This window comes from Streptomyces fuscichromogenes (assembly GCF_014645815.1).
Lineage (GTDB): Bacteria > Actinomycetota > Actinomycetes > Streptomycetales > Streptomycetaceae > Streptomyces > Streptomyces fuscichromogenes.
The window spans coordinates 519,044-576,714 of sequence record NZ_BMML01000004.1 but is presented as its reverse complement, the minus strand read 5'-3'; the positions used below and the strand labels follow the sequence as shown (position 1 = coordinate 576,714).

Below are 57,671 nucleotides of genomic sequence, written 5' to 3'. Positions count from 1 at the left end.
ATCGACCCCGCCGACGGCACCACGCTCACCGCGGGCATGGTCGGCGAGTCGTTCGCGTCCCCCGAGCCGGTCAAGGACGAGACCGAAGACGACGGCTGGGACTTCTGACATGACGATGACCGACGTCTACTCGACGTTCGCGAAGGAGGGCGGCCGCGTCGGCAGCGGCGCCCTCGGCAGCGGGCAGGGCGGGGTGGCGCGATGTGTGCGTTGACGTACGCGCACCGCTTGCGCGCCCTCACCCCCCACCCGACGTCCCGGATGCGACGAAGACCTGCCGACCTCCCGGCCACGACCTGAGAGACCGTGACCGCCGGGCCAACGAGAGGAAAGCCTCCCGTGCCTGTCAACCGCTCAGCCCTCCTTCGCCGCGGCATAGCCGCGTTCGCCGCGCTCCCCTTGCTCACGCTCGCCGCCTGCGGGTACGGGTCGGACTCCGACAAGACCGACACCGCCAAGGTCGCCGCCGGAGCCAAGAAGATCGACGGTCTCGACTCCGTCAAGATCGGCTACTTCGGCAACCTGACCCACGCGACCGCGCTGGTCGGCAACCAGAAGGGCTTCTTCCAGAAGGAGCTCGGCGCCACCACGGCGAAGTACGCCGTCTTCAACGCGGGCCCGTCCGAGATCGAGGCGCTCAACTCCGGCTCGATCGACATCGGCTGGATCGGCCCCTCCCCGGCGATCAACGGCTACACCAAGTCCAACGGCACCGACCTGAAGATCATCGGCGGTTCGGCGTCCGGCGGCGTGAAGCTGGTCGTCAACCCGAAGAAGATCAAGTCGCTGGCGGACGTCAAGGGCAAGAAGATCGCGACGCCTCAGCTGGGCAACACGCAGGACGTGGCGTTCCTCAACTGGGTCGCCGACCAGGGCTGGAAGGTCGACGCGCAGAGCGGCAAGGGTGACGTCACGGTCGTCCGCACCGACAACAAGATCACCCCGGACGCCTTCAAGGCCGGTTCCATCGACGGCGCCTGGGTGCCGGAGCCGACCGCGTCCAAGCTGGTCGCCGAGGGCGGCAAGGTGCTGCTCGACGAGTCCACGCTGTGGCCCGACAAGAAGTTCGTGATCACGAACATCATCGTGTCGCAGAAGTTCCTCAAGGAGCACCCGAAGGTCGTCGAGGCGGTCCTCAAGGGCTCGGTCGAGACCAACAAGTGGATCAACGCCAACCCGGACGCCGCGAAGGCCTCGGCCAACAAGCAGCTGGCGGTCGACTCCGGCAAGGCGCTGCCCGACGACGTCCTGAACTCGGCCTGGTCGTCCATCCAGTTCACCGACGACCCGCTGGCCTCCACGCTCAACACCGAGGCGCAGCACGCCGTCAAGGCCGGTCTGCTCACCGACCCGCTGCTGAAGAACATCTACGACCTGACGCTCCTCAACAAGGTGCTGAAGGCCGACGGCGCGAGCACGGTCAGCGCCGCGGGTCTCGGCAGCAGCTGATCCCGGTCCCGACGAGTTCCCAGGAGGTGACGACCATGGCCACGACCACGACACTCGCCAAGGCCGACGAGTCGGTCGAGTACGCGGCACGCCTTGAGCATGTCTCGAAGTCCTTCGCGACCCCGGGCGGACAGCAGCTCGTCCTGGACGACATCACCCTCGATGTCGCGCCGGGTGAGTTCGTCACCCTCCTGGGGGCCTCGGGCTGCGGCAAGTCCACGCTGCTGAACCTGGTGGCCGGGCTCGACCGGCCCACCACGGGCTCCATCGCGACGGACGGGCGGCCCGCCCTGATGTTCCAGGAGCACGCCCTCTTCCCGTGGCTGACCGCGGGCAAGAACATCGAACTCGCCCTGAAGCTCAGGGGAGTCGCCAAGAACGACCGCCGGGACAAGGCCGAGCAGCTGCTCGAACTGGTCCGGCTGAAGGGCGCGTACGACAAGCGCGTCCACGAGCTGTCCGGTGGTATGCGCCAGCGGGCCGCGCTGGCCCGCGCGCTCGCCCAGGAGAGCAGACTCCTGCTGATGGACGAGCCGTTCTCGGCCCTGGACGCCATCACCCGGGACGTGCTGCACGACGAGCTGACCCGGATCTGGCAGGAGACCGGCGTCTCCGTCCTGTTCGTCACGCACAACGTGCGGGAGGCGGTGCGGCTCGCCCAGCGGGTGATCCTGCTGTCGTCCCGGCCGGGCCGGATAGCCCGTGAGTGGGAGGTCGGCATACCGCAGCCGCGCCGTATCGAGGACGCGCCCGTGGCCGAACTGTCCCTTGAGATCACCGATGTACTGCGTGGGGAGATCCGCCGCCATGGCCAGCACTGAGACGACGCCGGCCAAGGACGCCGGAAGTGTCGAGGCCGGCCTCGACGCCCTGGAGACGACGGCCACCAGCCGCCCGACCTTCCGCCAGACCTTCACCAGCAAGATCCTGCCGCCGATCATCGCGCTCGCCGTGGTCCTCGTGGCCTGGACGCTCCTCGTCCCGGTCGTCGACGACCCGTCCAAGCTGCCCTCGCCGACCGCGGTGGGCGACGCGTTCAAGGACGCCTGGCTCAAGGGCGACCTGCTCGGCTACATCTGGACCAGCGTCAGCCGCGGTCTGCTCGGCTTCCTCTTCGCGCTCGCCATCGGCACCCCGCTGGGGCTGCTGGTGGCCCGGGTGAAGTTCGTGCGCGCGGCGATCGGCCCGATCCTGTCCGGCCTCCAGTCGCTGCCGTCGGTGGCCTGGGTGCCGCCGGCCGTGATCTGGCTGGGCCTGAACAACTCGATGATGTACGCCGTGATCCTGCTCGGCGCGGTCCCCTCCATCGCCAACGGCCTGGTGTCCGGTGTCGACCAGGTGCCGCCGCTGTTCCTGCGGGCCGGGCGCACCATGGGCGCGACCGGCGTCAAGGGCATCTGGCACGTCGTGCTGCCGGCCGCCATGCCCGGCTATGTGGCGGGTCTGAAGCAGGGCTGGGCGTTCTCCTGGCGCTCGCTGATGGCGGCGGAGATCATCGCGAGCTTCCCCGACCTGGGCGTGGGACTCGGCCAGCTCCTGGAGAACGCGCGCACCGCCAGCGACATGGCGATGGTGTTCGAGGCGATCATCCTGATCCTGTTCGTCGGTATCGCGATCGACCTGCTGATCTTCAGTCCGCTGGAGCGGTGGGTGCTGCGCAGCCGAGGTCTGCTGGTGAAGAGCTGAGGTCCATGTACAGCAAGCCGGTCCGCCCCGTTCTCGTGGTGATCGCCCACGGCAGCCGTGATCCACGGCATGCCGCGACCGTGCACGCCCTGGTGCGGCGGGTGCGGTCGCTGCGGCCGGGGCTGCGTGTGGAGACCGGCTTCCTGGACTTCAACATCCCCTCCGTGCACGGGGTGCTGGAGTCGCTGGCGGCGGAGGGCGTGCGCGATGTCGTGGCCCTCCCGCTGCTGCTCACCCGCGCGTTCCACGCGAAGGCGGACATCCCCGCCGTCCTGCGGGACGCGCCGCCGCGGCTGCGCATCCGGCAGGCGGACGTGCTCGGCCCGTCCCCGCTGCTCCTGTCGGCCCTGGAACGGCGGCTGTACGAGGCGGGGCTGACGGCCGCCGACAAGTCCTCGACCGGGGTCGTGCTGGCCTCGGCCGGGTCCAGCGACCCGGAGGCGATCGCGGTGATCGCGGACATCGCGCGGGAGTGGCGGCACACCGGCTGGCACGCCGTGCGGCCGGCGTTCGCCTCCGCGTCGCTGCCCCGCACCGAGGAAGCGGTGCGCGAGCTCCGGGAGCTGGGCTGCGCCCGGGTCGCGGTGGCCCCTTACGTCCTCGCCCCCGGCTTCCTGCCCGACCGGATCGCCCGGGGCGCGGCGGAGGCGGACGTGCTGGCCGAGGTGCTCGGCCCGGCGCCGGAGGTGGCGCGGGTGCTGCTGGAGCGGTACGACGCGGCGCGCACCCCGGCCCTGGCGGCCGTCGGAGCCTGAGCGACGGCCTGAGCGACGGGCCCGGTTGTTCGCGGTCCGGCGCTCCCCTGTGCCGTCGGACCGCGAACGGCCGGCCCACGGCACGGCTCTCGCGAGCGTCCCTGTCGTGGCCGGCTCTTACTTCTGCGTCGGGTACGGCGAACATGTCACACCAGGGGCTTTACCGGTTCAGCACGCAACGGCTCCGCGCTGTCCGGCAGTTGACCGGAGCCGTATCCGCTCAGCCCTGGGCGAGCCGGGGGTCCCGCCCGCTGGCGGCGAGCGCGCGGTCGAAGACCGGGGCGTCGTCCGGCACCGGCACCGGGGCGGCGAAGCCGTCGTACTGGCGGTAGAGGTCGCCGTGCCGCTCGACCACGTCGAGGACGAAGCGGGCGGTGCCGTCGGAGACGTGGAACCGTCCGCCGGTGGCGGCGGCGACGTCCCAGCCGTGCACCGCCGTCTCCTTGACGACCATCGAGGCGATCTGGACGGCGGGCATCTTCGCCATGCCCAGGTCCACCTCGCCCTCCCACACCGCCGGGTCGGCCCAGGCCGCGACGGCACGGTCCAGCTGAGCCGCGTAGGCCGCGGGCCAGTCGGGGTCCTCGGTGAAGTCGCGGGCCGTCAGCTCCTCGGGGAGCTGCCTGCGCAGGGCGCGGTGCTCCAGGCCGTGGGAGGTGTAGAGGACCCAGTGGTTGACCAGGGCCCGGACGTCCCAGTCGGGGCAGTGGGTGGGGTCGCCGAGCCGTGCCGCCGGGACGCCGCGGGCGACACGGGCCGCCTCGGCGGCGCATTCGGTCATGTACGTGTGCAGGAGCTTCGGGTCGTCGTACGTCATCGCCCCAGGCTAGGAAGCGGCCGGTCGGGCCTCTTGAACAAACGCGACAGCCCCGTCGGCCAGCCGGACCAGCTCCTCGACGGGCAGCGAGCCCGGCTCCCGCTGTTCGCGCGCGAAGGTGTTGGCGAGCTGCTGGAGCAGGCCGTTGAGCGGGGTCGGCACGCCGTGCAGGCGGCCCAGCAGGGCGATCTCCCCGTTGAGGTAGTCGGCCTCGATGGTGCCGGTGCCGCGGCTGAGGGACTGCCAGGAGGAACCGCCGCCGCGCGGGGCGCCGTCCAGCGGGACCAGGTCCACCTTGTGGCCGCGCAGCTCCCGCTGCTCCGCAGCGCTCGCGTACGCGATGCCGGCGGCGTCGAGCACGGCCTCGCCCTCGGCCCGCACCCGCCGGAACAGGGTCGTGGCCGCGTCGTCGGCGATGGGCCCGGCGACGGCCTCCAGCGCGTTGCCGAGGTTGGACAGCAGCTTGGCGTACTGCCAGCGCGCCACGTCGGGCACGACCGGCGCCTCGAAGTGCGCCTTCTCCAGGTCGGCGGCGACCAGCCGGGCAATCGCGCCGGTGCCGTGCGGATAGCGGCCCAGGTGCAGCATGCCGGTGAGCGGGGCGCCGCCGGCGGAGACGACGCCCGGTTCGACGAAGGTCGACGGCAGCCAGACGCAGACGCCGTGGACGTGCCGGAAGACACGCAGGGCCAGGCGCTGGCCCTCCACGCCGTTCTGGGCGCAGAACAGGGGCAGCCGCTCCGCCGCCGTGCCGCCGCCGGCGACCGGGGCCGGCCCCCAGGCCTGGAGGGCGGCCACGGTGTCCTGTGTCTTGACGGCGAGGACCAGGACGTCGTCCGCGCGCAGTTCGCCCAGTTCGCCGGGCCCGGTGACGGCCTGGAGCCGGTACGTGTACTCGCCGTCCGGCACCTTCAGCCGCAGCCCGTCGGCCCGCAGCGCCGCGTGGTGCGCGCCCCGTGCCACCAGGACGACCTCGTGTCCCGCGCCGGCCAGCCGCCCGCCGATCGCACCGCCGACGGCCCCTGCTCCGATGATGATGTAGCGCATGGCACGAGCCTCGCACAGCCGTCGGGCCCGCTCCCGGGGCAGGGTCGGGGGTCACGCCTCCCCGGCCGTGAGCTCCACCAGCCTGACGACGGTGTTCCAGTTTCGGGTCGTGGCGATCAGACCCTTGTGGACGCGGGGCCGGGACAGCGCCTCGGCGAGCTTGGAGCGGCCGAGGCCGTCCGGGGCGTAGAGGTACAGCGCGCGGTCGCCCAGGCGGAACTCCTCGGGGAGGTGGGCGGCGGGGTCGATGTCGGCGTAGCGCTCCGGGGCGGCCGGCTCGGAGAGATAGGTGACGTGCAGCTGCCTGGCCTCCAGCTCGGCGGCCGGGAAGGGACAGGCCTCGGCGACCGCCCGCAGATAGGCGTGGTCGCGGACGAGCACGTCGACGGAGAAGCCGAACCGCTCCTCGATCGCCTCGGCCAGCTCCGCCGCAAGGGAGTCCGTGCCCCCGTGCCCGGAGGTGAACACGGCCTGCCCGCTCTGGAGGTAGGTCCGCACAAAGTCGTGTCCCAGGCCGGTCATCAGCGTGCGCAGCTCGGCCATCGGGAGCTTCTTGTTGCCGCCCACGTTGATCCCGCGCAGCAGTGCCGCATACGTCGTCATTCGAACACCTTAGAACGGCCGTCGTGCCCCGTGGGGGTGGGCACGACGGCCGCGCCGGGCAACCCGGGCTGCCCGAAACTCTGGCCGATCGGACCGTGCCGGATCAACTCCTACACGCACCTGTGACTTGTTCAACAAGGTTTCGCAATCACAAAGAGGATCCCCGTCGTCGGAAGGGGCACCCCTGATCATCACCCCCGAGATGGGGCGATAGATGTAAGGGCCCGACATCCTCCCAGGCGACGAGAGGCCGTCGCCGTACTTCACCGGGCAGTACGACGAGTCGTTCTTATCGGGCCCATACCTTCGATTCGAACGAAGGAAATCGTGACGAGAACGTGGCGGCCGGGGGCCGTCACCGCACACGAGGGGGGCATTGCCGTCATGGATCCCGTCAAGGGGAACGGAGAGACGCGGGTGCGGGGGCTGGCGGCCCGGGCCGGCGGTTGGAGCGCCCGGCACCGCTGGGCGGCCGTCGGCATATGGGTGCTGTTCGTCGTCCTGGCGATGGGGCTCGGCTCGGCGGCCGGCCAGGTCGACGTCGACGAGAGCGACCAGCTCAAGGGCGAGACTCACACCGCGGCACAGATCATCGACGACGCGGGCATCAGGCAACCGGCGAGCGAGACGGTTCTGCTCCAGGCCGAGGACCCGTCGGTCAAGGCCACGGACGCCGTCTTCAAGGCCGCCGTCACGGACGTCATGAAGGCCGTCGACGGCACCGGCAGGGTCACGGACGTCACCTCGCCGTACATCACCGGGACGATCTCGAAGGACGGCCGCAGCGCGCTGGTCCAGTTCGACATGCGTGGCGACTCCGAGACCGCCGGCGACCGGGTCCAGCCGGTCCTGGACGCGGTGGCCCGGGTGCAGAAGGCGCACGGCACGCTGCGGATCGAGGAGATCGGCGGCGCCAGCATGAACAAGCAGTACGACGACGCCTTCGGCAAGGACTTCCAGCGCGCCGAGTACTCCGCCGTGCCGGTGGCCTTCGGCATCCTGCTGATCGCCTTCGGCGCCCTGGTGGCGGCCCTGCTCCCGGTCGGCCTCGCGATCACCGCGATCGTGGCGACGATGGGCCTGATGGGTCTGGTCAGCCATCTGCAGCCGATGAGCGACACCGCCAACTCCGTGATGCTGCTGGTCGGCATGGCGGTCGGCGTCGACTACTGCCTCTTCTACCTGCGCCGGGAACGCGAGGAACGGGAGGCAGGCCGGGACGCGGGCACCGCGCTCCGGATCGCCGCCGCCACCAGCGGCCGGGCGATCATCGTCTCCGGCGTCACGGTCTGCGTGGCGATGGCGGGCATGCTCTTCACCGGCCTCGCCGAGTTCGAGGCGATGGGCCTGGCCTCCCTGATGGTCGTCGCGGTCGCCATGGTCGGCTCCGTGACCGTCCTGCCGGCGCTGCTGTCCCTGCTGGGCCACCGGGTCGAGAAGGGCCGCATCCCCTTCCTGCGCCGCCGTGAGCGGGCCCACGGGCCCTCCGAGAGCCGCTTCTGGACGGCCGTGCTGCGTGGTGTGCTCGCCAAGCCGCTGCTCTCCGTGGTCGTCGCGACGGGCGCCCTGCTCGCGGTCGCCGCTCCCGCCCTCGGCATGAAGACCTCGCAGCTCACCCTGGACCAGGAGTTCGGGAACTCGCTGCCGATCGTGCAGACCTACGACCGCGTCAACCAGGCCTTCCCGGGCGGCTCCGAGCCTGCCGAGGTGGTCGTCAGGGCGAAGGACATCAACGCCCCCGAGGTCAGGCAGGCGCTGACCGACTTCAAGGAGCGCGCGATCAGCTCGGGCGCCTCGCGCGGCCCGGTCGACATCAGGCTGCACGACGCCCAGAACGTCGCCCTGATCTCCGTGCCGCTGGTCGGCGGGTCCGACCTGGACAAGGCCGGCAAGAGCCTGCTGAAGCTGCGCGACGAGGTGCGGCCGGCCACGCTCGGCAGGGTCGACGGCGTGCAGGCGCCGATCACCGGAAACGTCGCGGGCAACCAGGACTTCAACGACCAGCTGCTCGGCTCGGTCGTCCCGGTCTTCGCCTTCGTCGTCGTCTTCGCCTTCCTGCTGATGCTGCTGTCGTTCCGTTCGCTGACGGTCGCGATCACCTCGATCGTCCTCAACCTGCTCTCGGTGGGCGCCGCCTACGGCATCCTCGTCGCCGTCTTCCAGCACGGCTGGGGCGCCTCGCTGGTGGGCGCGCAGGGTGTCGGCGCGATCGTCACCTGGCTGCCGCTGTTCCTCTTCGTGATCCTGTTCGGCCTGTCCATGGACTACCACGTGTTCGTGGTCTCCCGGATCCGCGAGGCCCGGCTGCGCGGCCGGTCCACCAAGGACGCGATCCGGCACGGGGTGGTCACCACGGCCGGGGTCGTCACCAGCGCAGCCGTCATCATGGTCGCCGTGTTCGGGATCTTCGGCACGCTGTCCATGCAGTCCATGAAGCAGATGGGCGTGGGCCTGGCGGCCGCGGTCCTCATCGACGCGACGATCATCAGGGGCGTGCTGCTCCCGGCGGTGATGGCGCTGCTCGGCGAGCGCAACTGGTACCTGCCCGACTGGCTGCGGTGGCTGCCGGACCTGACCCACGACGAGTCGCCGGAGGCGGTGGCACCGGCCGCCGGGCGGGGCGAAGCGGACCGGCTCCCGGTCTGAGCCGCGCGGCAACACCCCTTCACGCAGGGTCCGTTGGTCTCCGGGGGAGCCAACGGGCCCTGTCCTCCTGAGGTCTCAGCGCTGGTAGCGGGCCAGCACCAGGTTGCCGTCCGTCTCCAGCCGGTGGCGGAGTTCACCGAGGCCGATGGCGCCGCTGTAGTACTCCTGGAGGGCCGGGGTCGCCACCTTGTCCTTCCACTCGGGATAGCCGCGGACCGTCTGGGCGGGGGCCGGGCCGAGGTGTCCGGCGAGGGCGGTGCCGGTGGCCCACCCGTACGTCGCGGTGTGCAGGGCGGGATCCCCGAGCGCCTCGGTGCCGGTGGGCAGCATCCAGTCGCCGAGGGCGAGCCGGACCATGTTCTTCGGCCGGAGGAGGAAGTCGATGAACTCGGCCGCCTCCTTCTTGTGCGGGCTGTCCGCGGCGATGGAGAGCGTCTGCGGACTGACACCCTGGGCGAGCCCGTCGGCACCGGCCGGGGCGGGCAGCACCTCCCACCGGAAGCCCTTGGGCGCCTGCTGGACGATCTGCTGGCGGTAGGAGAACCCGAGCGGGACCATCGCGTACCTGCCGGCGAAGAAGCCGGGCAGGGTGTCCGAACCACCGCTGCCCAGCGTCGAGTCCGGAGCACTGTGGTCGACGACGACCTGGTCGTGGACGGTGCGCGGCACGACCTGGTCGGCGGCCCGGAACCGTACGGTCACCTTCCCGTCGGCGCCCCGGTGGAAGAGCTGCCCGCCCGCCGACAGCGACAGGTTGAGCGTGGCGGAGACCGGCTCCTTGAGCGGCCAGGCGACGCCGTACCTGCCGTCGCCGCTGAGCCGCTCGGTGATCTGCCGGAACTCGGCCCAGGTCCACGGGTGTTCCGGGGTGGGTATGCGCACACCGGCCTCGGCGAGCCAGGTCGTGTTGGCGATCAGCACCCGCGGTTCCTGGAGGAAGGGCACCCCGTAGATGCCGTTCCCGAAGGTCGCCGTCCGCCAACTGCGCAGTGGTATGCCGGACTTGAGCCGGTCGGTCAACAGGCCGGTCAGGTCTGCGAGGTAGCCGCCGTAGGCGAAGTCCGCGAGGTCGTCGGAGGCGTCGTGGATGATGTCCGGGGCCTCACCGCCCTCGAAGGAGGTGAGCAGCTGGTCGTGGACGCTGTCCCAGCTGCCCTGGACGTACTCGACCTTGACGTCGGAGTGGGTGGCGTTCCACTCCTCGACCAGTTCCCTGTTGGCGGCGACCGACTCGTCCTGCCAGGCCAGGGACTGGAAGCGGAGGGTGATCGGGCCGCCGGTGCGGGACGCGGAGGTGCAGCCCGCGAGCAGCAGGAGGAGTACGACGACCGCCGTAGTGAGCCTGGTGCGCATCAGCTCTTCACCGCCCCGGCGAGCAGCCCGCCCGCGATCCGCCGCTGGACGAGTGCGAAGACGACCAGCGAGGGCAGGGTGGCGAGGAAGGCGGCCGCCGCCAGCGGGCCCAGGTCGGCCACGCCCTCGGCGCCGATGAAATGGGTGAGGACGACCGGCAGGGTCTGTTTCTCCGGTGTCTTCAGCAGCACCAGCGCGAAGAAGAACTCGTTCCACGCGGTGACGAAGGCGAACAGCCCGGTCGCCACGATGCCGGGCGCCAGCAGCGGTGCCGTCACCGACACCAGCGTCCGCAGCCGCCCGGCCCCGTCGACGGCAGCGGCCTCCTCCAGTTCCACGGGCACCGCGCGGACGTGGCCGACGAGCATCCACAGCGCGAACGGCAGCGCCCACACCACGTACACCATGACCAGTCCGAACAGGGAGTCGATCAGCCGCAGGTGCTTCAGCACCAGGAACAACGGGATGATCACCAGGACGAACGGGAAGGCCTGGCTGACGACCACCCATCCGGTGACGGCCCGGGACAGTGCCGTACGGCGCCGGGCGATGACGTACGCCAGCGGGGTCGCGAGGAGTACGGCGATCAGCGCGGCCCCGAGCGCGGCGAGCAGGGAGTTGAGACCGGCCCGGAGCAGGGGTTGTTCGTCGAAGGCCTGCCGGAAGTTGGCCAGGGTGGGGTGCCGGGGGATCCAGGTGGGGTGCAGACTGCCCAGCTCGGTGGGCGACTTGAAGGCGGTGGAGAGCAGCCACAGGAGCGGGAAGGCCAGAAAGACGAGATACGCGAGCAGGGCCGCGTACTGTCCGGCGCGGGCTGCGGGTCGGGTCCTCACGCGTCCTCGCCTCCCCGCAGCCGCCCCGCCAGGAAGACGGCCAGCAGCACCGCGATCACGGCGACCATCACGCACCCCATCGCCGCCGCGTACCCGAACTGGCCGTAGCGGAACGCCTCTTCGTAGGCGAACAGCATCGGCAGCCGGGTCTTGCCGCCGGGGCCGCCGTTGGTGAGGACGTAGACCAGGGCGAAGGAGTTGAAGTTCCAGATCAGGTTGAGCGCGGTGATGGCGAGGGCGACGGGTCTGAGGGCGGGCCAGGTGACGGTGCGGAAGCGGCGCCAGGCGCCCGCGCCGTCCACCGCCGCCGCCTCGTGCAGTTCGCGCGGGGTGTTCTGGAGGCCGGCGAGCAGGGCGACCGTGGTCTGTGGCATCCCGGCCCAGACGCCGACGACGATCACTGCGGGCAGGGCGGTGGCGAGGCCGCTGAGCCAGTCCCGGCCGTCGCCGAGGCCGAGGTCGCGCAGGGTCTCGTTGAGGACGCCCGCGTCCGGGTTGTAGACGAGCCGCCAGATGATGCCGACGACGACCTCGGGCATCGCCCACGGGACGATCGCGAGGGCGCGGGCCAGCCGGCGCAGGCGTAACTCCTGGTCGAGCAGGAGCGCGAGGCCGAGGGCGAGCAGGAACTGCGGGACGGTCACCCCGACCGCCCAGACCAGGCCGATCCGGAACGACTCCCAGAAGAGGGTGTCGTGCAGCAGGTCCCGGAAGTTGAGACCGCCGATCCACCGGGTCGCCGCGGTCCGGCCGGACTGGGCGTCGGTGAAGGCCAGCAGGAGCCCGTAGAGCAGCGGGCCGACGCTCAGCACGAGGATCGGGATCAGGGCGGGCAGCACCAGGAACCAGGCGCCGTGATCGGTGACACGTGCGGCGGCCGGCCGCCTCTCACTCGCCGCGTCGGTAACCAATGCCACGTCATCCCCCTTTGCGCGGCCCGGTCGGGCCTGGACATGGTCGTGAAGGCCGGTGGTCCCGTCAAGGCACCGCGCACCTGGTCCGACCTCCGTGGATGCGAGACTGGCCACCGGAAGGCGGGAAGACCACGCCGTGTGCACACGCACAGCGGCGGACACGGAGGCGGGCGATGGACGAGGCAAGGGCACGGGACGTACTGGCCGCGGCGGATGTGCTGCCCGGCGCGGCGGCCGGCGCCTCGCTGCTCGCGCTGGGCGAGAACGCGGTGTTCGCCGCCGGGGACCTGGTGGTGAAGGTCGGCCGGGACGCCGAACTGCTCGACCGGGCCCGGCGCGAGCTGGAGATCGCCGGCTGGCTGGCGGAGGCGGGCGTGCCGGCCGTGCGGGCCGCCGAGCCGAAGGCGCTGCTCGTCGAGGGCCACCCGGTGACCGTGTGGCACCGGCTGCCGGATCCGGTGCGGCCGGCCGAACCGCGGGATCTGGCCGAACTGCTCCGGATCGTGCACGCGCTGCCCTCCCCTTCCTTCGCCCTGCCGCCCCGCGAGCTGCTGGGCGGTGTGGAGCGCTGGCTGCGGCTGGCCGGCGCCGCGATCGACCCCGCCGACGCGGCGTATCTGCGGGAGCGCCGGGACGGCTTCGCGGCGGCCGCGGCCGCGCTGACGCCACGGCTGACGCCGGGGCCGATCCACGGGGACGCGCTGCCCCGCAATGTGCACGTCGGCCCGGACGGCCCGGTCCTGGTCGACCTGGAGACCTTCTCCTCGGACCTGCGCGAGCACGACCTGGTGGTGATGGCACTGTCCCGGGACCGGTACGGGCTGCCCGCCGAGGCGTACGACTCGTTCGTCGAGGCCTACGGGTGGGACGTACGCGCGTGGGAGGGGTGCGGCGTGCTGCGCGGCGCCCGGGAGACGGCGAGCTGTGCCTGGGTCGCCCAGCACGCACCGAGCAACCCGAAGGCGCTGGCGGAGTTCGGACGCCGGGTGGCGTCGCTACGCGAGGGCGACGAGTCGGTGCGCTGGTACCCCTTCTGAGGAGCGCCCGCCAAGGAGCGCCCGCTGTGGAGCGCCCCGAAGGGGCGCGGGGAACTGCGCGGCCAGCCACGACGGCGTCGCAGACGAACGACGGGCCATCGCGCCGCTTCCAGCCGAGCGGAACGCTCAAACCACTTCGGCCAGCTCCCGCAGGGGCCACGCCCCGTCCACCACCGCGTCGGCCTCCCCCTTGCGCCGCAGGAACTGCTGGAAGTCCGCCGCCCACTCCGCGTACCACTCCACCTGGCTCCGGTGCAGCTCCGCCGGACCCAGCGCCGCGATCTTCGGGTGGCGCTCGGCTATCGCGCCGGCCAGGCGGGCCGCGGCGAGGGCGTCGGCCGAGGCGTTGTGGGCGGCGGTGAGGGTGATGCCGTACTCGGCGCAGACCGCTTCCAGGTTGCGCTTGCCGCGGCGGTAGCGGTCGACCCGGCGGTCGATGGTGTACGGGTCGATGACCGGAGCGGGGTCCAGGCCGCCGAGGCGGTCGGAGAGGGACGGCAGTCCGTGCCGGCGCAGTTCCGCGGAGAGCAGGGTGAGGTCGAAGGTCGCGTTGTAGGCGACGACCGGGACGCCGGTGCGCCAGTAGCCGGTGAGGACGCCCGCGAGGGCGTCGGCGACCTCGTCGGCCGGTCTGCCCTCCGCCGCCGCCCGCTCGTTGCTGATGCCGTGCACCGCCACCGCGTCGGCCGGGATCTCCACGCCCGGATCCGCGAGCCACTCGCGGCGGCCCAGTTCCTGCCCGGCCCTGACCTCGATCACGGCCGCCGTGACGATCCGTGCCTCGCGTGGATCCGTACCCGTCGTCTCCAGGTCGAAGCCGATCAGGAGCTCCTGGTGCCAGCCCATGGGCGGCCCCCCTTCTTGGTGGTGCTTTCCCCCAGTGGTCTCCACCCTCGCATGCCCCACTGACAATCAGACGACCGCGTTCCGCTTACCGGCGCGTCACCGTCGGGGCACGCGTCAGGACACCGGGCGCGAATCCACCCAAGCCGTCTCGAACTCCTCACGGTACGTCGGGAAGAGACCCGCCTCCCCCACGTCGTCCGACTTGACCACCTTGTTGCCGTTGCGCAGCACCAGCACGGGCGACTCCATCCCGCGCGCGCCCCGCAGATAGGACTGGACGATGCCGACCCCGTCGGCGCCGTCGCCGTCCACCAGGTAGGCGGAGAAGCGGGGGGTGTCGTCGTACACCTGGATCTCGAAGGCGCCCGGGTCGCGCAGCCGGGAGCGGACCCGGCGCATGTGGAGGATGTTCATCTCGACCGATCGGCCCAGTTCGCCCCGTTTCATCCCGAGTTCGCGTTCGCGGCGCTTGACGGCGCTGGAGGCGGGGTTGAGGAAGAGGAGCCGGACCCGGCAGCCGCTCTCGGCGAGGCGGATCAGGCGGCGGCCGGAGAAGTTCTGCACGAGCAGGTTGAGGCCGATGCCGATGGCGTCCAGGCGGCGGGCGCCGCCGAAGAGGTCCTCGGCCGGGAACTGGCGCATCAGGCGGACCCGGTCGGGATGGACGGCCACGACGTCCGCGTAGCGGTCGCCGACCAGGTCCTCCACCGCGTCCACCGGCAGCCGGCGCGCCGAGGGCACGTCGCCGCCCGCGCCCAGCATCTCCAGGAGCCGGGCGGAGGCGCGCTCGGCCTGGTCCAGGACGGCCCCGGACAGCGCCCGGTTGCGGGAGACGACGTTGCGGGTCACCTCCAGCTCGTCCAGGGCGAGTTCGACGTCCCGGCGCTCGTCGAAGTACGGCTCGAAGCAGGGCCAGTGCTGCACCATCAGCTCGCGCAGCTGGGGCAGGGTGAGGAAGCTGAGCACGTTGTCGTCGGCCGGGTCGAGCAGGTACCCCTTGCGGCGGCTGACCTCGCGGACGGCGACCGCCCGCTGCACCCACTCCTGGCCGGCCGGACCGGCGGCGGCCACCACCCACTCGTCGCCGTGGACGGGTTCATAGATGGGCCGCAGCACGGCGGCCACGACCGTGCGCATCCGCTGCTCGACGAGGTTCAGCCAGATGTAGGCCCGGCCGGCCCGCTGGGCGCGCGTACGCACCTCCAGCCAGGCGTCGGCATCCCACTCCAGCTCCGGCCCGATGGAGCCCGTGGCGTCCATCGGCCGGGCCAGGGACACCGCGCCGGGCGGGACGTCTGTGGAGTTCCCCTCGTGACCCTCGTCACCAGGGGGCAGCTCCAGGCCTCCCGAGCCCACCCCGTGCACCGCCTTCCGCTCCCCCGAGCTCTCCCTGTGCCAACGATCAAGGAAGGGTACTCCGGGAGTGGTCGGCGGTGCAGCAGGATGCACAGGTCGTTTCTCAACTACCGTTTCCGGGCTCTCCGTTCTGATCGGCGAGGGCGGCCGGAGTGAGCGGATTCATAGCGGTGACGTCCCGCGGGGCGATGGAGAAACCCTGCCAGTGGACCGGCATCGGCTGCTGGTCCTCGTCGCGCGCGATGTGGTGGAAGCCGACGTTCACCCAGACCACGGGGTTGGTGAGGGTCTGCCCGTTCACGAACTTGTCGACGGTCTTGGGGTGGCCGGTCGCACAGCCGGGGTTGTTGCTCGCGAACTGCTCGCACTTGTCGTACTGGGTGAAGTAGACGTCGTGCGAGGTGAAGGCGTGGCCCGGGTACTTGTTGCTGGCGCCCTGGACGATCTCGTACGACCGGGCGTGCCCGTCCTTGTTCTTGCCGGCCGTGCTGACCACCCGCCACCAGCGCATGTTCTTGGCGTCACCGGCGAGTTCCTTGGTGACGTCGGTACGGGTCGTCTTGTTGCTGGGCGCCTCCTGGCCGTGGGCCGGTGCGCTGACCTTCGAGTCGTACTGCTCGACACGGCTCCTGGAGGAGCCGTCGAGGTCGAAGTCCAGCTTCCAGAACACGTTGTGGCTGTGGCTGGTGGCGTAGGCGTGGGCGCCCTTGCCGATCGGCCAGCCGCGGCCGTCCCCGGCGTCGTAGTCGCTCGGCGAGAGGCTGCCGGTGGCACCGACGTTCATGTTGATCGTGCCGTCGTCCTGGAACCGCCACTCGGTCATGTACTCGTACCAGCCGACCTTGTTGACGGTGTAGATCAACAGGTCCTTGCCCTGCGCCTGGTACACCTTGTTGCCGGTGTCGGCCTGCATCCGGTACGCGTGGCCGCGCGAACGGGTGGTGGTGCACAGGCCGTTGACGTTGGGGTGGGCGGGGTCCCAGGCGTCGGGGACCTTGACGGTCTTGATGGTGCCGCCGGGGCACTCGGCCGAGGCGAGCGGCACCAGGCCCTGGGCGAAGCCGAACCCGGTCAGGTCGTCGTACTCGACGCTGCCGTCGTCGTAGGGGACGTCGATCTGGGCCAGGCGGGCGCTGGAGAGCACCTTGATGGGGGCCGGCTCGCCCTTGGGCTGGTAGGAGATGTGCTCCAGGACCAGTCCGGCCTTGCTGTCGTAGCGCCAGCACATCCGCCAGGTGGTGCCGGTGGAGAGCTTCTGCTCGATGCGGTAGGCGGCGGAGCAGTCGGCGGCGGCCGCGGCGGCCCGCTTCGGCTGGGCGACGGCGGGCCCGGCCGCGGTGGTCACGCCGGCGGCCAGCGCGGCCGCGGACAGGCCGACGGCGGCCGTCCTGCGGACACGGCGGATTCTGTTCGGATGCATGACGAAGTGACTCCTGGTACGGGAGATGCAGGCTGGAAAGATGAACGGAGGGGCCGGCTCAGCTGCCGAGCTTCACGACCTTGCGCGCGCTCAGGTCGACGACGAGCGACCTGGCGTCGATCCACGGCCCGTTCTTGACCTTCGGGAACAGCCGCACGCAGCGGTGTTCGCCGCACTTGTCGAGCGCGGCCGGCTGGGCGCCCGGAGTGGCGCGGTAGACCGCGCTGTTGAGCAGCAGCTGCTGTTCCGGGTCGGTCAGCTCGCTGCCGGTGGCGTCCTTGAAGTCCGCCTTCAGACCCGCCCCGAGCGGGTCGGCGATCAGCACCTCGAGGGCCTCGACGTTCTCGTCGTGGCTGAGCGGCGGCTGGACGCCCGTACGGCTGGTGGTCTGCTCCACCTTGCCGGTGTCGAGGTTGACGGTCCGGGTGACGAGCGTGTCGTCCCGGTAGTCGTAGAACGTCACGTCCGCGCGGCGCGGCGCGTTCGTGGCGTCCAGTTCGTCGGCGTCCGGCTCGGCGAGGTCGACGCTGAGCCGCTCCGGACCGCGCCGTCCCTCGACGTTCTCCCCGGCGCTGAACATCTGCTTGGTCAGGGCGAGTTGTTCGACGCGCTTGGTCTCGTCGTCGGTCAGCGGGTCGCTGCCGGTGCCCTTCTTCCCCTCGGCCGGCGCCTGTTCCACCACGCCCGGCTTGACGGCGCCCGATCCCTGGCCGCCCTGCTGGGCGGCGACCGCGGCGCCTCCGGCGCTTCCTCCCGACTCGTTCGCCCCTGCCGTACCCGGCAGGGTGATCCCGACCATCACGGCGGTGCCCGCCACCGCCAGTCCCGCACCGGCCACCACTTTGCCCAGATGGCGGTGCACTATCTTGCGCACATCTTCCCCCTACTCCCCCTTGGTCACAGGGAGTACGTCTCGGCCCCACTGGTTCGGCACACATCGCCGCATAAGCCACGGTGTGCTCTGGTCGCCGAGTAAGAGGGACGTAAGTCACGAGGGGTTCCATTACTTTCGGGCAGACTCATGACCAAGGCGCCTCCGGGCGCAGGACGCACCTGGAAGAGTCGACTTCATGCAGGTCTGGCCTGGAGGGGCATATCCGCTCGGCGCCACGTACGACGGCGCCGGGACCAACTTCGCGGTGTTCACGGAGGCCGCGGACCGAGTGGAGCTGTGTCTGCTGCACGACGACGGCTCCGAGACGGCGGTGGAACTGCGGGAGAGCGACGCCTTCGTACGGCACGCGTACCTGCCGGGCGTGATGCCGGGGCAGCGGTACGGCTTCCGGGTGCACGGCCCGTACGAACCCGGGCGCGGGCAGCGCTGCAACTCGGCCAAACTGCTGCTCGACCCGTACGCGAAGGCGGTCAGCGGGTCGGTGCGCTGGGGCGAGGAGGTGTACGGCTACCACTTCGGCGACCCCGACAAGCGCAACGACCTGGACTCGGCGCCGCACACCATGACGTCGGTGGTGATCAACCCGTACTTCGACTGGGGCGACGACCGGCGGCCGCGCACCGAGTACCACCACACGGTGATCTACGAGGCCCATGTGAAGGGCCTCACCATGCGCCATCCGGGCCTGCCGGAGGAGCTGCGCGGCACCTACGCGGGCCTGGCGCACCCGGCCGTCGTCGAGCACCTGACGGCGCTGGGCGTCACGGCCCTGGAGCTGATGCCGGTCCACCAGTTCGTGAACGACCACCGGCTGGTCGACATGGACCTGAACAACTACTGGGGCTACAACACCATCGGCTTCTTCGCCCCGCACAACGCGTACGCCTCCTGGGGCGACCGCGGCCAGCAGGTGCTGGAGTTCAAGTCGGCGGTCCGGGCGCTGCACGAGGCCGGGATCGAGGTGATCCTCGACGTGGTCTACAACCACACCGCCGAGGGCAACCACCTGGGCCCGACGCTGTCCTTCCGCGGCCTGGACAACCCCTCCTACTACCGGCTGACGGACGACCCGCGCTACTACATGGACACCACCGGCACCGGCAACTCGCTGCTGATGCGGTCCCCGCACGTACTCCAGATGATCATGGACTCGCTGCGGTACTGGGTCACCGAGATGCATGTCGACGGCTTCCGCTTCGACCTCGCGGCCACCCTGGCCCGGCAGTTCCACGAGGTGGACCGGCTTTCGTCGTTCTTCGACCTGGTGCAGCAGGACCCGGTCGTCTCCCAGGTGAAGCTGATCGCCGAGCCCTGGGACGTGGGCGAGGGCGGCTACCAGGTGGGCAACTTCCCGCCGCTGTGGACCGAGTGGAACGGCAAGTACCGGGACACCGTGCGCGACCTGTGGCGCGGCGAGCCGCGCGCACTGGCGGAGTTCGCGTCCCGGCTGACCGGCTCCTCCGACCTGTACCAGGACGACGGCCGCCGCCCGCTGGCCTCCATCAACTTCGTCACCTGTCACGACGGCTTCACGCTGCACGACCTGGTGTCGTACAACGACAAGCACAACGCGGCCAACGGCGAGGACAACCGGGACGGCGAGAGCCACAACCGCTCGTGGAACTGCGGGGTCGAGGGCCACACCGACGACCCCGCGATCCTCGAACTGCGCGAGCGGCAGATGCGTAACTTCGTCGCCACGCTGATGCTGTCCCAGGGCGTGCCGATGCTCGGCCACGGCGACGAGTTCGCGCGTACCCAGGGCGGCAACAACAACGCGTACTGCCAGGACAACGAGGTGTCCTGGGTGGACTGGCCGTCATCCGAGGAGGACAGCGAGCTGCTGGACTTCACGCGCGCGATGGCGCGGCTGCGCAAGGAGCACCCGGTCTTCCGGCGCCGCCGCTTCTTCCACGGCCGTCCGGTGGAGGGCACCCACGACGAGCTCTCCGACATCGCCTGGTTCACTCCCGAGGGCCACGAGATGGTCCAGCGCGACTGGGACTCGGCGCAGGCGTCGGCCCTCACGGTGTTCCTGAACGGCAACGCGATCTCGGAACCGGGCTCCCGGGGCCAGCGGATCGCCGACGACTCGTTCCTGCTGATGTTCAACGCGTCACCGGCGGCGCTGGAGTTCCTGGTGCCCGTGAACCACGGCCGCCAGTGGGAGGTGGTGGTCGACACGGCACGGGCGGAGCCGATGTCGGCCGGGCCGAAGGTGGACGGCGGCGAACGCCTCACGCTGGCGAGCCGGAGCCTGACTGTCCTGAAGCGGCCGGCATAAGGCACCGCGCCCCCTTGGGGGCGCGGGGAACTGCGCGACAAACCCCCACCGGCCCGCACTCTGACAGAGAACCCAACCAGACGGGTACATACGTCCGCATGACAGCCGAGCGAATCACCCCCACCGTCCCGACGGCCACCTACCGACTCCAGCTCCAGCCCGGCTTCCCCTTCTCGGCGGCTTCCGCGGCCGTGCCGTACCTGGCCTCGCTCGGCATCTCCCACCTGCACCTCTCCCCCGTCCTGGAGGCGGTCCCGGGCTCCACCCACGGCTACGACGTCGTCGACCCCACGCGGGTGCGCGAGGAACTCGGCGGCGAGGACGGGCTGCGCGCACTGGCCCGCACCGCGCGGGCGCACGGCCTCGGTCTCGTCGTCGACATCGTGCCGAACCACATGGCGATGTCCCCCCGCCACAACCACGCCCTGTGGGAGGTCCTGCGGGAGGGCCCGAAGTCGCCGTTCGCGCGCTGGTTCGACATCGACTGGGAGGCACAGCGCGGGCAGCTGCTGGTGCCGGTACTGGGCGGACCGGTCGGCGAGGTGCTCGGGCAGCTGGCGGTCGACGGGGAGGTGCTGCGCTATCACGAGCACGCCTTCCCGCTCCGCGAGGGCACCGCGGAGCTGCCGCTGCCGGAGTTGCTGGACGCCCAGTGGTACCGCCCGGTGTGGTGGCGGCTGGCCCGTACCGAGCTGAACTACCGGCGGTTCTTCAGCATCTCGGAGCTGATCGGGGTGCGGGTGGAGGACCCGGAGGTGTTCGAGGCCACCCACGGCAAGATCCTCCAGCTGCTGCGCGAGGGCGTGCTGGACGGGCTGCGCGTCGACCATCCCGACGGTCTCGCCGACCCCGACGGCTATCTCGCGCGGCTGCACGAGGCGACCGGCGGGCGCTGGACGGTCGTCGAGAAGATCCTGGCGGACGGCGAGCGGCTGCCGGCCGGCTGGCCGGTCGCCGGGACCACCGGGTACGACGCCCTGCGGCACGTGGACGGCCTGTTCACGGATCCCGCGGGCGCCGGTGAACTGCTGGGCCGGTACCGGCTGTCCGCGGCCCCGCAGCCGGACCGCGGCGGCGACTGGGCGGCCACGGTGCGGCGGGCGGCGTACCAGGTGATCACGCACGAGCTGGCGGCGGAGACGGACCGGCTGACGCGGGTGGCCACGCGCGCGTGCGCGGCCTCGCCGGATCCGGTACTGCGCGACCGGGCGCCCTGGGCGCTGCGCACCGCGCTCCGGGAACTGCTGGTGCGGATGCGGGTGTACCGGCCGTACGCCTCCGGGGACGTGGCCGACGTGGTCACCGCGGAGGCCGCCGAGGAGGCCCGGCGGGCCTTCGTGGTGCCCGCGGAGGGCGGGGCGGTGGACGTGGTGCGCGGACTGCTCCTGGCGGGGGACGGGCCGGGGCCGGCGGAGTTCCGGACCCGGTTCGCGCAGACCGCCTCGGCGCTGCGGGCCAAGTCGGTGGAGGACACCGCGTTCTACCGCTATGTGCCGCTGCTGTCGGCGACCGAGGTGGGCGGGGACCCGGGCAGCCCGGGTGTCTCCCCCGAGGCCTTTCACGCGTACTGCGCGCGCGTGCAGCGCGACTGGCCGCTCACCGGCACGGTGGTGACGACGCACGACACCAAGCGCAGCGCCGACGTGCGGGCCGCGCTGGCGGTGCTGACGGAGTGCCCGGAGCGCTGGGCGGAGGTGCTGGCCGAGGTGACCCTGGAGGGCGAGGGGGTACCGGACGCGCAGCTGGCCTGGGCGGCCTGGCAGACGGTGTTCGGGCTCGGCCCGGCGGACCCGGAGCGGGTGCGGGGGGCGCTGGTGAAGCATGTCCGGGAGGCGGGCCTGCACACGAGCTGGACGGAGCAGGAGCCGTCGTACGAGGAGGCGGTGGTCTCGTTCGTCGGGTCGGGGCCGTGCGGGGCGCCAGGAGAGCGCGTGGCCGCCTTCCGGGCCTCGCTGGCGGCGCATGTCCGGGCGAACGTGCTGGGGACGGCTCTGGTCCATCTGACGATGCCGGGGGTGCCCGACGTCTACCAGGGCACGGAGGGCGAGTACCGGGCGCTGGTGGACCCGGACAACCGGCGGCCGGTCTCCTTCCCGCCGGCCCGGCCGGGCGAGAAGGACGCGGTGACGGCGGCGGCGCTGCGGCTGCGGGCGCGGCGTCCGGGCGCCTTCGGCGACGGGGCGACGTACGCGCCGCTGACCGCCGCCGGGCCGGCCGCGGCGCACTGCCTGGCGTTCGCGCGCTCCGGGGAGGTGGTCACGGCGGTGACCCGGCTGTCGCTGCGACTGGCCGCGGCGGGCGGCTGGCGGGACACGGTCCTGCCGCTGCCGCCGGGGCGTTGGGCCGACGCGCTGTCGCCGGGGCGGGAGTTCACCGGGCACGCGCGCGTGGGCGAGCTCTTCGACGCGCTGCCGGTGGCGCTGCTGGCGCGGGTGGCAGACGGCGACCGACCGGCCGCCGACGACAGGATTCACTCGTACGAGTGAATATGCGGCCGGTTCGCCGGTTTGCTGAAACTCGCCGGGCGCGGAGCGCGTCGCTTATCGGCGCGCGGAGCCGTTCCGCGCCCCGAAAAGGCTTCGCGACCCCACCACGCGTCAACCGCCCCGTCGGCCGACAGCACATGCCTCTGGGCGCCCCCTGGAGCCTCCCCCGGGAGGTTCTTGACAGTTCACCTATGCCGTGCGGGACTGGGGAATGCGAAGCCGGGCGGACAAGTCGGGGGTGAGTCTCCTGCCGGAGCTGCGTTACCCCAGTGTTCCCGAACTCGTCGCAACCGCCCGGGCATTGGCCGCTCACCGGCCCGGCCTGTGCACGTTGCGGCAGATCGGCCTCTCCCGCGCGGGCAGACCGCTGCACCTGCTCTCCGTCGGGCACGCCCGGCGGGCGGTGCTGGTGGTCGCGGGGGCCCACGCCAACGAACCGACGGGGGGCGGCACCCTCCAGGTACTGGCCGAACGGGTGCTGTACGAGCGGGATCTGCGGGCGGAGAACTCCTGGCACTTCCTGCTGTGCGCGGACCCGGACGGGGCGAGCCTGCACGTCACCCCGGCCCCGCGCAGCCTGTTCGACTACCACCTCGGCTTCTACCGGCCGGCGGGCCCGGAGCAGCCGGAGTGGTCGCCGTCGGTGCTGCCGCCGGACCGGCTGCCGCCGGAGACCCGGGCCCTGATCAGGGTGATAGACGAGCTTCGTCCCTACCTCCAGGTGACGCTGCACGGCACCGATCTGGGCGGCAGCTGGGTGCAGCTGACGAGGGACGTGCCGGGCCTCGCCGAGCCGTTCGCCAAGTCCGCGGCCGAGCTGCACATCCCGGTGGAGACGGGCGCCTCGGACGCCGCGGGCTGGCCGGCCTCCGGGCCCGGGGTGCGGGTGATGCCCGGTCCGGAGACGGGGGTGGCGTACCCGAGCATGCCGGACGACGCGCGGCACAGCACCTGGTACCACGCGCACCGCTACGGCGGCCTGACCGCCGTGGTCGAGGTGCCGATGTGGGCGAGCGACCTGGTCGACGACCCGGCGCCGCACCCGGCGCCGGCGGCGGCGATGCGCCGGCTGGCGCGCCGGCTGCTGCGGGACTCGCGGGAGGTGGAGCGGGTGCTGGCCGAGGTGCTGCCCCGGCTGGACGCCCTCGGCGGCCTGGACGGGCCGCTGCTGCGGGCCGCCCGGTGGGCGCTGGGGCTGATCCCCGGACTGGCCGAGGACTGGATCCAGCGGCCGCCGGTCGACACCACGATGGCGTACATCGGCAGCGTGGACGCCTTCGGACGGCGGCTGCCGTTGCGGGCCGCGTCGATGCTGCTGCGGGTGCTGCGGGAGGCGGACGACCGCGCCGCGCCGCGGCTGGAGGAGCTGGTGGCCTCCTGGTGCGAGGCCTACGGCGAGCGTTTCCGGGCCCGCTGGGTGCCGTTGGAGCGCCAGGTGGAGCACCAGTCCCGCACGGTGCTGGCGGCCGCGCAGCACGCGCGGGAGCAGGCGGCATGAGCGGCGGCGTGAACGGCGGCGTGAACGGGCGGCGTGGGGCCGGGGCCCGGACCGCGGTCCGCACGCCGCCCGCGGGGCGGGCCGGTCAGCCGTCGAGGGCGAAGACCGGGCCCGTCAGGGCAGCCAGCCGGCAGGAGTTGGAGAACGTCTCGCGGTACTCGATCGGCCGGCCGTTCCACTGGCCGCGCGCCTGGGCGGTGACCGGCGCGTAGACCATCGGGCACATCGCGCCCTCGGCCGGGGCGAGGCGGGCGATGTCGCCGCCCACCGCGTCGAGTTCGGCACAGGCCTGGGCCGCGCGGGAGAGCCCCTGGGGCGGGTCGCAGAGCAGCAGCGCGCCGCGGGTGCCGCCGGAGTGGCCGTCGCCCGTGGTGACGGTCAGATACAGGTAGTCGCCGTCACGCGCCGCGCCCGGCGCGGCCTGGGCCGGTCCGGCGGCGAGCAGGACGGCCGCCAGCAGGGCACCGCCGGCCGCAGTCGCTTTGCTGAGATAGGTCATTCCCCGTGCATCGGCACGGCGGGCTCGGTCCCCCAGCCCGGCTCACCCGATCGGGCAAGCCCGCGCGCGTGGCGGTGCGCCAGTTCGAAGGCGCTCAGGACCACGCGCGTCTGGTACTCGGCCTGGCGTGCGACCGGGATCCAGCGCGCGCCGAGGGCGTCGTGGTAGTCCGCGCACCAGGTGTCGATCAGCCGGTCCAGGTCGGGCAGGGCCGCCGCGGGGTCGTGGCCGGTGCTGCGCAGCAGCTGGTGCAGCAGCCCGGCGGCGCGCAGGGCCAGCCGCCGCCCGGCGATGCGCAGGGCGGCCAGGTGGGCGGAGCTGAGCGGGGGCAGCGGGCGGGCGCTGCCGGCGTCCGTGTCGGGGTCCCAGGCGTCGGCGAGGCCGGGGCGCACGAGGAGGTAGTCGTCGACCGGCGCGAGCAGCCGGGCCGCGTCCGGCGCCGCGGACAGCTGCGTCCTGACCCGGGCCAGGACGCCGTCCAGGAGCTCCGTGTCGCGCCGCAGGGTCGCGCTGACGGCGCGCAGCGCCGCGTCCCGGTCGGCGGGCGGGGTGCCGTCCTGGACGGCGGCCACGCCCCACATGGGCGCCTCGACGATGGCGGTGACGGTGCCGTGCCGGTACGGGTGGTACCAGGTGGACTCGACGGCGGCCTCGGTGATGGCGGCGGCCAGGCCGCCCCGGCGGGGCGGCGGGACGCGGTAGACGGCCGGGCCCAGGGTGGGCCAGTACAGGGCGTCGTAGGCGCCGAGTTCGCGGGGGATGCCGAGCCGGGTCGCGGTGTGCGCGAGGCGTCGGTCGAGGCCCGGCAGTTCGCGGGTCAGCTCGACGAAGCCGCCGCCGACGTCGACGCCGTGCAGCGAGCACTGGAGGAAGGGCCGCAGCTCGTCCTGGAGGTCGAGCAGCGCCCGGGTCTCGGGCAGCGTGGCGGCCGCCGCCCCGTCGGGCAGCCACTCGGGCTGCTCCAGGAAGCCGGGCCGGAAGAAGTTCCGGAAGTAGTGGCCCAGGGTGTACGGCCCGGCCAGCCAGCCCTCGTTGCGGCGTGCGCCGTCGGGGTCCAGGCACAGCAGCAGGTTCCAGGTGACGTCGACGTCCTCGGTGAGCCTCGGGTCGGCGAGGACCCGGTCGGCGAGGCGCAGCACGGTGGCACCGCCGACGGGTTCGTTGGCGTGCGGGCCCGCGACGACGAGGGCGTGCCGGGCACCGTGACCGATGGAAAGCAGCCACATCGGGGTGCCCGCGCGGGAGACGCCCGCCCTGCGCAGCCGGGCGTCCCGGGGGCGGTCGGCGACCAGCGCGGCCGCCCGCGAGGCGAGCTCGTCGACGGACGGATAGCGGAGGAGGGGCGGCAGGTCACACCTCCACGATGCGGTGCCGTCGATTCACATGGTGTGCATGGTGTACGCACAGTCAGTCACGACTTGAGGGGTACGTCAACACCACGACGGACAATCGCTTTTCGGCCACCGCGCGGGACGGTTCGGGCGACGGCGGACCCGCCCGGGGTTCAGTCGCTCGCGAGCCGGAAGAACATCCGGCCGAAGCCGACCTGGTCGCCCTCGCGGACGACGGCGGCGCCGGTCACCCGGCGGCCGTTCACGGTCGTGCCGTTGGTGGAGCCGAGATCCCTGAGGATCCACAGGCCGCCCTGGTGGCGCAGTTCGGCGTGCACCCGGGAGACCGTCTCGTGGTTGAGCCGCAGCCCGCTGGCGGGGTCGCGGCCGATGCGCAGCGGGTGGCCGCCCGCCGGGTGCGGCAACTGCAGCTTGGGCAGCCGCTCGGCCTGCCAGGCCCGGCGCAGCCGTACGGTGAAGCCGGAGACGGCCTCGACGGTGCCGAAGAGCACCCGCGCGAAGCGGTTCTCCTGGGGCAGGTCGGCGGTGAGCGCGGCGAGTTCGTCGGCGCGGCGGGCGGCGAGCGCCAGTTCCATGCGGCGCACGAACGTGTCGTGCGACAGCCGTCCCATGGCGACGCCGTCACGCAGCACGCTCAGCGCCTTGTCACGCTCCGCGTCGGACAGCCGCGCGGGGTAGGTGTGGAACTCGAAGGACGACGTCACGCTGCCGATTCTGGGTCAGTGAACCCCGGGTGTCCAGACAACGCGGAAACGGCTGTCACGCGCGCGTACGGACGGCGACACCGGCCGGGAAAGCCGGGATTCAAAAGCGGACTGATCGCTTTCGCGGCACGATGGAGGGACTACCTCACGATGAGCCAGACGAAGGGGACCGTCCGTGCAGTTCGAGGTGTGGGCACCGCAGGCAGACCGTGTGACGCTCCATTGCGACGGCGCCACGCGCGCGTTGGAGCGCGTCCCGGAGCGGCCCGGCTGGTGGACCGGGGAGGCGGACGCCGAGGACGGCACGCGGTACGGGTTCGCCGTGGACGACGGCCCGGTGCTGCCCGACCCGCGCTCGCGCCGCCAGCCGGACGGCCCGGACGGACTCAGCGCGGTCGTCGACCACGGGCGCCACGAGTGGCGTGCCGACTGGCCGGGGCGCGCACTGCCGGGCGCGGTGCTCTACGAGCTGCACGTGGGTACGTACACCCCCGAGGGCACCCTGGACGCGGCCGCCGACCGCCTCGTTCACCTGCGGGAACTGGGCGTCACACACGTGGAGTTGATGCCGCTGTGCCCGTTTCCCGGCCGGCACGGCTGGGGGTACGAGGGAGTCTCGCTGTGGGCGGTGCACGAGCCGTACGGCGGCCCGGAGTCGCTGAAACGGTTTGTCGACCGGGCCCATGAACTCGGCCTGGGCGTCGTCCTGGACGTCGTGCACAACCACCTCGGCCCGTCCGGCAACTACCTGCCCGCGTTCGGGCCGTACTTCACGGAGACGCACCAGACGCCCTGGGGCTCCGCGGTCAACCTGGACGCGCCCGGGTCGGACGAGGTGCGCGCGTATCTGGTGGGCAGCGCGCTGGCCTGGCTGCGCGACTACCGGATCGACGGGCTGCGCCTGGACGCGGTGCACACGTTGCGGGACACGCGCGCGTGCCACTTCCTGGAGGAGCTGTCGTCGGCCGTGGCGGCGCTGGCGGCCGAGTCCGGCCGGCCGCTGTTCCTGGTCGGCGAGTCCGACCTGAACGACCCGCGGGTCATCACCCCGCGCGCGGAGCACGGGTTCGGCCTGGACGCGCAGTGGAACGACGACTTCCACCACGCCCTGCACGCCGCGCTGACCGGCGAGTCCCAGGGCTACTACGCCGACTTCGCGCGTGCCCCGTTCGCCGCCCTCGCCAGGACGCTCACCGGCGGGTACTTCCACGACGGCACGTACTCCAGCTTCCGGGGCCGCCGGCACGGCCGCCCGCTGGACCGCGCACGCGTGGCCGGGCACCGGCTGCTCGGCTACACCCAGACCCACGACCAGATCGGCAACCGGGCCCAGGGCGACCGGCTCTCGGCGTCCCTCTCCCCCGGTCTGCTGGCCTGCGCGGCCACCCTGGCGCTGACCGCGCCCTTCACGCCGATGCTGTTCATGGGCGAGGAGTGGGCGGCCGGCACCCCCTGGCAGTTCTTCACCGACCACACGGACCCGGACCTGGCGGAGGCCGTACGCCGCGGCAGGCGGCGGGAGTTCGCGGCGCACGGGTGGGCCGAGGAGGACGTGCCCGATCCGCAGGACCCGGCGACCCGCGAGCGGTCCTGTCTGGACTGGTCCGAGCCGGAACGCGAGCCGCACGCGCGCGTGCTGGCCTGGTACCGCCGGCTGATCGCGCTGCGGCACGAGCAGCCGGACCTCACCGATCCCGACCTCGCCGACACCAAGGTGGCGTACGACGAGACGGCACGCTGGCTGGCGTTCCGGCGCGGGGACGTGCGGGTGGCGGTGAACCTGGGCGGGGAACCGGCCGCGATCCCGCTCGGCACCGGGAAGGTGGAGGTCCTGGCCGCCTGGGATCCGGTGGCGGCACCGGACACCGACGGGGTGCTGCGGGTGCCGGGCGAGTCGTGCGTGGTGCTGACCCAGACCTGAACACCGACCGGCCGGCGACCGCTCACCGGCACCCGCGTACCGCCGCCCCGTGCCGCCTCCGGCCACAAGCGCCCGCCGCCCACCTACCCCTCCGCTCACAACCGCCCGCCGCCCACCTGACGCCTTCGGCCGCGGCTCGCCGCGGCCGTGTGCCGCCGCCCCGTGACGCCCCCTCCCGCTACGGCTCGCCGTCGTCCCCGGTGTCGTCGCGAAGTTCGGTCACCCGCTCCAGCAGGATCGTCTCCCAGGCGCGCCGGAGCTGGGTGCGCAGCAGGGGCAGCGGGCGGTCGTCGCGGCCTTCGAGGCGGTCGGCAAGGCGGATCACGGTGTCGCAGCGGGCCAGCCACAGGCCGCGCAGGCAGGGGCGGGCGCCGTAGCCGGCGAGGGTGGCGGCGCGGACGGCCGCGCCGGAGCCGACCGCGAGGGCGAGCCCGGCGATGTCCTCGGCGGGGTCGCCCACCGCCGTGCCGGTCCAGTCGAGGACCCCGCGCACCCTGCCGTCGGCGCTGACCACCAGGTGCTCGCCCTTGAGGTCGTGGTGGGCCAGCACGGCGGTACCGGGCTGCGCGGCCAGCTGGGCGGCGCCCGGCGGGGTCAGCTGGAGCAGCCGGGCGGGGTCGAACTCGTCGGCGGCGGTGAGGCGTTCGGCGGCGTGCACGGCCATCCGGCGCAGTGCCTCCAGGGACCGCGGCGGGGTGCGCGGCACGCCGAGCGTCTCGGCCTGCCGTACCGGCACCTCGCGCAGCCCGGTGAGCAGCCCGGCCAGGTCCGCCTCGCCGACCGCGGAGACGTCGTGCTCCTCGGCCGTGCCCCCGGCGATCACGGTGTCCAGCGTGTACGTCAGCCCCGGCGCCCACTCGCCGTGCGCGACGCTCGCCGGGACGGCGACGGGCAGGTGCGGCCGGACCAGGTCGCGCAGGCGCAGCTCGCGGCGCTGGCGGACGGCGGCGTCCCGGTCGGGGGCGAGGCGCAGCACATGGCGGGTGCCGACCCACCAGGTGGAGTGCTCACCGCCCGCCGTGACGGGCCGTACCTCGGGGCCCGGGGTTGCGGCCGCGCCCTCCTTGAGCAGCGAACGGACCAGTCGGCGGACGGTGTCCGCGGTGGGTGTCGGTGCCTGGGTCATGGATCGCGCCGTTGCCGTTCGGGGTGGGGTAGGGGCGAGCGGGTGGTTCCGGGGCCGGGTCGGTCAGCCCACGACGACCATCTCGCGGGTGGTGTTGTTGAAACGACGGCCGCCGTCCGCGGTCACCGTGACGATGTCCTCGATCCGTACCCCGAAGCGGCCGGGCAGGTAGATGCCGGGCTCCACGGAGAAACACATCCCGGGCACGAGCGGCTGCTCCTCGCCCTCGATCATGTACGGCGGCTCGTGCGTGGTGACCCCGATGCCGTGCCCGGTGCGGTGGATGAAGAACTCGCCGTACCCGGCGCCGGCGATGACCGCGCGGGCGGCCCGGTCGACCTCCTGGCAGGCCACGCCGGGGCGTACGGCCCGGAAACCGGCCTCCTGGGCGGCGCGCACGATGTCGTGCACCTCGCGCTCCTCGGCGGTCGGCGGGCCGACGTGCACGGTGCGGGTGGTGTCGGAGCCGTAGCCGTCCTTGAGGCCGCCGAAGTCGAGGACGACCATGTCGCCGTCCTGGAGGACCCGGTCGCCGACCTCGTGGTGCGGGTTGGCGCCGTTGGGTCCCGAGCCGACGATGGTGAAGTCGACCTGGTCGTGGCCGAAGCGGCGCAGCAGGTCGGCGAGGTCGTGGCCGACGTCGGACTCGCGGCGGCCGGCGAAGGGAACCTTGCGGATCTCCTCGAACGTCGCGTCGGCGGCCGCTCCGGCGGCGGCGAGGAGTTCGAGCTCGGCCGCGTCCTTCACGGCGCGGAGCATGGGCAGCGCGTCGGTGAGGGAGGCGTAGGACGTGTCGGGGAGTGCCTTCTGGAGGCCCAGCAGGTGGATGGCCCAGGCGTTGTCGCTGACACCGAACCGGCCGTCGCGGGCGAGCAGGCCGGCGGTCACGGCGTAGGGGTCCGTGCCGTCGGTCCAGTCCCGCAGGGACAGCACGGCCGCGCCGTCGGCCTTCTCGGCGTCGGCGGCTTCGAGGGTGGGGACGACCAGCACGGGGTCCCTGCCGGGGGCCAGGACGAGGAGGGTGAGCCGTTCGGTGACCGCGGTGGGGGTGTAGCCGGTGAGCCACACCATGTCGGGGCCGGGGGCGACGAGGAGCCCGGCGAGGCCGGCGTCCGCCGCGGAGTGCGCCGCGCGCGTCATGCGGGACTTGTAGTCGCCGGCGGTGAAGGGGGCGGCGGTGGTGCCGGTCATCCAGGGCCTCCTTGCGCGGTCGAGGCGGCTGTCGGGGCCTCGGCATGCATCCTGCCGGGTGCGGCGTGGCCGCGCGAGCCGGTTTGCGCAGAGCCGCCGTCGCGGGATGCGTTCGTACGGCCGGTGCGGGTGGGGCGTGGCTGGTCGCGCCCACGCGGCGGAGCCGCACTTGTACACAGCCCCGCGCCCCTTCGGGGCACGTCCGTGCGGGTGTTCTCAGATGACGACGCCCGGCACCACGGTCAGCTGCTGGTAGCCCCCACTCGCGTGCCGCACCGTGAGCCGGGCCGCCTTTCCCGGGTGGGCGCGGGCGATCACCCGGACCAGGTCGGCGGCGCTGTCGATCCGGTCGGCGCCCAGCTGGAGCAGGACGTCGCCGCGCACCAGCCCCGCCGTGTAGCCGGGCCCCGGCACATGGACGCCCACCACCAGTGCGCCCACCTTCTCCGCGTCCACGGCCTCCACGCCCAGGGTGGCGGCTGCCGTCGGGGCGGGGGCGGGGGCGGCCGGGGGTGCGGGGCTCGGTGCCGTGGGCGGGCTCTGCCGTCGCAGTTCGGCCAGTCTGCTCATGCCGATCACCGTGGCCCCCACCGTGCCGAGCCCGACCCCGGACAGCACCAGAACCGCGCCGACGAGGGATCCGAGCAGCAGGGTCCTGATCCGGCGGCCGCGGCGGCGCGCGGCGTGCGGGCGTCGGGCCGGGTCGGCCGGGGGGTCGTCCCCGCGTTCCTGGCCGGGGATCGGTTTGGGACGCAGTGCGGTCTGTTCCATGGTTCGCCTCCACCCCGAGCCCTACCCGGCGCACCCGGGCGCGACGAGACACGAACGAGTGAGACTGACCCTGGGGCGACCACGGGAAGCCCCAGCCCGCACCCGTGTCGCGGGCACCGCCGCGCGGACGTACCACCAGGTCCGCCGCCGCGGCCGGCCGGCTCCCCGTCCGGGGCCGGAGGGCGTTGTCAGTGGTGGCTGTTACGTTCTGTGACATGACCGATGACTGCCTGCGGCTGCTCCGGAACCACCGCCACCTGGCCGAACTGGCGGCGTTCCCTTTCAACTTCGACCTGGCACGGGCCGCCGACGGCCACGCCGAGCCGGTGCGCCTCGCCTCCGGCGGCTCCCTGGAGGCGGTGGCGGGCTGCGACACCGGCGGCACGTACTTCGGGTGCGCGGACGGCTCGTTGCTGTACGCGGACTCGGAGGGCTCGGCCGGGATCATAGGCTCGTCCGTGGACGAGGCGCTGGAGGTCGTGATCGGCCTGCCCGGCTGGCGTGACCACGTGTTCCTGTCTCCGGCGGACGGCGAGGAGAAGATCCTCGCGCGCGTGGCCGAGATCGAGGGGGAGATCCGGGAGTACCACGGCATCGACGCCGAGCGCGCCGAACTCCGCGCCGCCCTGGGCCTGCCCGACCGCTCCCCCGTCGAACTGCTCGGCATGCTGCACCGGGCCCTGCTGCGCACGGAGCCGGACTTCCTCCTGCTGAACGCGGAGGAGGGCTGCGCCTACGACCTGCTGGACCCGCACCCCCGGCCGCCCCTGTGGGAATCGGTCCGGCACGAGGTCCCGGGCGACCCGGCCGCCGAGCCGCTGTTCACCTGGACCCGGCTGGCGGCCGAGCAGGGGATGACCGAGCTCGCCCGGGTGGCGCTGATCCGGCGGCTGGACGACATATACCTGGACCAGAGCCTGCTGCTGCGGCCCGGCAGCAGGAAGGACCTCGACCTGTCTCCGCTGCTCCGGCTGGCCGAGGAGTTCGAGCGGCTGGACGACCGGCCGCAGGCCGAGCGCGCCCGGCGTCTGCACACCGACCTCCGGTAGGGACCGGGGCCGGCGGCGCCGTCAGCCGACCGGCAGCCCCGGGGCGAGCGGCGGGCGGTCCGGGAGGAAGCCGTGGGCCCGGCGGGCGAGGTGGTCCGCCTGGTAGCGGTCGACGTGCCGATGCCAGTTCAGGATGCCGGCCATCCAGTTCCGCAGGTCGCGGACATAGGCGTCGGTGGCCTCGCGCGCCTCGGCCGACAGCTCGAAGTCGTCGTACACGACCGGGAGTTCGTTGGCGACGACATGTTCGAACTGCTGCATCCGCTGGGTCGTCAGGTCGTGTACGACATGGAGTGCGGTCGGGTAGTCGACGCCGAAGAAGTTCTGTACGACGAGGACGGCGTTGTGCAGCTCGCCCTCGTACTGGATCTCCTTCTGGTAGGAGAAGACGTCGTTGACGAGCATGCCGTAGTCGATGGCGGCGTTCTCCAGGGAGCGCACCGGGCCGCTGCGGTACACCTCCGGGGGGATCGCGGGGCCGTGGCCGTGGCGGGCCAGGCTCAGGGTGAGGTCGGAGCCGAAGGTGGCCCGGCGCATCTCCAGGTAGTCGATCGGGTCCGGGATGCGGTGCTGGAGCTGGTTGGACATCTCCCAGAGCCAGCTCTCGGTCATCCTGTCGACGGACTCCCGGAGGGCCAGCCGGTCCTCGGGACTCATCCCGGCGGTCGTGCGGGCCCACAGGTCGGTCAGGCCGCGCTCCATGCCGGTGGCCGGCACCGGCACGGGTTCGCCGGCGAGGGGCATGCAGGCCGACAGCCGGGCCGTGGCGAGCCGGGCGCCGGCCAGGTCGCGCCGGATGCCGAAGCACAGGGGGTAGTAGTCGTCGGCGTAGGTGCCCCAGGCCAGCCACCGGGCGCTGAGGTCGAGTTCCTCGGGGGTGGCGTCGGGGTCCAGTCCGGCGGCACAGAGCGCGAGGTCGGCGGCCGCGAGCCGGTCCTCGTCCCAGACGCCCTCGCAGAGCATGCCGGTGCCGTGCATCCAGGCGGTCAGCCGGGGCCGGGCGGCGGCGAGACCCGGATTGACCTCGACCTCGTACGGCATGTGGAAGTCGGGCAGGAGGGAGGGGCCGACCTGCTGGAAGGGCACATGGGAGTAGCCGCGCAGGCGTTCCGCCGCGGCTGTGGCGAGCAGGGCGCCGACGTCGGCGGCCGAGGTGCCGGGGCCGGTGAGGTGCTGCCAGGGGGAGGACGGGACGGCGCCCTGGTTCATGTAGCGGCTGGAGCGCAGGTGCCATTCGTGGCCGCCGGACTGCCAGTCCTGGAGGCCCTTGGTGTAGGCGGCGATCGCGGCGGCCTGGTCGGGGGTGAGGCCCTTCTCGACGGCGAGCGCGGGGACTTCGGTGAGGGCGGTGTGCTCGAACTGGTGGAGACGCGAGGTGAGGATGTCGTTGACCGCGTCGGCGGCCTCCTGGGTGGTGCAGTCGAAGAAGGTCTCCAGGACCAGCACGCCGTTGCTGTTCTCGCCCTCGTCCTCCACCTCGCGCTGGTAGGAGAACAGGTCGTTGCGCAGGTGGACGGCGTCGGCGAAGGTCTCCATCAGCACCCGCAGGGGCCGCGAGCCGGCGACGGGCGCGGGCACCTCGGCCGCCGCGTACTCGACGAGCCCCGCGGACCAGGGGGCGCCGCCGACCTTGCGGCGCATCTCGATGTACTCGACGGGGTTGGCGATCCGCCCCTCGTTGATGTTGGACAGCTCCCACATCGACTCGTTCAGCAGGTGTTCGGTGGCGACCGAGAAGCGGCGGCGCCAGCCGGCCGACATCGACGGCACCGTGCGCGCCCACAGGTCGGCGAGACCCGCCTCGACCGGGTTCTCCGGCTCCGGCACGGGCGTCGAGAGGTCGAGCGGCATGAACAGCGGGAGCCGGTCGAGATGGGCCTTGCCGGCGGCGCGGTCCTGGGTGCGCTTGTACATGTCGAGGAAGTGGTCGTCGAAGAAGAACACCCACACGTACCAGTCGGTGATCAGCGAGAGGGCGGGGCCGTCGCAGTCGGGGTGGGTGTAGCTGCACAGCAGGCCGTAGTCGTGTGCCTCCAGGTCGGCCTGGGTCCAGATCCCGGACCCCTCCAGCATGCCCGTCTCGCGGGCCCACTCGGTGGAATGGGCCCGCGCCTCCTCCAGATGCGGGTTGAGCCGCGCGGGATACGGCATGTAGAAGTGCGGGAGTTCGAACGGCTGCGTCATGGCCGGGGCCCTACCCGCGCGTCCCAACGGCCATCCACCGCGCGGCACATGATCACACCATCGCGTGAACCGCGGTGGAATCCCGGAACTCCGGCCGCTCCTTGTGGCGTTCGACGGCCCTGCGCGCCATGGCCGGCCTGTCTTGCCCTGTCCCGCCGCGCGGGTCACCGTGGTCGCATGACCACCTCTGCCCGCGGCGGTGCGGCCCCGCCCGTTCCCGATGTCTTCGATCCGCGCCGGTACGGGGTCGCCGTGCCGTACGACGACTACCGCGTGCTGCGCGACCGTCATCCGGTGGCCTGGCAGCGGGAGCCGGCGGTGCTGGGGTGGCCGGCCGGGCCGGGGTTCTGGGCGGTGGCCCGGCACGCGGACGTGGTGCGGGTGCTCAAGGACCCGGGGACGTTCTCGTCGTGCCTCGGTGCGACCCAGATCCGGGATCCGGACCCGGCGGACCTGCCGTTCGTCCGGCGCATGATGCTCAACCAGGACCCGCCGCGGCACGCGCGGTTGCGGCGGACCGTGAGCCGGGCCTTCACGCCGAGGCGGATCGAGCGGTTCGAGGCAGTGGCGCGGGGGCGGGCGCGGACCCTGTTCGACCGGGCGCTGGAGGCGGCCCGGTCGGGGGACGGCACGGTGGACCTGGTCGCCGCCGTCACCGACGAGTACGCGCTGCTCAACCTCGCCGACCTGCTGGGTGTCCCGGAGAGCGACCGGGGGCTGCTGCTGCACTGGACGCGGCGGGTGATCGGCTACCAGGACCCGGACGAGGCCGGTCCCGGGGTGCGCGACGCCGAGGGCCGCCCGGTGAACCCGCGGTCGCCCGCGATGCTGCGGGACATGTTCGGGTACGCCCGGCAGCTCGCCGCGCACAAACGCCGGAACCCGGCCGACGACGTCATGACGACCCTGGCCCACGACACCGGACTCGCCGACGGCGAACTGGAGATGTTCTTCTTCCTGCTGACGGTGGCGGGCAACGACACCGTGCGCTCGGCCGCCCCCGGCGGGCTGCTGGCGCTGGCCGGACACCCGGAGTCGTACCGCCAGTTGCGGGCCGGGAAGGCCGGGGCGGACCGTGCGGTGGACGAGTTGCTGCGCTGGCACCCGCCGGTGCTGACCTTCCGCCGCACGGCCGCGCGGGACACCGAGCTGGGCGGGCGGCTCATCAGGAAGGGCGACAAGGTGGTCGTCCTGCACGCCTCGGCCAACCGTGACGAGCGGGTCTTCGCCGAGCCCGACCGGCTCGACCTCACCCGGGCGCCGAACCCGCACGTGTCCTTCGGGGACGGGCCGCACGTCTGTCTGGGTGCCCATTTCGCCCGGCTCCAGCTGCGCACGCTCTATGCGCAGGCGCCGCCCGTCCTGAGACCCGCCGGGCCCGCCGGGCGACTGGTCTCGAACTTCGTCAACGGACTCAAGTCGCTGCCGATGCATGTGGGTTGACCTGGATCAGGGCATGGGTACCGGCCGTGCGCCAGCGCTCCGCCTCGGCCGCGTCCAGGGTCGCCTCGGTGTCCGCGGAGAGCCCGGTGATCACATCGGACTTGAGGGTCCGCAGCGCGGCCACCGGGCCCGGGAACCAGTCGGTGACCTCGGCGAAGGGGGTGGTCGGCGGCCAGAGCCGATCGCCCACCAGACGGCGGTAGTTGAGATCGCCCTTGAAGATCGTCAGTGCGGCGGAGGCGAACTCGGCGCGCAGGTCGCCGGGCATCTCGGAGTACGGCAGCGGGGCGCAGGAGAAGGGGTGGGCGCGCACGGCGAGGCGGCCGTCGGCCATCGCCGACCAGAGGGTGCGGCCGTACCCGGCGGCGGCGCCCGGAGCGGTGGTGAGCCTGCGCAGGGCGTCGAGCACGTCGGCGGTCGTGGCGTCGGAGACGTAGTACGGGTACGGCTTGACGTGCAGGACCGCGCGGGCGATGCGGCCCGTGTCCAGGAGGCGGGCGATCAGCAGCAGGTCGGGGACGAGTTCGCGGCCCGCGTTGTCGGCGACGAGGCACAGGGTGCCGCCGTGCAGCAGCGGCCACAGTGCGGCGCTGTCGTCGGCGACCAGGGCGGCGACGGCCTCGCCGGACTCGGCGGCGGAGAGCCGGAAGCCGAGGTCGGCGCGGTTGCCCCAGAGGGAGCCGTGCAGCAGGGCCCGGTCCGGGTCGCCGTGCGACCCGAGGTCGTCGAGCGCGGCCAGTTCCTCGTCGGTCTCCTTGGCGTCGAGTTCGGCGAGCTTGAACGGGCGGAACGGGTCGATGCCCTGCCAGGGGCCGGGGCCGAAGTAGCCGACGGCGTCCAGGAGCCGGCGGTAGAAGTAGCTCTCGGACCACAGCCACGGCACGTCGAACCAGGACCGGCCGGCGTAGCCGTCCAGGCCCCAGTCGCGCCAGCCGCTCGCGTCGCCGGGCAGGGGTTCGATCACGCCCTCGGTGCAGTTGTGCAGCAACGCGTCCAGGGCGTGCTGCTGCGCGGGGCCGTAGGGGAAGGCGTCCCGCACCTGACGGATGATCGCGGGGTGCCGTTCGGCCAGCACGCTGCGCGGGAACGGGCCGGTGGTGCCGAGGATCACGGGTGCGGCGGAGTCGGGCATGCGCGCCACGCTATCGCGCGGGACGCCCGGCGCCGCCGAACCGCAGGGCGCCGGTCACGCCGTTCTGATCTCGCGCTCCAGCTGGGTGGCGAGGGTCAGGTAGCGGGCGCGCCGGTGCACCGGGACCAGGCCGCGGATCATCAGGTGCCACATCTCGGCGACCCTGCGCGGCAGCCGCGCCACCGGCTCCAGGTTGCGGCCGGCGACCCGGGTGCCGACGAAGAAGCAGACCAGGGAGTGCGCGACCGCGCCGACGTCTATGTCCGGGTGTACGTCGGACTCCTTGACGGCGCCCATGAGTTTGCGCGTGGCGAACTCCAGCCACTCGGTGAACGGGTGCCTGAGCGGCGGCCGTACGGTGACGTCCGCGGTGGCGAGGCGCAGGCCGGCGCGCGGGATCGGGCCGTCGACGGAGAGCCGGGCGATCGCGAACGTGGTGCGCATCAGGGCTTCCAGCGAGGAGTAGCCGCGGCTGTCCATCTCCTTCACCAACTGGCTGGAGGTGCGGGACTGGAGCTCCATGATGGCGTGCGCCAGGTCCTCCTTGGCCGCGAAGTGGAAGTAGAGCGCTCCCTTGGTGACCTTCGCGTGGTCGACGATGTCGCTCAAGCTGGTGGATTCATAGCCGTGCCGGTCGAAGAGGTCGGCGGCGGCCGTGATGATCGTGGCGCGGGTCTGCTCCGCGCGTAACTGCCTCGCCATCGACTCGACGCTCCTTCACGGCTCAACGACTTCACGGCTGCACGGCTGCACGACATTCAAACCGACGGGGCATGCGGTTTGTTTTTTAACCCCGTGCACACGATAGCTCACCGTGCGACAGCGGGAGGCAACTGTGCGGACCTGGCGGCGGACACGTACAAGTCGCGTGTGCGACCACGCGAACAAGGGGTGGCGGGGCGCGGAAGGACGAGATCGGAGCGCGCCCCTCCCTCGCGTTCGCGCCGGTCTCCGGAGGCGATGCGGGCGGCCCGGCGGCCATCGGCGATCGCCGTGATACGAGGCGGACGGTTGGTACTCAACGGCGCCCCGCCGGGCGGCAAAACGGACGAGGCGGTCGGTGCCGCGCACTTCGACCGGCCCTGTGACCAACCACGCTGAACAGTACGGCGCCGATTCCCGTACTCCCTGGGCAGACCCGCCTACCCGCGCCGAGGAGACGTCCCGGATGACTCGGACGACCGCCCGCCTGAGAGTCACAGGAGCCGCCGTCGCGGCCCCGCTGCTGCTCCTGTCGTGGGCCGCGGGGTCCGCGCGGGCGCACGGCGCCCCCACCTATCCCGTCAGCCGGGCCTACGCCTGCTCCCCCAGCGGCGGCAGCGCGGCAACGGCGGCCTGCAAGGCGGCGATCGCGGCGAGCGGGCAGAACTTCGTCGCGTGGGACGACATCAGGGTGGCGGGCGTCGACGGCCGGGACCGTCAGGTGATTCCGGACGGCAGGCTGTGCGGCGGTGGTCTGTCGGCGTACAAGGGGCTCGACCTGGCGCGCGCGGACTGGCCCGCGACCGAACTGGCCCCGGGCGCCCGGATGACGATGACGTACGCCGCGACGATCGCGCACTCCGGCACGTTCAAGCTGTATCTGACGAAGCCGGGCTACGACCCGGCGAAGCCGCTGACGTGGTCCGAGCTGCCCGCGCAGCCCTTCGCGGAGGTCAAGGACCCGCCGCTGACGAACGGGGCGTACCACTTCAGCGCGACCCTGCCCGCCGACCGGACGGGGCGTCAGGTGTTGTACACGATCTGGCAGACCACCAGTACGCCGGACACCTACTACTCGTGTTCCGACGTGGTGTTCACGGCGAAGAAGGCGGCACAGAAGGACACCGGGGCGGGCGCGGGGAAGAACGGCGGGGCGAGCGCGAGCGCGAAGCCGACGTCGGGCGTGAGCGCGACACCGGCCTCCAGTGCCTCGGCGAGCGCCGCCGGCCGGACACGGCGGACGGCGACGGCGGCCCCGGCCTCCCCGGCAACCGGAACCACCGCCGCCGACAGCACTCCGGTGGCCTCCGACACGGACTCCGGTTCGGGCCCGTCGGCGCCACTGCTGGCGGGCGGCGCCGCAGCGGTGCTGGTACTCACCGGCGGCGCCGCCCTGGCGTTGCGTCTGCGTCGACGCTGACAGCCTTTGTTACTGGGTCAGTTGACGAAGACGGCGGCGCCGTTGTCGCTGACCGGGGCGTACTTCGCGGTGAAGTAGCCGGCCGAGGGGCAGAGGATGGAGCCCGACGACTTCGCGAACGCCTGGTTGCTGAAGGCGAGGCTGTTGTCGGTGTTGGAGCTCGTGCCGGTCAGGCCGGAGGCCTGGTAGACACAGGTGATGCTGCCCAGCAGGGTGGTCAGCTTGACCGTGGTCTGGACGGTCGAGCCGCTCGGCGGGGTGACGGTGACGCCGCCGCCGGAGGCGACCGACGTGGTGTACGGCAGGTTGTCGACCGTGATGCTGGAGACGCCGGTCACGCCGACCACGTTGCTGGTGCAGCTGCTGAAGGTCTGCGCGGTGGCCGACTCGGTGGCGGTGCCGGAGGCGGCCGGGTTGTCGGTGACCGTCGCGGTGAAGGTCGAGGCGGCACAGGTGATGCCGCTGGTGCTGGTGGCGCTGGAGTAGAGGGTGGCGGTGGTACCGCTGGCCAGCGAGGCGGTGAGGGTGTCGCCGACCGCGACGGCGGTGCCGCCGGCGCTGCCCGTGGTGAGCACGGCGCCGTCGGCCGACGCGGGAACGGTGGCCGCGATCGAGAGGGCGGCGACGGTACCGGCGAGGGCGAGGAGGGATCGCGTACGCATGCGGGTTGCCTCTTTCTTTGGGGGTCTTGCGTGAGGTGAGGTGGGGGGTGTTGGGGGCGCGGATGCGGCGTCGGCCGTTGCCGGCTCGTCACGCCTTCTCCGTACGTGACGGGCCGGCAACGGCAGCCGGGCCGGACACCGGCCGAAAGCCTGGGGGGGTTAGGCCTCCGGCCGGGCCGGTCGAGAGGCGTTCGGGCACGGCCCCTGGGGGGAAGCGACCGTGCCGACGCCGCTGAGCGGAGCGGTGATCGAAGAGGCCGGGAAGCGGTCGATGCCGCTCGGCGGATCCGGCGCCACGGATCCGAATGAAACCAGGGAGAGTTGTAGACCTGATCGCCCGTCAGCGTCAAGGCCGATCAAGGGAGTTGGGCATTCGATCATGGGAATGCATGGTCGGAACATAATTGACGCGAATTCAACACTCTTTTTTCACAACTACCTTGACCCTGAAAGGTAACCGCCGGTAACTTGCCGCTTGGTTACTGCTGCGTAACGAGAAAGCCCTTGCACCCGCCGGGAGTTGCGAGGAGGCGTGCGCGGCAGCCGGTGTCCGCGCCAGGACAACGTGCCACTGAAGCCCAACCCGCGTGACTAATGCATGGGAGCAGACATGGCCGAGTCCCCGGACGTTCCGTCCGCCGACAACACGCCTGAGAACCCGGGAAGCGGTTCTCTTTCCGCAACACCAGAGACCACCGAGGGCACCGGAGCGGCACCGAGACGTGGCCGGGTCCGGGGCCGCAGGGCCGCCATGATGGCGGTGCCGGCCACCCTTGCCCTGGCCGGTATCGGGGTCCTGACCGCCCAGGGGGTGCTGGGAGTGACGCTGTTCATCTCCGGCATGCCCTTCACGGTCACCGCCAAGTCGCTCGACGGCACCGGCTTCGAACAGTTCGGCGCGCTCGACACCATGGCCGACGGCAGCCCGAACGCCGGTGACACCGGCGGCCAGGTGCTGGTCGTCACCTCCGCGATCAAGAAGGCGACCCTGGACACCCTGTGCCAGAGCGTCGACCTCGGCGGCACCAACCTGCTCATCAAGGCGGGCAGCGGCTCGTCGAAGGTGCAGGCGACCGATCTGACCACCGACTCGACCCTGCTGACGGGCGACGCGTCCTTCAACAACATCGAGATCGGCAACGACGCGAGCCAGCTCACCAAGGCCGGGGTCCAGGGCCCCATCGGCGTCTTCAGCCAGCAGGCCGACACCGTGCACATCGACAACCTGCGGCAGACCAACTACAAGACCACCGCTGGGACGTTCACGCTTCCCGGCCTGAAACTCAGCTTCAGCGACACGGGTTGCTGATGTCCGGCACAGACTCTCCCCATCAGGGGTGGCGGCCCGCCTTCCGCGGTTGGCGGGCCCGTCGGCCGTTCCTGGGCGGCCTGCTGCTGACCCTGGGCGGCTGCTGGATCCTGCTCACCGTGAAGGCCTCGCTGAAGGTCGTCGTTCATATCGGTATGCAGGGCGTGGCGGGCTATCTGCTGCCGGCGGTCATGGTGCTGTGCGGCCTGCTGACCCTCTTCAGCCCCTCACAGCGCCTCTTCTACTCCATCCTCGGCATGCTGTGCTCCCTGGGCAGCTGGGTCACCTCCAACCTGGGCGGCTTTGTCCTCGGCCTCGCCCTCGGGGCCGTCGGCAGCTGCATGATCTTCGGCTGGCTGCCGGACCAGGAACCGCGGGTGAGCCGCCGCAAGCGGCGCGAGGCCGCGCGGGAAGCCGCGCAGCAGACGCAGGGATTCGGGGAAGGCGCGGGAGAACCGGCCTGAAACCACGGAAAGGCGGACCGACGAGTATCGGTCCGCCTTTCCGCGCGTGTGGGGGCGGACACCCGCTACCCCACCCCCTCCGCTGCTGTGGCCACGGCGAGCACCGTGACGGCCACCACCAGGCGGCAGGTCTCTCTCCGCGCATGGTCCACGAGAGGATCCGGCGCAGCGTGTTGGGGCACCTAGATTCCGCCGGGCGCGGCGAACGACAGTTGCATGTCTGCGGTCCGCCACAGCGACGGTGTCCGACCGCACGCGGGACAGACGCGAAGACCCAGGACGCCGAATCCACCGCGCCCTCGTCTTCCTCCTCAGGGCTTCCGGATTATTTCCAGTAGACTGCCCAGATCGGCGGTCGCACGGATACAGAAATCCTGATCGGCGTTCTTGAGATCCGACAGGACGCCCGTATACCCCGGTGCCGCCTGCGCGAATTCCTGCTTCAACCTCCGGGTCATGATGACCCAGTTTTTCGCCGAGAGGTCCACCGTCCATTCGACGGCGCCATCGAATTGCGCCGAGATCCGCTGGAACTGGGCGCGCACCCGGTCATGCGGATCGCGGTAACGCCATACGACCATCGGCGGTCGAACCAGCGAATCGAGAGGATCACGCCCGACGGATATCCTGGACCACTGGACGGTCCCCCGGGCGCCCAAGGCACGCAGCACATCCGTGGAGTCGATCACGAGAACGGCCCGTCGAAACCGGGAGGTCCGAACCTGAGCCCCGGGTTGAGCGACTTGATCATCTTCATGAAATCACCCCGCGGGATCGCGTCAGAGCTCATTCGCGGATCGTACACATACCGCCCGTCGGTGTATACCTGGTGATACGAGTACTCGACGGTGGTACCACCTTCTGGGACCAGCAGGTTTTCACCCTCACCCTTCAGGGAGATGATTCGGCCCTCGCCGCCGGCGGCTCTGAGAAGGTTTTCCGCGATTTCAGAGCAGTCGACGGAACTCTCGTGGATGGGTTGCCTGGCCATCGCTCTCATGACGGCCTCATTCGGCGGATGATTCGGGTTGGGACTACGGAACCCGAAGGGGTTCCCACTCGACTCGTCCGGTTCGTTCGGTTCAGATGTACAGCCGTCGGTCGACGTCGGGTTCGTTGAACCACCGCCTGTACCGCTGCCACTGCCGGTGGCGGTCTGCTCGGTCGTCACGTCCTGGTCGTCGGTCGCCGTCGAGCTGGTCGCGTCGTGCCCGGCCGCCGCGGCGGCGTCCTCGTCGGGAGTGGTGCCCATGATCGGGGTGGTGTTGACGCCGCCGAGGTTCTGGTTCTTGGGGCGGGTGGGGACGCCGTGGGCGCCGCAGTCGTCGTCCGCCGAGGCGGCCAGGACGAGACCGAAGAGGAGTTCCTCGGCGCCGGCGGAGGCGAGTTCCTCCCAGATGACGTCGCCGACCGCCTCCAGGCCCTCGGCGGCGGCCCCGCCACTCGCGGAACTCGCGGCGCCGTAGCCGTAGGTCAGCGCCCCTCCGGCCGCGACTCCGTAGTACAGGGACGAGTAGTTGCTCCCGGACGAGCCGTGCGAGCCGTAGGAACCGTACGAGTTGCCGTAGGAGACGCTGTCCGAGCCGGACCCGGAACCGCGGCCGCCCGAGTGGCCCGACGGCTCCCAGTTCATGGCGTCGTTGAACTCGTTCTCGAACTGCCGTTCCTGGTCGGCGATCTGCTGTTGCAGGGCCCGTTCGTCGGCCTCGTTGCGGGCCATCTCCCGGGCGTACTCACGCTTCCAGGCGTTGTACTGATCCTGGGAGTACTTCTCCATGCGGTCCCAGGCGCCCGCCTGCCACTGCTTGAGATAGGCCTGCTGCGCCTCGTAGGCCTCCTCCTGGGCCTTGATGTCGTCGCTGGTGCAGGCGTCGTGGCCGGAGGTGTCCGTGGCGTCCAGAGGGTCGTCGTTGCCGTACGCGTACGGGTTGGCGTTGACGGCGGGGGTGGGCGGGTTGCTCACCGGGTCGGCGCTGGTGAAGTCGCCGTTGGCCGGGTTGTACCAACGGGCGGCGGCGTTGACCCAGCCCGTGGCCGGATCGGTCCAGCCGGACTGGTAGCCGAGGTCGGTCCGGCTACCGCTGGTGGCGGTGGGCGTGCCGTAGGGGTCGTAGGCGGTGGAGCCGGCTAGTGCCGAGCCGGTGGCGGTGAAGGTGCCGGTGACGTCACCGTGGCTGTTGGTCAGGGCGAGGCCGGCGCCTGTACCGTCGGCCGCGCTTACGGCGAGCACACCGCCGCCCGCATCCCGGGCGAACTTCTGGGTGCCGTCGGAGACGGGGTTGTTGGTGGCGTCGGCGTAACTGAAGGCGGCACTGCGGCCGCCCGAACTCGCGGTGGTGAGCCGGCCCAGGCCGTCGTAGCTGTAGCTGCCGCCGGTACCGGTCGCGGTCAGCTCGTCAAAGGCGTCGGAGGTGTAGGTGGTGGAGGAGCCGCCGGAGGTGACACTCGACGTCGTCCCACGCGCGGTGTAGGCGTACGAGGTGGTGGCCGACCCACTGGTGACGGAGGTCAGTTCGTTGCGGGCGTTGTACGTGGCGGTGGCGGCACCGGCGCCGGTGCGGTTGCCGTTGGCGTCGTAACCGTAGCTGGTGGTGGCCGAGCCGGTGGCCGCCGACTTCAGACGGCCTGCGTAGTCGTAGTCATAGGTGCTGGTGCCGGAGCCCGCCGTGCCGGTGGTGGTCTGGGTCGCGATCTGGCCGTCGGCGTTGTACGTGCGCGCGACCGACGCCTCCGTGGTCCCCGATGAACTCTTCAGGACGTCGGAGGAGAGCTGGTGGGAAGCGTTGTAGTCGTAGGACCTGGTCGCGCCGCCCGTTCCGTAGGTGACGGACTTGGTCTCGCCGAGCTGGTTGTAGGTGAGCGTGGCCGTGGTGCCGGTCAGCGGGTCGGTCTCGCTGTTGACCCGGTCGTCGGCGTCGTAACCGAAGGTGGCGGTGCCGGTGGCGTCGGTACGGGTGGCGATGTCGCCGTTGGAGTCGTAACCGTAGCTCGCGCTGCCGCCAGGACCCGCCATGGTGAGGAGGAGGCCGCGGTCGTCGTAGGCGAAGGTGTCGGTGCCGGTCGGTGCGGAGACGGCAGTGAGGCGGCCGTCGGCGTCGTAACCGAAGACCCGGGCGCCGGTGGTGGCCTCGGCTCCGGTGCCGGACTCGGCCGTCAGCAATCCGTTCTCGTCGTGGGTCTCGGTGATCGTGACCCCGCCCGGGCGGGTGAGGGTGTGCTGGTTGCCGTCGGCGTCGTAGGAGAAGGTCGTGGTGCGGTCGGCGGCCGAGGTGAGACCGGTGACGCTGGGGGCGACGCTGGTCTCCTGCCCGCCCAGCGGGTTGTAGGTGTAATAGGTCGCGTTCTTGTCGGCGTCGGTGTAGCGGGTCTCGTTGCCGGCGGCGTCGTAGCCGAAAGAGGTCGTGATCGAGGTGCTCGCGTCGACAGGCTGGGTCTGGCTGACGGTCCGGTTCAGCGCGTCGAAGGTCGCCGTGGTGGTGTGCTGACGGGCGTCGGTCGCCGAGATCTGGTTGCCCGCCGCGTCGTAGCCGTACGAGGTGGAGCTGAGGGTGGTGCCGTTCGCGTCGAGCCTGGCGGCCGAGACGAGCCGCTCCGCCTGGTCGTAGCCCTGTGTGGTCGCCGTGAGGTCGGGGGCGGTGGTCCTGATGAGCTGACCGGCGACGTCGTATGCGTAGGACGTGGTGTTGTGCAGCGGGTCCGTGACGGTGCTGGTCTCGCCGAGCGCGTCGTAGGTCGCGGTGGCCGTGTTCTCCAGCGGGTCCTCGACCGAGGTCAGGTCGCCCAGTCCGTCGTAGCCGTAGTGGGTGGTGTACGCGGCCGGGGCGGGCCTGCGTTCCACCTGGGTGCTGGTGGCCTCGCGGCCGAGCGCGTCGTACGTCGCCTCGGTCCTGGCGCCGGTCGGGTCGGTGGTGTTGAGGACCTCGCCGTCGGTGTCGTAGCCGACGTGGGTGACCAGGCCGCCGGGCAGGGTCTGCTGGACCCGGTCGCCGAGCTGGTCGTAGACGTACGACGCGGTGTGCTGCAGCGGGTCGGTCTCGGTGTGGACGTCGCCGAGCGCGTCGTAGGTGTAGGAGGTGGTCGGGGTGACCGTGCCGGAGCCGTCCGGTGGGGTGTACGCCGGCTGGGAGACGGCCTGGACGCGGCCGTCGAGGTCGTAGGTGGTGGTGACGATGTCGCCGTCGGCGTCGTCGGTCTCGACCGGTTCGCCGAAGGTGTCGTAGCCCGACTTCGCGACGGCCACGGTCTGCTGGGCGGCGCCCCCGCCGGTCTCGGTGCTGACGGGTGGGGAGGACGTGGTGGTGAGGCGGCCGTCCTCGTCGTAGGCGTAGGTGGTGGTGTACGCGGACGCGGTGGCGCCGGCGGCGTTGCCGCGTGCGTCGGTCATGGTGACCGGCAGGCCGCGCTGGTCGTAGGTCCAGGTGGTGGTCAGCGGCGCGGAACCCGCGGTGCCGGCCGCCGAGGTGTGCAGCGCGGCGGCCTCGGTGGCGGACAGGACGCGGTTGTACGTCTGGACGTTGCCGACCGAGCCGTTGAAGTACTGGGCGGCCGCGCCGGCCGTGTATCCCCGGCCGATGACGAACGCCCCGGAGCTCGCGATCGGGGTGGTGTCCGTCGCCGTGTTCTGGGCGGTGCCGTTGACGTAGAGCGTCATCTTGCCGCTGCTCGCGTCGTAGGTGCCGACCAGGTGGGTCCAGGTGTTGAGGGTGGGGGCGGCGGTCGAGGTGGCACCGGCGAGGGTCGGGGACGCGACGTCGGTGGTGGCGCGGTCGAACGCCCACCGGCCCGCGGTCGGGTTGTAGTCGAGCGAGAACCCGGCGGCCTGGGTGCCCTGTTGGGCCATGACCGTCTGCCAGGTGCCGGTCGGGGTGCTGGTGATCTTCGCCCAGGCGGACACCGAGAAGCTCTTGGTGGTGTCGACGACCGGGCCGCCGGTGGCGATCTGGCCGGCTCCGGCGAAGACGGCGGAGCCGCCGTTCTCCGTCGCCCAGCTCGTCGAGGCGTTCAGCGTGCCGGCGTTCCCGGCGCCGGAGTGGTCGCCGGCGGACGGGTTCTCACCGTCGTCCAGCCTCCACCAGCCCGCCGCGCCCACCGTGACCGGGGACTCTCCGGTGGTGGTGGAGGAGGTGTAGAGCTGGCTGATCTCGTTCGGCTTGAGTTCACGCCCGTAGAGCTGGACGTCGCGGACCCGGCCCGCGAACCAGTTGACCGAGGCGGCTGCGGCCTTGCCCCGGCCGATCGCCACGCCCGAGGTGCTGGCCATCGGCGTGGGGTCGGTCACCGACGTGCAGTTGGTGCAGATGCCGCTGACCTCTACGTCGTTGACGTACAGGCTCATGTTGCCGAGCGCGTCCATGACGCCGACCAGGTGGGTCCAGGTGCCGGCGGTGGCCGCAGTGGGGTCGCTGGCCACGTAGTTGGTGGCCGTGCTGGTGTCGTTGCTCGCGCGGACGAAGGCCCAGGACTTGGTGGTGTGGTTGTACTCCAGCTGGAAGGCGCTGTTCTGGGCGCCCTGTTGGCTGACGACCGTGAAGTCCTTGGTGGTGCTGGTGGCGCTCAGGTAGGCCCACGCCGAGACGGAGAAGGCCTTGCCGGTGTCCACGACGGGTGTGCCGCTGGTGAGGACCGCGCCCGAAGTGCCGTTGAAGGACGTGTAGTTGCTTGCCGGCGGCCCCCAGGAGGTGCCGGTGGACGGGGTGCCGGTGAAGCCGTTGCCGGAGGAGTCGGCGGCGGCGACCGCGCCCTCGGCGAGCGGCCAGTAGCCGGTCGGTCCCGTGGTGTCGGTCCGTACGGACTGGGCGGTGCGGTTCCCGGCGGCGTCGTAGGAGTAGCCGAGCTGCCGGGTCTGGCCGCCGCCGGTGAGGATGCGGGACAGGACGTTGTCGTCCGGGTCGAAGGTGTTGACGGTGGTCCGGTTGACGCCGGACGGGTCGACCACGGTCTTGGCGGTCCGGTCGGCGGCGTCCACGGTGTACTGGGTCTGCTTGAGACAGGACGTTCCGGACCAGACGTCGCACTCCCACGTCATGTTGCCGGCGGCGTCGTAGTCGTAGGCCTTGGTGGTGCTCGCGACGGAGGTGCCGGAGGCGTCGGTCTGCGACTGGAGCAGGTTGTCGTCGAAGTAGCTGTAGGCGGTGGTCCGGCCCATGGAGTCGGTGACGGACGCGAGCCGCCCCGCCGGGTCGTAGGCCCGGGACTCCACGACCAGGTCGGTCGGGTCGGAGGGCGCGGTCGGGTCGCCGGTCCAGCCGAGCAGGGTGGTGGTGAGCAGCTGCCCGGTCGGCGCGTAGGTGTAGCGGTAGGTGGTGCCGGCCGGGTTCGTCTCGGTGGTCCGGCGGCCGAAGCTGTCGTACGTGTACCCGGTGACCTGGCCGGCCGGGTCGGTGACGGTCTTGACGCGGTCGTTGTCGTCGTAGACGTAGGTGGTGGCGCGGGTGGTGTCCTGGCCGGTGGTGTCGGCGGTCGAGGTGCCGGTCAGGTCGCCGTCCGCGTCGTAGGCGTAGGTCGTCTTCGGGGTGTGGGTGACGCCCCTGACCGCGTCGGTGGTCGCCGGACCGGTCTCGGTGAGGGTCCGGCCCAGCGCGTCGTAGGTGTACGCGGTCTGTACGCCGCCGACCGGCGCGCCGGAGGAGGTGAACGTCACCGGGTAGGTGGCGGAGCTGACCGCCTTGGTGGTGAGGTGGCCCAGGAAGTCGTTCAGGTAGTAGGTGACCTGGCCGGACGGGTCCGTCTCGCTGCAGACCTCCCCGAGGTGGTCGGTGCCGCAGTAGTGGTAGCGGGTGACCTTGCCACTGGGGTCGGTGACCGTGGCGAGCATCCCGTACACCTCGGTGTACGCGACGCCGATGTTGTCCGTGAAGCTCTCGTTGTCGTTGTAGTACGTGTACCTGGTCTTCCGGCCGCTCGGGTAGTCCGGTGTCGGGGGCGTGGTGACGGAGGCCAGGGCGCCGAACGGGGTGTAGGTGTAGGCCGTCCGGTAGGCCGGGTTGGCGGTGCCGGTCGCGCCGGAGCGGGCGTCGGCCGCGTAGAGGACCTTGCCGTTGAGCGGGTCCATCGGGTCGGCCGCGTCGGTGTGGTAGCTGAAGTAGGAGGTCTGGCAGGAGTTCACCTGGCGGCAGGTCGTCGTCGCCAGGACGTTGCCGTACACGTCGTGCTGACGGCTGGTCGAGTGCCCGTCGGGGTCGGTGACGGCGTCCTGGAAGCCGAGGGAGTCGTAGGCGTACGTCGTCCGGCCGCCGCCCGCGTCGGTGACGGCGGTGGTGCGGTTCCCGTTCGACGGGTCGAAGGTGTACGTCTCGGTGTGCTGCGCGGGGTCGGTGACCGTCAGCGTGGTCGACGGCATGAGCAGGGTGGCCGAGCCCTTGGCCGTGTACAGCCCGAGCGGGGCCTCCACGCTGCTCTGGCCGAGGTCGGTCTGGTAGACGCCGACCTGGCCTATCTCGCCGTTGAAGTACCCCTGCGCGTTGGCCGGCGGCTTCGGCCAGGAGCCGGCGACGTATCCGGCGCCGACGCTCACCGTGGTCTCGCCCCAGGTCTTCACCTGGCCGGCGATGGTCTTGCCGGTGCGCGTGGCCTGGCTCTGTCCGTCGAGCCACAGGGTCTGGCCGGTGCCGCTCGCGGTCATCACCACGAGGTGCCAGTTGCCGTCGTTGACCGCCGCCTTGGAGGCCATCGGGGAGAGGGTGCCGTCCCAGAACTGGCCGTGCAGCAGACCGTCCGTGCCGATGTAGAGGGCCGGGGTGTAGCTGGTGGGCACCGAGCCGATCGGGGCGTTCTGGTACGAGAGGAGGACGCCGCCGGCCTGCTTGGTGTTGAACCACAGGGCGACGGAGGCGGTTCCGCTGCTGTCGTCGAGGGCTCCGGCGGGCAGTGACAGGGAGGAGTCGGTGCCGTTGAAGCCGGCCGCGGTGTCCCCGCCCGGGCCGAAGATGCCGGGTTCGCCGAGCATGACGTCGTTGTAGATGCCGTCGGACGCACCGCCGGCCGGGCGGTCGACGCCGTACTGGTCGGCGGCGGTGAGGCCGGCCGGCTCGGTCATCGGGTAGTCGTGGGCGGGCCGGGTGCCGCGGACGGCACCGTAGTAGTAGTCGTTGCTGCCGGTGGTGACCGGGGTGGCCAGTTGGTAGGCGCCGCCGTCGGCGTCGGTGACGGTGGACGCGCGGTCGGTCAGCGCGTCGTAGCCGACGGCGAGCGCGGTCTTGCCGGAGGGCAGGGTGGTGCCGGTCAGTTCGCGGGAGGCGAGGGTGGCCGAGGCGTACTCCTGCTGGACGGCGGGCAGGCCGAGCGGGTGCTGGAGGAAGGAGACGTCCTCGATCTGGCCGTTGAACCAGCCCAGGGCGTTCGCGGAGGGGATCGAGGGCCAGGATCCGGCGAGTTCGCCCGCGCCGACGGTGGTGTAGGGCTGGCCGCTCACCGTGATGGTGCTGCCGGTGCGGGTGGCGACCTGGGCGCCGTCGAGGAACAGGGTCTGGCTGGTGCGGGCCCCGGACAGCACCACGTAGTGCCACTTGCCGTCGTTGACGGCCGCGGGCGAGGCCATCGGCGTGGCCTTGCCGTCCCAGAACTCGGCATGGATCTTGCCGTCGGTGCCGATGTAGACCGACGGGGTGTAGTTCACGGAGACGGCGGTACCGGGTTTTCCGCTCTGGTACGAGAAGAGCGTCCCGCCCGCCTGCGTGGTCCTGAACCACATGCCGACCGCGAGGTTGCTCGCGTTGGCCGGCAGGTTGTCCGGCAGCGCCAGGTAGGAGCTGGTGCCGTTGAAGGAGGCCGCGGTGGCGGGGGTGCCGGCCAGCGGGCCCGCCTGGCCGAACGTGACGTTGGCGGCGGTGGCGTCGGTGGTGCCCTCGTTGGCGACGACGCCGTCCTTGGCGGTGGCGGAGCCGGTGGTGTCACCGAGCCGCCAGTAGTCGGTGGGGTTGGAGTCCAGGACCATCGAGGCGAAGTGCGACCCGGAGGCGGCGCCGGCGGTGTAGCTGTACTGGGTGCAGGCCGTCGCGGTGGAGCTGCTGGAGGCGGGCGGGCAGACCGAGGTGAGGTCGCCGGCGGAGTCGTAGCCGTACGTCCACGGGTTGCGGGTGGCGGCGAACAGGCCCGGCTTGGAGGTGACCTTGTCGACGTGCGGGACGTTCTTGACGGTGCCGTCGGAAGCGGTGACCTGCTGGACGCCCCAGGTGAGCTGGAGCGTGGTGCCCATGTCGGCACCGTTGAAGTCGCCGTTGTTGTATCCGTTGTCCTGGGCGAGTACGTAGCCGAACCCCGTCGGCTCCTCGGGCTTGATGGTGCTGCCGTCCGGAAGGGTGAGGGTGACGGGCAGCCAGTTGATGTCCAGGCCGTGGCCGTCGCGGTTGCCGTACTGGGTCAGCCCCCAGTAGGTCTGGCCGGTGACGGGATCGGTGACCTGGTTCGTGAAGAAGTACCGCGTGCCGGACTTCTCCGTCAGCATGAAGCCGGAGGTGCCGTATCCGTCCGCCGGTGCGGACAGGACGGCGTAGTCGCCGGCCGGCGGGCTGTAGGTGCCGTCGCCGTTGGCGCCGAACCGTTCCTGGCGTCCGTCCGCCAGGGTGATCACGACGTTGCCGGAGCCGTCCGCGTCCTCGGTGGCGCGCATGTCCAGCAACGACGACCAGCCCGCGCCGAACGCCTTGAAGACCCCGGGGTCGAGGCTGTTGTACGTGCGCTGGACGCTGAGCGTCGGGCCGTCGGACGGGCCCGGGATAGTCGCGTCGGTGGTCTGTGTCGAGTAGTCGCCGAGCTGCGGGTCGACGCCCTTGACGGTGGCGTCGTACGGGGCCGCGCCGAGATGCGCGGTGACCAGCGGCTGGGGCGCGGCCGGGATGGTGAAGTAGTCGGGCGCGGACCACAGCGAGGCGGCGTTGCCGTCACTGACCTGGGCGGTCCAGTAGAACGTCTTGCCGTAGGCGAGCTTGCCCGCCGGGACGGTCCACACCGGTGTGGTCAGTGCGCCCGAGGAGGCCAGGGCGGTCGTCGAGCCGTTGGCGTAGACGTTGAACGAGTAACTGAACGCGGTGCCGGGGTAGTTGTCCGGGTCGTGCGCGGTCACGGCCAGCGTCGGGGTGAGACTGAACACCGAGCCGTTGTTGCCGGGCGTGAACGTGTCCACGATCGGCGGGTTGTTGACCACCGGCAGCGAGTAACAGGTCTGCGGGACCCCGTAGGTGGAGAACAGCGTCCCGTTGTAGGACATGTCCCAGCAGATCAGATAGGTCTGCCCGGCGGTCAGCGCGGGAATCGACGCGGTGACGGTGACCGGCTTGTTCGGCGCGACCGTCGAGGGCATCACCGCCGGGGTCGCGGCGGGGCTGGTGAGCAGGGTGCGGGTGGTGCCGGAGACGGTGTAGAGCTGGTACGAGAGCTTGTAGCCGTTGGTCGGCGTCCAGGTGGCCGTGCCGCGGTTCTGCACGGTGACCTTGCCCCAGCCGGGCTGGTTGTTCCACGGCGAGGCGTAGCTGACCTCGGAGTAGGAGGCCCCGGCGCCGTTGGGCGTGTACTCGATGGCCAGGTAGGGGTCGTCGGCGTAGAACTCCTTGGCCGCCGCCGCGGTGGAGGCCGCGCTGAGCCGCAGGCCGTAGTTGGCCGCCCAGCCGTGCGCCCAGTTCATCACCGTCTTGGTGTCGAGGCTGATGCCCTCCCACTGACGGCCGTTGGAGCAGTCGGTGCCGGCCGCGAAGGAGGCGGTGCCGATCTGCGCGCCGGCCGCGGGCCCGGGATAGGTGTCGATCTTCGCCGGGTCCCAGGAGGCGGAGACGGGGGCGACGTTCACGGCCTCGGCCGAGCACGCGCCGGTGGTGTCCAGGCCGGAGAACTCGGTGTCCAGCCAGAGCGTGGAGTTGACGACGTAGTCGTTGGCGAACTGGGTGCCGAAGCCGCTGAACTGGAGGAACGAGGTGTAGTCGTGGCTCTGGTACTTCCCGACGTACAGCTGCCCGTTGCCGTGGAAGTTCTGGGTGACGCCGGACTCGACGTAGGTCGAGGAGGAGGCGTTGCCCTGGCCGGTCGGGTTGCCGGTGGCGGCGGCCGTCCGGTAGGAGGCCGCGGAAGCCGTTCCCGGGGCGGTGGTGCCGGTGGCGTCGGCGGGGATGCGCGCCCAGGTCCCGTCGGATTCACGGTAGTTGACCGCGTGGGTGTGGACCTGCGCGGTGTAGGTGCCGTCGGCGTTCTTGAAGACGGTCGTGGTGGCGGTGTCGAGCCTCGGCTGCTCCACGCTGGTGGACGCGGAAAAGCCCCTCGGCTTCTTCGCCGCCGGTGCGGCGACGGGCTTCGGGGCTCTGTGGATCCGGCTGCCGGAGTTCACGGGGGCGCTCTTCGCGCCATGGGCCTGGTACGCCCCCACCGCGCCCTTGACCTTGCCGGGCCCGGAGTGGCGCAGCGCGGTCCCGGCTCTGCTCCTGGTCGCCGAGGCCGGGACGGCGTGCTTCCTGCCCGCCGCGGTGCCGGCCTGCTGTACCGGGGTGGCGGGGGTGGCGGCCGCCGATCGCGGTAACGCCTGGGCGGCCTGGCCGCCCTGCACCCCGACCAGCGCGAGGACCGCCACGAACGCCGTCACCCGCAGCGCCATCGGCACGTACCGGACGGATCTCCACAAGCGGCCCATCATCGTTGCCCCCCAGCGATGTCCGACATCCAACTCCAGACAGCCGGATCTTCTATCAGCGGCACGACGACCCGGGACAGCCATATATCCCGGGCCATTGGCACCCAAGACCGGCATTACCCCGTCAAGGTTGACCGGTACATTGCAAGTCCTTGTGGCTTTCCTGGCCAACTCCCGCCCCGCTCTTTCCAGTTGGCCAGCAAGGCTGCTTCCACAGGACACCGGAGGGGCTGCGGGGGCAGATGAGACTGGTACCGTCGGGGGCTCTGCGCGCCTGCGTATACGCCGCCCTGCCGCCGCTGCTCCTGCTGGCCGCCGCGTCGCCGGCCACCGCCCGGCAGCCCGCCGCGCCCACCCCGCTCGGCTCCGAATGGCCGCTGGACGCCCAGCACTTCGACGCCTCCCGGATCTGGCGGCACAGCCAGGGGGCCGGCGTCACGGTCGCGGTGGTCGACACCGGGGTGAACGCCCGGCACCCCGATCTGGCGGGCCGGGTCCTGCCCGGTACCGATGTCACCGGCCAGGCCACCGACGGCCGGGTCGACGTCTCGGCGGACTCGCACGGCACCTCGGTCGCCGGGGTCATCGCGGGCTCCGGCGGCAGGGGCAGGGGCATGGCCGGGCTGGCCCCCCGGGCGACGGTGCTGCCCGTCCGGGTCAGCGCCGACAACGCCGCGGATCCGCTCGCCCTCGCCCGGGGCATCGTCTACGCGACCGACCACGGGGCCTCGGTCATCAACATCTCGATGGTGACCACCGACCCCGACCCGCAGATCCGCGACGCGGTCGCCTACGCGCGCCGGCACGACGCCGTCGTGGTCGCGGCCGCGGGCAACAACGGCCGGGCGGGAAACCCGGTGGGGTACCCGGCCGCGTTCCCCGGTGTCCTGGCCGTCTCCGGCACCACCCGCGACGGCGGGTTCTGGCCCTCCGCCGAGTCGGGTTCCTATGTCGCGCTGGCCGCCCCGGCGGTGGACATCTTCTCGACGCGGAACAGCGGCGGCTACCTGACCAAGGACGGAACCAGCTATTCCGCTCCCTATGTGTCCGCCGCGGCCGCCCTGCTGCGCGCCGCCTACCCGGCCGAGAGCGCCGGGCAGATCATCGCCCGGCTCATCGGCACCGCGGACCGCCCCGGCAAGGGTTCCGACGCGGGTTCCGGCCGTGACGACCGCTTCGGCTACGGCATCGTCGATCCCCTGAAGGCCCTGGGCGCGCCGACTCCGGCGGCCGGGGCCGATCCGCTGCTCACCGCCGCCGGGGCCGGCACCCCGAAGGCGGCCGAGGCGACCGGCGGTACTTCCGGCGGAACCGTCGCGGTGCTCAGCGCCGTCGCGGTGGCGGCCGTCGCCGTGGCGGGCGGCCTCCTCCTGCGCCGCCGCTCCCGTCGTCGCACGTGATCCACAGGTCCCATGCGATCCACAGTCCCACGTGATCCAGAGTCCCACGCGATCCACAGGAGGAACCCGATCAGCATGCGGCTCCCGGCTCTCACCGCGCGCCCCGTCCACCGCCTCGCCGGTCTCGTGCGCGGCCACCCGGTCATCGCGGCGGCCACGGCCGCCGTGCTCCTCGCGGCCGTGTCACTCACCGCGCTGCTCGCCGGGGGCGGGAGCGCCCAGCCGCGGGCCGCCAACGTCTCCCGCAACTACCGGGCCTGCCTGCTCGTCTCGCCCGCGGGTGCCACGGACGCCCGGCTCAGCCAGGAGTCCTGGCAGGGCATGCAGGACGCGGCACGTTCCGGCGGGGTCAACGCCGAGCGTTTCCCGGCCCCCACCATCGACGCCAAGGCGGCGCTGCCGTACTTCAACGGCGCCGTGCAGCACCACTGCGAACTGATCGTCACCGTCGGCACCGGCATGAAGCCCGCGACGGAGGCCGCCGCCCGCGCCAACCCGCACCAGCAGTTCGTGATAGTCGGCGCCACCTCGGCACATCCGCACATCTCGGCCATCGCCGCACCCGCCGACCCCGGCGGGGACCAGGCCGGCCGGGAACTGGCCGACAGGGTCAGCGCCTTCGTCTCCGACCGACGCTGACGGCACCGCGCGGATCCGACGGGACCGCGGGCCGAAGGGCCGGCCGCGGGAACTTATCGGCGCCCGCGCGGGTTTCTACGTTGTTGTAGAAGTAATTTTTCGGCAAGCAAGGTTCTTACCGACCGAGGAGTGAGTGCACATGGCCCTGTGGGACCGCATCAAGGATTCCGCGACGCAGATGCAGACCCAGCTCGTGGCGAAGAAGAACGACCTGAAGAGCGGTGCGTTCCGGGACGCGAGCATGGCGATGTGCGCGCTCGTGGCCGCCGCCGACGGCACGATCGACCCGGCCGAGCGCCAGCGGGTCGCCCAGCTCATCGCCACCAACGAGGTGCTGCAGAACTTCCCGGCGGACGACCTGCGCCGCCGCTTCGAGGAGAACCTGAACAAGCTCACCACCGACTTCGCCTTCGGCAAGGTGAGCGTGCTCCAGGAGGTCGCCAAGGCGAAGAAGAAGCCGGCCGAGGCACGTGCGGTCATCCAGATCGGCATCGTGATCGGCGGCGCGGACGGCGACTTCGACAAGACCGAGCAGGCCGTGGTCCGCGAGGCGTGCTACACGCTCGACCTGCCGCCGCACGAGTTCGACCTCTGACCGGCGCCCACGGGACGGGTACGGCTCACATCCGCCGGCTCGTGGCCCAGCAGAGTGCGGTGAGGGCCATGGCCACGGCACAGGCCGTCACCGCCGAGCCGTCCAGGTAGGCACTGCCCAGGACCGCCACTCCCAGCGTCGCCCCCAGTTGCTGTACGGCGTTCAGCGCACCCGCCGCCGAGCCGACCTCCTGGGGGCGCAACGGCCGCAGGGCCAGCGTGAAGAAGGCGGGGGTGAACAGACCCGCGCCCAGACCTACCAGGGCCAGCGCGGGCAGCAGCGGCCATGGGTAGCGGCTGGGGTCGGCGGTGGTGGCGGTGCCGGTGGTGGTGGCGTACACGGCCGCGGCGGCCGCCACGCCCGTGAGGACGAGGGCCAGGCCGTACGGCATCATGCGGCGCCGCGCGCCGCGGCGGCCCGACAGCCACGACGACACCGCCAGGCCGGTCGACCACGGGGTCAGGCTCAGGCCTGCCGCCAGTACGCCCTGGCCCGCCTCCAGTTGGAGCTGGAGGACGACCACGGTCAGCAGGCCGTTGGTGACCGCGAAGAACGTCGTCGAGGTGGCCAGGGCGGGCGGGAAGCCCCGGTGGGTGAAGAGACCCGGTTCCAGGAGCGGCGTGGCGGTGCGGCGCTGGTGCCGTGCGAAGGCGGCCAGGGCGAGGACGCCGAGCCCGAGCAACGCCCAGTCGTACGCCGGGAGTTCGGTGAGGTTCGTGCCGATCAGGGGATAGACCAGCAGGCCCGTGCCGGTCGCCGCGAGTGCCGTGCCCGGCCAGTCCAGGGCGGGGCGGCGCGGGGCGCGGTTCTCCAGGAGCTTCGGGGACAGGGCGAGGACGACCAGGGCCACCGGGACGTTCACCAGGAAGGCGGCCCGCCAGGAGGAGCCGAACAGGTCGGCGTGGGTGAGGACGCCGCCGAGCACCGGGCCGCCGACGGCCGCGAGGCCCATCACCGGACCGATGCCGCCCAGCGCCCGGGACAGCTCGTCGCCCTCGAACATCGCCTTGATCAGGCCGACGGTCTGCGGAATGATCACGGCCGCCGCCGCGCCCTGTACCGCGCGGAAGGCGATCAGCACGCCCGCCGTCGGCGCGAGCGCGCAGGCGACGGAGGCCGCGGTGAAGAACGCGACGCCGAGGACGAAGAGCCGGCGGCGGCCCGCGATGTCGCCGAGCCGTCCGCCGGTGATCAGCAGCACCGCGAACGGCAGGGTGTACGCCGTGCTGAACCACTGGACGTCCGAGACGGAGCCGCCGAGCCCGGCGTGCACGGTGGGGGCGGCGACCTGGACGATCGTCGCGTCCAGGAGGTTCATCGCCTCGGCGAGGAGCAGGGCGACGAGGGCGGGCCGGCGCCAGGGGTAGGGGGCCGGGGTGGTGGGGGCGGGCGTGGGTGTCGTTGTCATGGGGGCAGCGTGCGGGGCGCTGTGCGGTGGTCGATGGTTTCGGCCCGGAGGTCGCCGTTTTCCTCCATCGAACCCGGTGATGGTGACGGAATCACACGCGTTGGGTTCCGGCAGCGGGTGAGTGGGGGCTGAGCGCGCCCCGCGGCGGCAGCCGACCATTCAAC

At 71.9% G+C, this 57,671-nt stretch carries 42 protein-coding genes (1 of these 42 cut by a window edge); 19 read left to right on the top strand and 23 right to left on the bottom strand.

The window, feature by feature from the left end:
* The 5 genes from IEZ11_RS11845 to IEZ11_RS11820 all read left to right on the top strand — a co-directional run.
* Positions 1-108 carry the 3' portion of a sulfate adenylyltransferase subunit 1 gene (locus IEZ11_RS11845; protein ID WP_189262628.1) on the top strand. Its footprint begins 1,224 nt before the window's first position, so the window shows 108 of its 1,332 coding nt (coding positions 1,225-1,332); its start codon lies off the left edge, out of view; it ends in the stop codon at positions 106-108.
* 231 nt (positions 109-339) lie between these two features.
* A complete protein-coding gene (locus IEZ11_RS11835) occupies positions 340-1,449 on the top strand; it encodes an aliphatic sulfonate ABC transporter substrate-binding protein (protein WP_189262627.1) in 1,110 nt (369 codons plus the stop codon).
* Between the two features lie 35 nt (positions 1,450-1,484).
* Complete coding sequence (locus tag IEZ11_RS11830) at positions 1,485-2,270, top strand: ABC transporter ATP-binding protein (RefSeq protein ID WP_189262626.1); 786 nt, start codon at positions 1,485-1,487, stop codon at positions 2,268-2,270.
* Entirely contained in the window at positions 2,257-3,135 is an 879-nt protein-coding gene (locus IEZ11_RS11825) for an ABC transporter permease (protein WP_189262625.1), read from the top strand. The genes IEZ11_RS11830 and IEZ11_RS11825 overlap by 14 nt, the downstream gene beginning before the upstream one ends.
* A gap of 5 nt (positions 3,136-3,140) precedes the next feature.
* On the top strand, positions 3,141-3,890 hold the full coding sequence (locus IEZ11_RS11820) for a sirohydrochlorin chelatase (protein ID WP_189262624.1): 750 nt from the start codon (positions 3,141-3,143) through the stop codon (positions 3,888-3,890).
* A gap of 220 nt (positions 3,891-4,110) precedes the next feature.
* Here IEZ11_RS11820 and IEZ11_RS11815 read toward each other — a convergent pair whose 3' ends face one another.
* From IEZ11_RS11815 to IEZ11_RS11805, 3 genes are read right to left on the bottom strand one after another with little or no spacing between them, the layout of a single operon-like run.
* Complete coding sequence (locus tag IEZ11_RS11815; protein WP_189262623.1) at positions 4,111-4,707, bottom strand: TIGR03086 family metal-binding protein; 597 nt, start codon at positions 4,705-4,707, stop codon at positions 4,111-4,113.
* Positions 4,708-4,716: 9 nt separating this feature from the next.
* Positions 4,717-5,754, bottom strand: a complete 1,038-nt coding sequence (locus IEZ11_RS11810; protein ID WP_189262622.1) for a ketopantoate reductase family protein — start codon at positions 5,752-5,754, stop codon at positions 4,717-4,719.
* Between the two features lie 51 nt (positions 5,755-5,805).
* Positions 5,806-6,357 carry a DUF1697 domain-containing protein gene (locus tag IEZ11_RS11805; protein ID WP_189262621.1) on the bottom strand — a complete coding sequence of 184 codons (552 nt, stop codon included), beginning with the start codon at positions 6,355-6,357 and terminating at the stop codon, positions 5,806-5,808.
* A gap of 384 nt (positions 6,358-6,741) precedes the next feature.
* Between IEZ11_RS11805 and IEZ11_RS11800 the strand changes: the two genes are divergently transcribed.
* Entirely contained in the window at positions 6,742-9,003 is a 2,262-nt protein-coding gene (locus tag IEZ11_RS11800) for an MMPL family transporter (RefSeq protein WP_189262620.1), read from the top strand.
* 75 nt (positions 9,004-9,078) lie between these two features.
* Here the strand turns inward: IEZ11_RS11800 and IEZ11_RS11795 are convergent, their stop codons facing one another.
* From IEZ11_RS11795 to IEZ11_RS11785, 3 genes are read right to left on the bottom strand one after another with little or no spacing between them, the layout of a single operon-like run.
* Positions 9,079-10,356, bottom strand: coding sequence for an ABC transporter substrate-binding protein (locus tag IEZ11_RS11795; RefSeq protein ID WP_189262619.1), 1,278 nt, complete (start codon positions 10,354-10,356; stop codon positions 9,079-9,081).
* Complete coding sequence (locus tag IEZ11_RS11790) at positions 10,356-11,189, bottom strand: carbohydrate ABC transporter permease (RefSeq protein WP_189262618.1); 834 nt, start codon at positions 11,187-11,189, stop codon at positions 10,356-10,358. Before IEZ11_RS11790 ends, IEZ11_RS11795 begins: the two co-directional genes overlap by 1 nt.
* Positions 11,186-12,106 (bottom strand): carbohydrate ABC transporter permease, encoded by a 921-nt coding sequence (locus IEZ11_RS11785; protein WP_373294896.1) that lies wholly within the window; start codon positions 12,104-12,106, stop codon positions 11,186-11,188. Before IEZ11_RS11785 ends, IEZ11_RS11790 begins: the two co-directional genes overlap by 4 nt.
* Positions 12,107-12,276: 170 nt before the next feature.
* Between IEZ11_RS11785 and IEZ11_RS11780 the strand changes: the two genes are divergently transcribed.
* Positions 12,277-13,140 (top strand): phosphotransferase enzyme family protein, encoded by an 864-nt coding sequence (locus tag IEZ11_RS11780; RefSeq protein ID WP_189262617.1) that lies wholly within the window; start codon positions 12,277-12,279, stop codon positions 13,138-13,140.
* A 126-nt stretch (positions 13,141-13,266) separates the two neighbouring features.
* Here IEZ11_RS11780 and IEZ11_RS11775 read toward each other — a convergent pair whose 3' ends face one another.
* The 4 genes from IEZ11_RS11775 to IEZ11_RS11760 form a co-directional block, all read right to left on the bottom strand.
* The gene (locus IEZ11_RS11775) at positions 13,267-13,986 is read right to left on the bottom strand and encodes a 3'-5' exonuclease (RefSeq protein WP_189262616.1); all 720 of its coding nucleotides are present in this window, start codon (positions 13,984-13,986) and stop codon (positions 13,267-13,269) included.
* Between the two features lie 114 nt (positions 13,987-14,100).
* Positions 14,101-15,342, bottom strand: a complete 1,242-nt coding sequence (locus IEZ11_RS11770; protein WP_189262665.1) for a DUF5919 domain-containing protein — start codon at positions 15,340-15,342, stop codon at positions 14,101-14,103.
* Positions 15,343-15,445: 103 nt separating this feature from the next.
* On the bottom strand, positions 15,446-16,762 hold the full coding sequence (locus tag IEZ11_RS11765) for a copper amine oxidase (RefSeq protein ID WP_189262615.1): 1,317 nt from the start codon (positions 16,760-16,762) through the stop codon (positions 15,446-15,448).
* Positions 16,763-16,820: 58 nt separating this feature from the next.
* A complete protein-coding gene (locus IEZ11_RS11760) occupies positions 16,821-17,636 on the bottom strand; it encodes a Tat pathway signal sequence domain protein (protein WP_189262614.1) in 816 nt (271 codons plus the stop codon).
* A gap of 196 nt (positions 17,637-17,832) precedes the next feature.
* On the opposite strand from IEZ11_RS11760, the gene glgX reads away from it, so the two are divergent.
* The 3 genes from glgX to IEZ11_RS11745 all read left to right on the top strand — a co-directional run bounded on the left by glgX (position 17,833) and on the right by IEZ11_RS11745 (position 23,925).
* Positions 17,833-19,941: a glycogen debranching protein GlgX gene (gene glgX, locus IEZ11_RS11755; RefSeq protein WP_189262613.1), complete on the top strand. Its 2,109-nt coding sequence runs from the start codon at positions 17,833-17,835 to the stop codon at positions 19,939-19,941.
* A 98-nt stretch (positions 19,942-20,039) separates the two neighbouring features.
* Positions 20,040-22,427 (top strand): malto-oligosyltrehalose synthase, encoded by a 2,388-nt coding sequence (gene treY, locus IEZ11_RS11750; RefSeq protein ID WP_189262612.1) that lies wholly within the window; start codon positions 20,040-20,042, stop codon positions 22,425-22,427.
* 238 nt (positions 22,428-22,665) lie between these two features.
* Entirely contained in the window at positions 22,666-23,925 is a 1,260-nt protein-coding gene (locus tag IEZ11_RS11745) for a M14 family zinc carboxypeptidase (protein WP_189262611.1), read from the top strand.
* An 85-nt stretch (positions 23,926-24,010) separates the two neighbouring features.
* Here IEZ11_RS11745 and IEZ11_RS11740 read toward each other — a convergent pair whose 3' ends face one another.
* The 3 genes from IEZ11_RS11740 to IEZ11_RS11730 all read right to left on the bottom strand — a co-directional run bounded on the left by IEZ11_RS11740 (position 24,011) and on the right by IEZ11_RS11730 (position 26,480).
* On the bottom strand, positions 24,011-24,424 hold the full coding sequence (locus IEZ11_RS11740) for an SSI family serine proteinase inhibitor (RefSeq protein WP_189262610.1): 414 nt from the start codon (positions 24,422-24,424) through the stop codon (positions 24,011-24,013).
* Complete coding sequence (locus IEZ11_RS11735; RefSeq protein WP_229712972.1) at positions 24,421-25,773, bottom strand: M14 family zinc carboxypeptidase; 1,353 nt, start codon at positions 25,771-25,773, stop codon at positions 24,421-24,423. The genes IEZ11_RS11740 and IEZ11_RS11735 overlap by 4 nt, the downstream gene beginning before the upstream one ends.
* A gap of 155 nt (positions 25,774-25,928) precedes the next feature.
* Positions 25,929-26,480, bottom strand: coding sequence for an FHA domain-containing protein (locus tag IEZ11_RS11730; RefSeq protein ID WP_189262609.1), 552 nt, complete (start codon positions 26,478-26,480; stop codon positions 25,929-25,931).
* 175 nt (positions 26,481-26,655) lie between these two features.
* Here IEZ11_RS11730 and treZ point away from each other — a divergent pair, with 175 nt between their 5' ends.
* Positions 26,656-28,401 carry a malto-oligosyltrehalose trehalohydrolase gene (gene treZ / locus IEZ11_RS11725; protein ID WP_189262608.1) on the top strand — a complete coding sequence of 582 codons (1,746 nt, stop codon included), beginning with the start codon at positions 26,656-26,658 and terminating at the stop codon, positions 28,399-28,401.
* A 178-nt stretch (positions 28,402-28,579) separates the two neighbouring features.
* On the opposite strand, the gene IEZ11_RS11720 is transcribed toward treZ, so the two are convergent.
* The 3 genes from IEZ11_RS11720 to IEZ11_RS11710 all read right to left on the bottom strand — a co-directional run bounded on the left by IEZ11_RS11720 (position 28,580) and on the right by IEZ11_RS11710 (position 31,489).
* Entirely contained in the window at positions 28,580-29,527 is a 948-nt protein-coding gene (locus IEZ11_RS11720) for an aminoglycoside phosphotransferase family protein (RefSeq protein ID WP_189262607.1), read from the bottom strand.
* A 63-nt stretch (positions 29,528-29,590) separates the two neighbouring features.
* On the bottom strand, positions 29,591-30,718 hold the full coding sequence (locus IEZ11_RS11715; RefSeq protein WP_189262606.1) for an aminopeptidase P family protein: 1,128 nt from the start codon (positions 30,716-30,718) through the stop codon (positions 29,591-29,593).
* 216 nt (positions 30,719-30,934) lie between these two features.
* Positions 30,935-31,489, bottom strand: coding sequence for a PDZ domain-containing protein (locus IEZ11_RS11710; protein WP_189262605.1), 555 nt, complete (start codon positions 31,487-31,489; stop codon positions 30,935-30,937).
* A 215-nt stretch (positions 31,490-31,704) separates the two neighbouring features.
* On the opposite strand from IEZ11_RS11710, the gene IEZ11_RS11705 reads away from it, so the two are divergent.
* Positions 31,705-32,538, top strand: coding sequence for a hypothetical protein (locus tag IEZ11_RS11705; RefSeq protein ID WP_229712960.1), 834 nt, complete (start codon positions 31,705-31,707; stop codon positions 32,536-32,538).
* 21 nt (positions 32,539-32,559) lie between these two features.
* Here IEZ11_RS11705 and cyc2 read toward each other — a convergent pair whose 3' ends face one another.
* The gene (gene cyc2, locus IEZ11_RS11700) at positions 32,560-34,722 is read right to left on the bottom strand and encodes a germacradienol/geosmin synthase Cyc2 (protein ID WP_189262604.1); all 2,163 of its coding nucleotides are present in this window, start codon (positions 34,720-34,722) and stop codon (positions 32,560-32,562) included.
* A 177-nt stretch (positions 34,723-34,899) separates the two neighbouring features.
* On the opposite strand from cyc2, the gene IEZ11_RS11695 reads away from it, so the two are divergent.
* Positions 34,900-36,165, top strand: coding sequence for a cytochrome P450 (locus IEZ11_RS11695; protein ID WP_189262603.1), 1,266 nt, complete (start codon positions 34,900-34,902; stop codon positions 36,163-36,165).
* On the opposite strand, the gene IEZ11_RS11690 is transcribed toward IEZ11_RS11695, so the two are convergent.
* Together IEZ11_RS11690 and IEZ11_RS11685 are read right to left on the bottom strand one after the other, a co-directional pair.
* Positions 36,137-37,297 (bottom strand): damage-control phosphatase ARMT1 family protein, encoded by a 1,161-nt coding sequence (locus IEZ11_RS11690; protein WP_189262602.1) that lies wholly within the window; start codon positions 37,295-37,297, stop codon positions 36,137-36,139. The two genes, IEZ11_RS11695 and IEZ11_RS11690, sit on opposite strands and share 29 nt — an antisense overlap.
* A 54-nt stretch (positions 37,298-37,351) precedes the next feature.
* Complete coding sequence (locus tag IEZ11_RS11685) at positions 37,352-37,999, bottom strand: ScbR family autoregulator-binding transcription factor (RefSeq protein WP_189262601.1); 648 nt, start codon at positions 37,997-37,999, stop codon at positions 37,352-37,354.
* A gap of 466 nt (positions 38,000-38,465) precedes the next feature.
* Between IEZ11_RS11685 and IEZ11_RS11680 the strand changes: the two genes are divergently transcribed.
* A complete protein-coding gene (locus tag IEZ11_RS11680) occupies positions 38,466-39,419 on the top strand; it encodes a lytic polysaccharide monooxygenase (protein ID WP_189262600.1) in 954 nt (317 codons plus the stop codon).
* Positions 39,420-39,436: 17 nt separating this feature from the next.
* Here the strand turns inward: IEZ11_RS11680 and IEZ11_RS11675 are convergent, their stop codons facing one another.
* Positions 39,437-40,081 (bottom strand): Tat pathway signal sequence domain protein, encoded by a 645-nt coding sequence (locus tag IEZ11_RS11675; protein WP_189262599.1) that lies wholly within the window; start codon positions 40,079-40,081, stop codon positions 39,437-39,439.
* Positions 40,082-40,691: 610 nt separating this feature from the next.
* On the opposite strand from IEZ11_RS11675, the gene IEZ11_RS11670 reads away from it, so the two are divergent.
* A complete protein-coding gene (locus IEZ11_RS11670) occupies positions 40,692-41,390 on the top strand; it encodes a DUF6230 family protein (protein WP_189262598.1) in 699 nt (232 codons plus the stop codon).
* Entirely contained in the window at positions 41,390-41,854 is a 465-nt protein-coding gene (locus IEZ11_RS11665) for a DUF6114 domain-containing protein (RefSeq protein ID WP_189262597.1), read from the top strand. The genes IEZ11_RS11670 and IEZ11_RS11665 overlap by 1 nt, the downstream gene beginning before the upstream one ends.
* A gap of 311 nt (positions 41,855-42,165) precedes the next feature.
* On the opposite strand, the gene IEZ11_RS11660 is transcribed toward IEZ11_RS11665, so the two are convergent.
* Positions 42,166-42,543 (bottom strand): hypothetical protein, encoded by a 378-nt coding sequence (locus IEZ11_RS11660; protein WP_189262596.1) that lies wholly within the window; start codon positions 42,541-42,543, stop codon positions 42,166-42,168.
* The gene (locus tag IEZ11_RS51905) at positions 42,540-53,456 is read right to left on the bottom strand and encodes a LamG-like jellyroll fold domain-containing protein (RefSeq protein WP_189262595.1); all 10,917 of its coding nucleotides are present in this window, start codon (positions 53,454-53,456) and stop codon (positions 42,540-42,542) included. Before IEZ11_RS51905 ends, IEZ11_RS11660 begins: the two co-directional genes overlap by 4 nt.
* A 251-nt stretch (positions 53,457-53,707) precedes the next feature.
* On the opposite strand from IEZ11_RS51905, the gene mycP reads away from it, so the two are divergent.
* The 3 genes from mycP to IEZ11_RS11640 all read left to right on the top strand — a co-directional run bounded on the left by mycP (position 53,708) and on the right by IEZ11_RS11640 (position 56,099).
* A complete protein-coding gene (gene mycP / locus IEZ11_RS11650) occupies positions 53,708-54,865 on the top strand; it encodes a type VII secretion-associated serine protease mycosin (protein ID WP_189262594.1) in 1,158 nt (385 codons plus the stop codon).
* A 75-nt stretch (positions 54,866-54,940) separates the two neighbouring features.
* The gene (locus tag IEZ11_RS11645) at positions 54,941-55,504 is read left to right on the top strand and encodes a type 1 periplasmic-binding domain-containing protein (RefSeq protein WP_189262593.1); all 564 of its coding nucleotides are present in this window, start codon (positions 54,941-54,943) and stop codon (positions 55,502-55,504) included.
* 139 nt (positions 55,505-55,643) lie between these two features.
* The gene (locus IEZ11_RS11640; protein WP_132890095.1) at positions 55,644-56,099 is read left to right on the top strand and encodes a tellurite resistance TerB family protein; all 456 of its coding nucleotides are present in this window, start codon (positions 55,644-55,646) and stop codon (positions 56,097-56,099) included.
* A gap of 25 nt (positions 56,100-56,124) precedes the next feature.
* Here IEZ11_RS11640 and IEZ11_RS11635 read toward each other — a convergent pair whose 3' ends face one another.
* Positions 56,125-57,507: an MFS transporter gene (locus IEZ11_RS11635; RefSeq protein WP_189262592.1), complete on the bottom strand. Its 1,383-nt coding sequence runs from the start codon at positions 57,505-57,507 to the stop codon at positions 56,125-56,127.
* Positions 57,508-57,671: the final 164 nt, after the last annotated feature.

Bases quoted from the DNA above. Each gene is read 5' to 3' on its own strand.
- IEZ11_RS11825 (WP_189262625.1), top strand. From the start codon at position 2,257: ATGGCCAGCACTGAGACGACGCCGGCCAAGGACGCCGGAAGTGTCGAG.
- IEZ11_RS11640 (WP_132890095.1), top strand. From the start codon at position 55,644: ATGGCCCTGTGGGACCGCATCAAGGATTCCGCGACGCAGATGCAGACC.
- IEZ11_RS11665 (WP_189262597.1), top strand. From the start codon at position 41,390: ATGTCCGGCACAGACTCTCCCCATCAGGGGTGGCGGCCCGCCTTCCGC.
- IEZ11_RS11775 (WP_189262616.1), bottom strand. From the start codon at position 13,986: ATGGGCTGGCACCAGGAGCTCCTGATCGGCTTCGACCTGGAGACGACG.
- IEZ11_RS11800 (WP_189262620.1), top strand. From the start codon at position 6,742: ATGGATCCCGTCAAGGGGAACGGAGAGACGCGGGTGCGGGGGCTGGCG.
- IEZ11_RS11715 (WP_189262606.1), bottom strand. From the start codon at position 30,718: ATGACCGGCACCACCGCCGCCCCCTTCACCGCCGGCGACTACAAGTCC.
- glgX (WP_189262613.1), top strand. From the start codon at position 17,833: ATGCAGGTCTGGCCTGGAGGGGCATATCCGCTCGGCGCCACGTACGAC.
- IEZ11_RS11710 (WP_189262605.1), bottom strand. From the start codon at position 31,489: ATGGAACAGACCGCACTGCGTCCCAAACCGATCCCCGGCCAGGAACGC.
- IEZ11_RS11740 (WP_189262610.1), bottom strand. From the start codon at position 24,424: ATGACCTATCTCAGCAAAGCGACTGCGGCCGGCGGTGCCCTGCTGGCG.
- IEZ11_RS11780 (WP_189262617.1), top strand. From the start codon at position 12,277: ATGGACGAGGCAAGGGCACGGGACGTACTGGCCGCGGCGGATGTGCTG.
- IEZ11_RS11695 (WP_189262603.1), top strand. From the start codon at position 34,900: ATGACCACCTCTGCCCGCGGCGGTGCGGCCCCGCCCGTTCCCGATGTC.
- IEZ11_RS11830 (WP_189262626.1), top strand. From the start codon at position 1,485: ATGGCCACGACCACGACACTCGCCAAGGCCGACGAGTCGGTCGAGTAC.
- IEZ11_RS11635 (WP_189262592.1), bottom strand. From the start codon at position 57,507: ATGACAACGACACCCACGCCCGCCCCCACCACCCCGGCCCCCTACCCC.
- IEZ11_RS11805 (WP_189262621.1), bottom strand. From the start codon at position 6,357: ATGACGACGTATGCGGCACTGCTGCGCGGGATCAACGTGGGCGGCAAC.
- IEZ11_RS11670 (WP_189262598.1), top strand. From the start codon at position 40,692: ATGGCCGAGTCCCCGGACGTTCCGTCCGCCGACAACACGCCTGAGAAC.
- IEZ11_RS11705 (WP_229712960.1), top strand. From the start codon at position 31,705: ATGACCGATGACTGCCTGCGGCTGCTCCGGAACCACCGCCACCTGGCC.
- IEZ11_RS11675 (WP_189262599.1), bottom strand. From the start codon at position 40,081: ATGCGTACGCGATCCCTCCTCGCCCTCGCCGGTACCGTCGCCGCCCTC.
- IEZ11_RS11820 (WP_189262624.1), top strand. From the start codon at position 3,141: ATGTACAGCAAGCCGGTCCGCCCCGTTCTCGTGGTGATCGCCCACGGC.
- IEZ11_RS11685 (WP_189262601.1), bottom strand. From the start codon at position 37,999: ATGGCGAGGCAGTTACGCGCGGAGCAGACCCGCGCCACGATCATCACG.
- IEZ11_RS11795 (WP_189262619.1), bottom strand. From the start codon at position 10,356: ATGCGCACCAGGCTCACTACGGCGGTCGTCGTACTCCTCCTGCTGCTC.
- treY (WP_189262612.1), top strand. From the start codon at position 20,040: ATGACAGCCGAGCGAATCACCCCCACCGTCCCGACGGCCACCTACCGA.
- IEZ11_RS11645 (WP_189262593.1), top strand. From the start codon at position 54,941: ATGCGGCTCCCGGCTCTCACCGCGCGCCCCGTCCACCGCCTCGCCGGT.
- IEZ11_RS11810 (WP_189262622.1), bottom strand. From the start codon at position 5,754: ATGCGCTACATCATCATCGGAGCAGGGGCCGTCGGCGGTGCGATCGGC.
- IEZ11_RS11765 (WP_189262615.1), bottom strand. From the start codon at position 16,762: ATGCATCCGAACAGAATCCGCCGTGTCCGCAGGACGGCCGCCGTCGGC.
- IEZ11_RS11815 (WP_189262623.1), bottom strand. From the start codon at position 4,707: ATGACGTACGACGACCCGAAGCTCCTGCACACGTACATGACCGAATGC.
- IEZ11_RS11720 (WP_189262607.1), bottom strand. From the start codon at position 29,527: ATGACCCAGGCACCGACACCCACCGCGGACACCGTCCGCCGACTGGTC.
- cyc2 (WP_189262604.1), bottom strand. From the start codon at position 34,722: ATGACGCAGCCGTTCGAACTCCCGCACTTCTACATGCCGTATCCCGCG.
- IEZ11_RS11690 (WP_189262602.1), bottom strand. From the start codon at position 37,297: ATGCCCGACTCCGCCGCACCCGTGATCCTCGGCACCACCGGCCCGTTC.
- mycP (WP_189262594.1), top strand. From the start codon at position 53,708: ATGAGACTGGTACCGTCGGGGGCTCTGCGCGCCTGCGTATACGCCGCC.
- IEZ11_RS11680 (WP_189262600.1), top strand. From the start codon at position 38,466: ATGACTCGGACGACCGCCCGCCTGAGAGTCACAGGAGCCGCCGTCGCG.